Consider the following 57,671-nt stretch of genomic DNA (forward strand, 5'->3'; position numbering starts at 1 on the left):
CTGCCGTCGGCGGCGGTCAGCAGGGTGAACCGGGCCAGCGGGCCGGTGCCCAGGTCGTGCGGGCGGGCGATCTCCTCGGTGACGCGGGCGTCGGTCCACTCGCCGACCATGACCGCCGGGCGCGTGTCCGCAGGGGCCAGGTGGGGGATGCCGTCGTCGTCGGTGACGACGCGGGCGGCCAGGACCGGGTGCTGTTCGGCCACCGCGGCGCACGCCGCGACGAGGGCCCGACGGTCGAGTTCGGCGGCGAACCGTACGCCCAACGCCATGTGGTAGGCCGTGCCGGCGACGCCGGCCTGCTCGGTGAACCAGACGGCGTGCTGCGCGGAGGTCGCCTCGGCGGTACCCACATGTGCTCCTATGGTCGTGCTGGTGGTCAGTTGTCGAAGAGGTGGGTGAGCTGCCGCTTGAGCACCTTGCCGCCCTCGTTGCGGGGCAGCCGGTCCAGCAGCAGGAGTCGGGCGGGCAGCTGGTAGTCGGCCAGCCGGTCGGCGAGGAAACCGCGCAGCACCGGCAGGGACAGCCCGTCCGGGCCGGCCGGGGGGCGGGGCACGACGGCGGCGGCCACGACCGAACCGAGCACCGGGTGCGGGACGCCGACGACGGCCGCCTCGGCGACCAGGGGATGCTCGTGCAGGGCGGCCTCGACCTCGATGGTGGAGACCTTGAACGCGCCGGTCTTGACGACGTCCTGGTGCCGGTCGGTGAGGTACAGGTAGCCGTCGGCGTCCATCCGGCCGACGTCGCCCATCCTGACCCACCCGTCGCGGAAGGTGGCCCGGTTGGCCGCCTCGTCGCGGTAGTACGCGCGGGGGTGGGGGGCGCGCAGCCACACGTCGCCGGTGGCCCCGGCCGGCAGCGGGTTCCCGTCGGCGTCGGCGACCATCAACTGCCCACCCACCGGCCGCCCGACCGCGTCCCGACGGGACGGGTCGTAGATCATCGTGGTCTGGGCCGGGGCCGCCTCCGTCGACGTGTAGTAGTTGACGATCGTGGCCTGCGGGAACGCCTCGGCCAGCCGGGCCGCGACCGCCGGGGCGAGCGGGGCGGCGGTGGAGCCGATGAGCTGCACGGCGCCGGTGTCCCGCCCGCGCAGCGCCCCGGAGTCGAGCAGCTCGACGGCGATCGACGGGACGACGAAGACGGTCCCGGTGCCGGCGGTCTCGATCAGCCGGGCGAACCGGGCCGGGGTGAACCGGGGCAGGGTGAACGCGGCGGCCTTCGCGGTGAGCGCGTTGGCCAGCATGGTCTGCCCGGCGTTGGTGCCGATGGCGAACGCGTGCAGGAACCGCCGCGAGTGGGCCAGCGCCAGCCGGCGCGGGTGGGTCGGCGCGCCCACGGTGAGGTTGGCGTGGCTGGCGGCCACTCCCTTCGGGCGGCCCGTGGTGCCCGAGGTGTAGAGGATCTGGGCGAGGTCGCCCGGGCGGGGGCCGGCGGGGTCGAGGCCGGTTCCGGGACCGGCGAGCAGGTCACCCACCGTCCAGGTCGACACGCCGGGCGGTACCGGCGGGGCGGGGGTGTCGTCGCCGTGCAGGACGGCGGTGGCCGCGCAGTGGGTCAGCGCGTACCCGAGTTGCCCGGCGGCGAGCCGGTCGGACAGCGGCACGGCGACGCCGCCGGCCCGCAGCACCCCGCAGTACGCCACGGCGAACCGGGTCCAGTCGCGGGCGCCGAACAGCAGGCCGACCCGGTCGCCGCGGGACAGGCCCCGGTGCCGCAGCGCGGCGGCCACGGTGGTCGCGCCGGCGGACCACTGGGCGAAGGTCAGCGTCGCCACGCCGTGCACCTCGACCGCGACCTGGTCGGGGTGCAGGCTGGTGCGCCAGTCGAGCAGCTCGGGCACGGTACGGAGGGTGGCCCGGCCGGTGGTCGTCGCGGTCATCTCAGGCGGCCTTCCGTCCGGTCGTGGCGGCGGGTTCCCGGCGCTCCCGGACACCGGCGACCCGGGCGCGGCGCTCCTCGATGCCGACCAGGTCGTCCGGCGGCGCGTCGGGCACCTCGTCGTCGAACCGGGCGAGGGTCGGCGTGAGCAGCGACACCAGCGCCGTCGCCGCGATGCACACCCCGAACAGCACGTACAGCAGGCCGTGGCCGCGGCCCGGACCGACGCCGATCACCGCGCCGACCGTGGCGGCGAGCGCGCCGTCGGGCAGCAGCATCGGCTCGGCGACCCGGGCGGCGAACGGGGCGACGACGCCCCAGCCCAGCGGCAGGGTGGACTGCGCGACCATCTGGTTGAGCGCGAAGACCCGGCCGTGGACGCGCGCCGGCACCTTGGTCTGGATGATCGTGTGGTAGACGCCGTTGACGATGCCGAGGGCCAGGTAGATGCCGAACGCGCCCGCGCCGATGAGCAGCAGGTTCGGTCGCAGCCCGGTCAGCACGGCGGCCACCGCGATGCCGCAGGTGCCCAGCAGCACCGCCCGCATCCGGCGTCGGCGGGGGCCGCCCCAGATCAGCATCACCAGGCCGCCGACGGCCGCGCCGACCCCACCGGCGAGCGCGACCCGGGCCACCTCGTCCAGGCCGGCGAAGCCGAGCACGAGCGGGGAGAGCAGGAAAAGCACCGGGAACAGGAAGAAGTTCAGCGCCGCGAAGAACGCCAGCATGGCGCGGAACTCCCGGCGGCGCAGCGAGTACCGGAAGCCGGCGACGATCTCGGCGCCGATGCCCTCGCGCCGTTGCAGCGCCAGGGTACGCGGGAACCGCACGACCGCCAGGACACCGATCGCGAACAGGTACGACGCCACGTCGATGAGCAGGATGCCCCGCAGCCCGACGGCCTGCAGCAGGGCCACGGCGAGCAGCGGCACGGTGAACTGGGTAAGGCCGACGGCGGTCTGGGTGAGGCCGTTGGCGTGGCCGAGGTAGCGCTTGGGCACCAGCTGCGGCAGCGCCGAGACGAACGCGAGGCGCTGGAACGCCAGCGCCACCGACAGCCATGCCGTCAGCGGATAGAAGTGCCACACCTCGGCCCGGTCGACCAGCACGAGCCCGGCCAGCACCGCGTTCGCGCCCCCGGCGGCGACGTTGGCCAGCAGCAGGACGCGTCGCCGGCTGGTCCGGTCGACCAGTGCCCCGGCCAGCGGGGCGACGAGCAGGCCGGGCAGCAGGCCCAGCACGGCGAAGAGGGCGAACCGGGCGAGCGACCCGGTCTCGGTGTAGATCCACAGCGGGACCGCGAAGGTGGTCAGCGCGGTGCCCAGGCCGGAGACGATCTGGCCGGCGGCGACCAGGCCGAAGCGGCGCATGCTGGGCGGCGGCGCGGCGTCCGCCGGGGTGTCGGCGCCCGGTGGTGGGGGGCCGGCGGGCCGGTGGGAGACGGCGGCGAGCTGCCAGGCGGGCCGAGCGGCGTCCGGTTCGGCCGGCGCGGGTGGCGGCCCGTCGAGGCGCCGGTGCACGTCGGTGACGATCTCCGCCAGCTCGGTTGCCCGGTACTTGAGGAAGTAGTGCCCGCCCTCGTCGACCACCACCAGCGCGGTGCGGTCGGTGAGGAGGTGCCACTCCCGGTACCGCTCCTCGTGGTAGTCGGTGCTGCGGTCGCGTTCGCCGACCACCGAGATGACGGGCGCGCGCAGCGGGGTGACCCGCTGGCGCATCACGTCGGTGAAGTAGTCCTCGGAGACCTCGGCGTCGTGGCGCATCGCCCGGATCAGGAACCGGACCTCGTCGGGCGCGAGCGACCCGACGGCGGTGCCCTGCGCCTGCAGCCAGGTGCGGTAGATCCGGTCGCTGCGCAGGCGTTCGGCCAGCCGCAGCCGCAGCAGCGGACCGAGCGGCCCGCCGGCCGGCCGGGCGAACGGGAAGACCGCGCCGAGGTACACCGCCAGCAGGTCCCGGCCGGCGGCCTCCAGCCGGCGGGCGACCTCCACGGCCAGCGCGCCGCCGGGGCCGCAGTGTCCGTAGAGGATCAGTGGGCCCTCCACCCGGGCCAGGATCTCCGCGACGACGTCGGCGGCGACGTCGGCGACGGGCGCGGGCTCGTCGGCGAGGCCGATGTCGTGCCCGGGCACGGCCACCGACAGCAGCCGGTACCCGGCCGGCAGCGCGTCGGCCAGCGGTTGGTACACCACGGCGCTGCCGCCGCCGTACGGGACGCAGACCAGGGTGGCGACCCGGTCGGCGGACGGCACCGGCGGGGTCAGTTCGTGCAGCAGCCCGGCGGGGCCGGCGCCGGCCCCGGCGACGAGGGCGGCCAGCTCGCGTACAGTGCGGTGGCGGAAGAGGTCCATCACGCTGACCGCCGGCGCTTCGCCCACGACGACGGGCAGCTCCCGGCGCAGCCGGGCCACCACCTGGGTGGCCAGCAGCGAGTGCCCGCCCAGGTCGAAGAAGTCGTCGGTGGCGCCGACCTCGGCCACCCCCAGCACGGCCCGCCAGATGCCGGCCACCAGCGTCTCCACCGGCCCGACCGGCGTCACCCGCTCGCCGTCCGGCGGCGCGTCGGTCGGCTCGGGCAGGGCCCGCCGGTCGACCTTGCCGTGCTCCTGCAGCGGCAGCCGGTCCAGGACCGTCCAGCGGGTCGGCACCATGTGCTCGGGCAGCCGGTCGGCGAGACGGCGGCGCAGACGCGCGGGGTCCGGCCCGTCCGTGCCGGGCGTCGGCTCCAGATAGGCCACCAGCCGGTCGTCGCGCAGCAGCACCGCTGCCTGCCGTACGCCGGGGCAGTTCCGCAGGGTGGCTTCGATCTCCCCCAGCTCGACCCGGTAGCCGCGGATCTTCACCTGGTGGTCGCGGCGGCCGAGAAAGACCAGTTGCCCGTCGGCGTTCCAGCGGCCCAGGTCGCCGGTGCGGTAGAGGCGGGCGCCCGGGGGTCCGTACGGGTCGGGCACGAACCGCTCGGCGGTGAGGCCGGGTCGGTTCAGGTAGCCGCGCGCGAGCCGGTCGCCGCCGAGGTACAGCTCGCCGGCCACCCCGACCGGCACCGGGCGCATCCGCTCGTCGAGCACGTACACGCGGGCGTGCGGCAGGGGCCGACCGATCGGCACGGGGCCGGTGCGCGGGCTGTCGGCTTCCACCTCGTAGGTGGCCACGCCGACGGTGGCCTCGGTGGGGCCGTAGTGGTTGAAGACCCGGGCCGGGCCGGCGTCGGCGAGCGGGCCGACGCGCTCCAGGTCGGACGCCTCGCCGCCGAGGATCAGCGCGCGGGCGGGCAGCAGCTCGGCCGGCTCGGCGTCGGCGGTGAGCGCCGCCAGGTGCGACGGGGTGATCTTGAGGTAGTCGATGTGCCCGTCGCGCAGCCGCTCGGCCAGTTCGGCGCCGGTGCCGCGGCGGGGCAGCAGGTGCACCGCGCCGCCGGTGGCCAGCGCCAGGTAGAAGAGGGTGACGCTGAAGTCGAACGACATCGACTGGAGCAGCCCGTACCGGGCGGCCGGGACGACCGCGAACCGGTCGGCCACCCCGTCGAGGTAGCGCAGCGCCTGCCGGTGCCCCACGGCGACGCCCTTCGGCGTGCCTGTGGAGCCGGAGGTGTAGATGACGTACGCGAGGTTTCCGCCGGTCGCCCCGGTCTCCGGTGCGCTGTCGGGCGCGGCGGCGGCCTCGACGGCGATCTCGTCGAGGCAGGCGGCCGGGGCGTCGGCGGGCAGCAGGTCCCGCAGGTCCGCGCTGGTGAGCACCACCGTCGGGCGGGCGTCGGCGAGCATCAGGGCCAGCCGGGCGGCGGGCTGTTCCGGGTCCAGCGGCAGGTACGCGCCGCCGGCGCGGAGCACCCCGAGCAGCGTCGCGGCCAGGTCGACGGACTGCTCCAGCAGGACCCCGACCAGCCGCTCCGGGCCGACACCGCGGGCGCGCAGCACGTGCGCCAGCCGGTTCGCCCGTCGGTCCAGCTCCCGGTAGGTGAGCGTGTCCGGCCCGCAGACCACGGCCGGCGCGTCGGGCGTGGCGGTGACGAAGGGGGTGACGAGGTCGGCCAGGGTGTCCGCCGGGCCGGTGACGCCGTCGCCGGCGGCCGGGTGGTCGGCGCGGTGGTCATGGCGTGCCCGGTCCGCGCCGGCGTCGCCACGCTCGGGTCGGGCGAGGGCGAGCACCCGGTCCCGCTCGGCGGGACCGATCAGGTCCAGGTCGACGACGGGCAGGTCCGGGCGGGCGACCGCGGCGCGCAACAGCGTCTCGAAGCTGCCGGCCAGCCGGCGTACGGTGGCGGTGTCGAACAGGTCGGTGTTGTGGACGACCATGCAGCGCAGGCCGTCGGCGGTCTCGCCCACGTAGAGCGAGAGGTCGAAGCGGGCGGTGGCGGCGTCGGTGCCGACGCCCTCGGCGTGCAGGCCGGCGGGCCAGCGGTCGCCGCCGTGGGCGTAGTTCTGGAGGGTGAACAACACCTGGAACACCGGGGCGCGGCTGACGTCGCGGGCGACGTTGAGCTCCTTGACCAGCCGTTCGAACGGGATCTCCTGGTGGGCCAGGGCCCGGACCACGGTGGTGCGGGTGCGCCGCAGCAGGGCCGCGAAGCTGGGCTCGGCGGCCGGGGCGTCGGCGGTCGCGGCGACCGGGGAGAGGTCGGCGCGCAGGGCGAGGGTGTTGACGAAGAGACCGACGAGGTTCTCCAGCTCCGGCACCACCCGGCCGGCGACCGGGGTGCCGACGGCGAAGTCCCGCTGGCCGCTGTACCGGAACAGCGCGGCCTGCAGACCGGTGAGCAGGGTCATGTAGAGGGTGGCCCGGTGGGCGCGGCTGAGCCGGCGCAGGCCGTCGGTGAGGTCGGCGTCGAGGGCGAAGCGGTACGTGGCGCCGGCGTACGACTGCACGGCCGGCCGGGGCCGGTCGGTGGGCAGCTCCAGCGCAGGCACCCCGGCCAGCGCGCGGGTCCAGTACGCGAAGCCGTCGCCGGTGGCCGGCCCGTCGAGCCGGTCCCGCTGCCAGGCGGCGTAGTCGACGTAGTCGACGGCCGGGGCCGGGGGTGGGACGCCACCGTCGCGCAGCGCGGCGTAGGTGGCGGCGAGCTCGCCGAGGAGCAGGTCCAGTGACCAGCCGTCGCTGACGATGTGGTGCATCGCGAGGTGCACGAGGTGCTCCTCGTCGCCGAGCCGGACGACGAGGGCCCGCAGCAGCGGGGCGTGGCCGAGATCGAAGGGGGTGGCGACGGAGGCGGCCACCAGCGCGCGGGCGGCGGCCTCCGACGGTGCGGCGGTGACGGTCACCGGCACCCGCACCTGCGGGAGCACGTGCACGACGGGCTCGCCGTCGGCGTTCTCGACGAACCGCATGCGCAGGCTGTCGTGCCGGCCGGCGGTGGCGTCGAGGGCGGCGCGCAGGAGGTCGACGTCCAGCGGCCCGCGCAGCCGGGTGGTCGAGTGGACGACGTACGCGGCGGTGCCGGGGGTGAGCTGTTCGGTGAACCAGATCCGCTCCTGGCCGAACGACAGGCGGGGGTCGGCGGGGGGACGGGTGGCGGCCGGCGCGAGGGCAGGGCTCCGCGACGGTACGTCAACGTTGGTCACGGGTACCCTCTGCTGCGGTGACGGACGGGAGCCAGTAGTTTGCACGCCGCAACCAACCGGGTGGATCGGCTGATCGGTCCACGGTGGACACCATGATCGAGCGATCCGGAGGCTGATCGGTCCACGATGGACAAGATGATCGAGCGATCCGGAACCGGACGGGACCGTCGTACGGTCGGGAATGCGATTCACCGACATGGTCGTGCCCGCCGAGTGGGCGTCGGATGCCCTCGTGCACGTCGAGTTCGCCGGCGCCGGGGCCGGAACGGCGCCGCTGACCTGGGCCCAGCAGGTGCTGTGGCGGGCGCTCACCCGGTTCGGATCCAACCACCGCTTCCTCAACCTGCGGCGCACAGTGGCGGTGTCCGCGCGGGCCGGCGCGGACGTGGCCGCCGCGGCCCGCGCGGTCGGTGAGCTGGTCGGCCGGCACTCCGCGCTGCGCACCCGGCTGCGGGTGAGCGACGGCGAGCCGCGCCAGGAGACGGCGGCGGCCGGGGTGCTGCCGCTGCTGGTGTGCGCCGGCGCCGACGACGGGTCCGGGGCCGCCCGGGAGGCCGCCGGCCGCCTCGGCGACGTCGCGTTCGACCACGCCGAGGAGTGGCCGCTGCGGGTCGCGCTGGTCACGGTCGACGACCGGGTACGGCAGATCGTGGTGGTGTTCAGCCACACCACCGTGGACGCGCACGCCGCCGAGGTGGTGCTGCGCGACCTGCGGCTGATCCTGCTCCGGGGCCCCCTGCCCACGCCGCCCGGCCCCCAGTCGGCGGAGGTGGCCCGCCACCAGCACGGGGCCGACCGGCGCCGCTCGGAGCGGGCCGTGGCGTACTGGCTGTGGCAGTTCCAGCGCCTGCCCCGCCGGCCGCTGACCCCGACCGGGCCGGGGCTCGATCCTCCGCTGCGCCGGGGCGTGCTGGTCTCCTCCGCCATCGACACCGCCGCCCGGCTGATCGCCGCCCGACAGCGGGTCAGCGTGTCGGCGGTGCTGCTGGCCGGGTACGCGGCGATGGCCGCCCGCGATTCGGGACGCGAGCTGTGCGGCCTGTTCCCGATGGCCCACAACCGGTTCCGCGTCGAGTACGCCGACGCGGTGGCCAACCTCGGCCAGATCGGCTTCTGCGTGGTGGACCTGACCGGGCGTCCCGACTTCGGCGAGCTGGTGTCCCGGGTCTGGGCCGCGTCCCTGGACGGCCTGCGGCACGCCTACTACGCACCGCCCGCCCTGCGCCACGCCTTCGAGGCCCAGGGCGTCGACCTCGACTCGGCGTTCCAGCCGTACCACTACTTCAACGACGTCCGGCTGGCCACCAGCGGTGCCGAGCCGGCGCCCCGGGTGACCCCCGGCGAGCTACGGGCGGCCATGGAGCGCAGCACCTTCTCCTGGACCGCCGGCCTCCAGCAGGCGGCCTGGCACCTGCTGGCCCACGTGGTCGACGAGCCGGCCGGGGTCGGCGTCACGCTCACCGCCGACACCCGCCACCTTCCGACGGACGCCGTCGAGCCGTTCCTGCGCGGGCTGGAGGAACTGCTGGTCGAGGCGGCCTTCGCGGCGGTGCCGTGGCCGTGGTCGGCCGCCCGCGCCGGGCTCCCGGCCGCCGCCGGGCCGGTCGCCCCCGGCGGCGGCGTTGACGACGACGTCGTGGCCGGGCACCGCGTGCCGGACCGCGGCGGCGACGTCACGGGCACCGAGCAGGTGGCGTACGCGTCATTCCAGGGCGGACGCGCCGCGAGTGCGCCGCTGACCTGGGGGCAACGCGCGATGTGGCGCACCGTCGAGGAGTTCGACTCCCCCGCCGTCTACCGGGTGCTGGCCCTCCCCCGCACCCTGACGGTCCCCGCACGGGCCGACGTCACCGTGCCCCGGGCGCTGGACGCCGTCGGCGCGCTGGTCGCCCGGCACGAGTCCCTGCGTACCCGGTTCCGCCTCCGGGACCGCGAGCTGCACCAGGAGGCGGCGGCGACGGGCCGGCTGCCGGTCCTCGTCCACGCCGTGGCCCGACCGGCCGACGACCCGAACGGCCGGCGTGCCGCGGCCGCCCTGACCGCCCGGCTGCGCGAGCCGCGCTTCGACCACGTCGCCGAGTGGCCGCTGCGCGTCGCGCTGGTCACGGTCGACGACCGGGTACGACAGATCGTCGCGGTGTTCAGCCACTCCGTCGTGGACCTGCACGCCGCCGACACCGTGCTGCGTGACCTGCGGACGCTCCTGCTGCGCGGCGCGCCGGACACGCCGCCCGGTCTTCAGTCGCTGGACCTCGCCGAGCGGGAGCGCCGCGTCGGGACAGGGCGCTCGCTGCGGGCCGTGGCGTACTGGGTCCGGCAGTTGGACGGCCTCACCGGGAGCCTGTCCGACCCCGACCCGACCGCGGCGGAGTCCCGTCACCTGCGCGGTTCGCTGGTGTCCCCGGCGCTGCACCACGCGACCGGGCTGGTGGCGGCCCGCCACCGGGTCAGCACCTCCGACGCCCTGCTGGCGGCGACCGCCGCCGTGCTGGACGCGGGCAGCGGGCGGGGCGCCTGCGGAATCGTCGTCATGGCCAACAACCGCTTCCAGCCCGACCACGACCGCGCCGTCGGCACCCTGAACCAGATCGGGTTCTGCCGGGTGGATCTGGCCGACCGGCCCGGCTTCGCCGAGCTGCTGTCCCGTACGCGACGCTCGGCCCTGGACGCCTACCGGCACGCCTACTACGACCCGGCGGCGTGGGAGCAGGCGGTCACCGAGCTGGGCCACGACCACCGGACCTTCCTGGCCCCGTTCTGCTACCTCAACGACGCCCGCCTGTCGCGCCCCGCCCGACCCTCGACGGCCGGCCCGGACGAGGCCGACGTGCGGGCCATGCTGGCCCGAAGCACCGTCCGGTGGCTGCCGGACCTGGCGCAGTTCCCCTGGCGCTGCCGCCTCCAGGTGCGCGACGCGCCCGGCGCGGTCGAGCTGATCGTCACCGCCGACACCCGGTACCTCCCGCCCCTGCGGGCCGAGGGGTTGCTGCGCGGCGTCGAGGCGCTGCTGGTCGAGGCGGCCTTCGACGACACGACGCGCAGCGCGGCTGCTCGTTGAACGACGGCACGACCACAGCCCGACCGGTGGGCTGAGGCCACTCAGCCCACCGGTCACGCCGACGGCCACGGACGAGCCACCCGGCCTCGGTCACCGACGCCCGACGCTCGACAGTTCGGCGGCGACGTCGGCGGTCGCGACGCGCCGGCGGACCCGGGCCGGCGGGGCGGGCAGGGCACGCCGGTCGACCTTGCCGTTCGCGGTCGCGGGCAGCTCCGGCAGGACCACGTACCGCAGGGGCACCATGTAGTCGGGCAACTGCTGCGCCATGAAGGCGCGCAGCGCGCGTTCGGCCACCCGCTGCGGGTCGGCGTCGCGTTCGGTCACCACGTACGCCACGAGGGTCGCCGCGGCGCCCAGGTCGTCGCGCAACAGCACGACGCTGTTGGCGACGAGCGCGTGCCGGTTGAGCACCGACTCGATCTCGCCGAGTTCCACCCGCTGCCCGCGGACCTTCACCTGGGTGTCGATGCGCCCGCCGTAGTGGAGATGCCCGCCCGGCGACCACCAGGCCAGGTCGCCGGTGCGGTACACCCGTTGCGGCCGGCCGGCGACATCCGTCTCGACGAACCGCTCCGCGGTCAGGTCGGGCCGCCCGGCGTACCCCCGGGCCAGGCAGTCCCCGCCGAGGACCAGTTCCCCGGGCAGGCCCAGCGGGGCGAGCGCGCCGCGCTCGTCGAGGACGTACGCGGCGACGTTCGTGATCGGCCGGCCGATGGGGACGGTGTCGTCCGGTTCGGGCCGGCGGCACGGCCAGGCGGTGACGTCGATGGCGGCCTCGGTGGGCCCGTACAGGTTGTGCACCTCGACCTGCGGCAGGACGGCGGTGAGCTTGTTGACCAGCTTCGGCGGCAACGCCTCCCCGCTGCAGACGACCCGGCGCAGCCCGGTGCAGCGGCCCAGGCCGGCCTCCTCGACGAAGAGGGCGAGCATGGAGGGCACGAAGTGCACCGTGGTCACCGACTCGCGGGCGATGACGTCGACCATCTCCTGCGGGTCGCGGTGCGCCTGCGCCTCGGCCGTGACCAGTGTCGCGCCGGTCATGAACGCCCACAACAGCTCCCACACCGACACGTCGAAGGTGTGCGGCGTCTTCTGCAGCACCACGTCGCCGGGGCCGATGCGGTACTCGTCCTGCATCCACACCAGCCGGTTGGCCAGCGACAGGTGCGTCATCTGCACGCCCTTGGGCGCCCCGGTCGAGCCGGAGGTGAAGATGACGTACGACAGCCCTTGCACCACCTCCGCCGGGGCCCGGTAGCCGCGCCAGTCGACCGGCGCGGCGGGCAGGTCACCGCCCGTCAGCGGCCGTACGGGCACGGACGGCTGGCCGCCGGAGCCCAGCGCGGCCCGCCCCGCGTCGTCGGCCAGCACCAGCGCGGCGTCGGCCGCGCTGAGCATGAGGTCCAGCCGGGCGCGGGGGTGGGACGGATCCAGCGGCAGGTACGCCCCGCCGGCCAGCAGGACGCCGAGCACCGCGACCACCATCTCGGGGCTCCGCTCGGTGCACAGCCCGACGACCGACCCGGGTCCCACGCCCTCGGCGCGCAGCCGCCCGGCCAGCGTCGCCGCCTCGTCCAGGAACTCGCGGTAGGTGCGGTCCCGTCCGCCGCCGCGCAGCGCGACGGCGTCCGGGGTGAGCGCCGCCTGGCAGCAGATCGTCTCGTGCACCGGCGTACGTGGCGCGGGGACCGGCGCGGGGTTGAAGCCGAGCAGCGTCGCGCGCTCCGCCGGGCCGACCAGCGGGGCGTCCCGGACCGGCCGGTCCGGATGGGCGGCGAGCCAGGCGTGCAGGGTGTCCAGGCGCTCCTGCAGGTACGCGGGATCGCCATGGTGCCGGGTGAACCTGACCGGCACCCCGGCCAGAACCGCCGACGCCCCGGGCCCACCCGTCATGGGCTCGGCCAGCACGACGTCCGCGGACGGCGGCTCCGGCTGCCGGCCGGGCGTCTGCGCGCGTACCTGGGTCAGGGTGCTGTCCGGGGAGACGCGCACCAGGACGTCGCCGCGCGGGCCGTGCACGGCGACCGACGTCGCGGCCGAGAGGCGGTGGCAGAGCACGGCGGCCACCGCCGCGACCAGGTCCAGATCGTCGTGGCCGCTCATGCCGTCACCAGCCCGGCCAGCGTGCGCGGCGTGGGGTCGGCGGAGAACGCCTCGACCGGGACACGCACCCCGAACCTGCGCTGCACCTGGGTGATCATGCGGATGAACAGCAGCGATTCACCACCCAGCACGAAGAAGTTCGCGTCCGGGTCGATGTCGGGGGTGCCGAGCATCCGGCCCCACAGCTCCATGATCTCGTCCACCACCTCGGTCTCTCCGGCGCCGACGGCGGGCTGCTCCGGTTCCGCGATGTCGGTGGCCGGCGCCGCCGGTACGGGGTCGAGCCAGTGCCGGGTGCGGGCGAACGGGTACGTGGGCAGCGCGACCCGCCGTGCGCTGCTCTCACCCCGCACCGCGGTCCAGTCCACGGCCGCTCCGGCGGCCCACAGCCCGCCGAGTCCGGCGAGCACGTCACCGGCGTCGACCTGCGCCCTCGGCCGGGGTTGCAGCGCGAACGTGGGCACCCGCCCCCGGTCCTGCGTCCACCGCCCCGGCCGCGCAGAGCCCGAGCCCGCCGTCGTCTGCCGGGCCATGCCGGTCAGGGCGGTGCCCGGCCCGACCTCGACCAGGACCGGGTCGGGCAGGTCCAGCGCGGTCAGCAGCGCGTCGTGGTAGCGCACCGGGCTGCGCAACTGCGCGGCCCAGTAGCCCTCGGCACGGGGCAGCCCCCTGCCGAGCAGTACGCCGTCGATGCTGCTGACGACCGGTACGGTGCGGGGTCGCTGGGCGATGCGGTCCGCCTCGGCGCCGAGCAGTCGTGCCGCGTCGGCCATCATCCGCGAGTGGAAGGCGCGCTGCGCGGGCATCGCCCGGCAGTGCACCTCGGCCGTGGCCAGGCGCTCCCGCAACTCGGCGAGCTGCGCCACCGGCCCGGCCAGCACGGTGAACTCGGGGGTGTTGTACGCGGCCACGTCGAGACCGTCCAGGCCCGCCAGGTGCTCCTCGACGGTGGACGGCGGCGCGAGCACGGCCAGCATGCCGCCCTCGGGCGCGTCCTGCATCAGCCTGCCGCGGGTCGCGACCAGGCGCAGCATGTCGTCGGCGGCCATCTCGCCGGCCAGCGCCGCGGCGGCGAACTCGCCGATCGAGTGGCCGATCAACGCCGCCGGGCGGACGCCCCACGACACCAGCAGTCTGCCGAGGGCGAGTTCGTGCAGCGCCAGCGCGGGCTGGGTGACGTCGGTGCGGTGCACGATCCCGTGCGGGTCGTCGTCGACCAGCACGTCGCGCAGGTCCAGCCCCAGGACCGGGGCCAGCAGCGCCGCCCCGTGGTCGAGGTCGGCGCGGAAGGACGGGTAGCGGTCGTAGAGGCCCCGCGACATGGCGGGGAACTCGGCGCCCTGACCCGGGAACAGGAACACCACGCTGGGCCGGCGCGCCGCCTCGCGGACCGACGCCTTGGGCAGCCGGGTCAGCGCCGCGGGGACGTCCCGCGCGGCGACCGCGAGCCGGTGCGGGAAGTGCCTGCGGTACGTCTGCGACGTCAGCGCGACATCGCCGACGGCCAGGTCGGGGCGTTGCCGCAGGTGCTCGCCGAGCTGCTCGGCGGCCTCGCGGACCGCCTCCGGGCTGCGCCCGGACAGCACGATCAGCTCGGTGCGACCGTCGAGCACGGCGGGACCGGGCGCGACCGATCCGTCGGCCTCCTCCAGCACCACGTGGGCGTTGGTGCCGCCGAGGCCGAAGGAGCTGACCGCCGCCCGGCGCGGGCCGCCGGCGGAGTCCCACTGCCGGGCCACGCTGTCCACCGTGAACGGGGTCGACCCGTCGAGCAGTTCGGGACGGGCCTGCTTGAGGCCGGCCAGCGGCGGGATCTGCCGGAAGTGCAGCGCCAGCGCGGCCTTGATGAGCCCGGTGACGCCGGCGGCCGCGTCGAGGTGGCCGACGTTGGCCTTGACCGAGCCGATCGAGCACGGCTGCTCGCCGCGCCGGAACACCTCGGTCAGCGCCGCCAGCTCGATCGCGTCGCCGACCTCGGTGGCCGTGCCGTGCGCCTCGAGGTAGCCGACGGTCACGGGATCGACGCCGGCGGCGGCGTACGCGCGCGTCAGCACGTCGATCTGTCCGGCGATGCCGGGCGCGGTGTAGCCGACCTTCATGCCGCCGTCGTTGTTCACCGCCGAGCCCTTGATCAGGGCGTACACGGTGTCTCCGTCGCGGCGGGCGTCCTCGGCGCGTTTGAGCGCCACCATGGCGACGCCGTTGCCGGGGACGGTCCCGGCGGCCGTGGCGTCGAAGGGCCGGCACGTGCCGTCGGGCGACATGATGCCCTTCGTCTCGTAGAGGTAGCCGGCCTGCTGCGGCACGGCCACGCAGGCGCCGCCGGCGAGCGCGACGTCCGAGTCGCCGGTGCGCAGGCTCTGGCACGCCAGGTGCACCGCCACCAGCGACGTCGAGCAGGCGGTCTGCACGGTGATCGCGGGGCCGCCCAGGTCCAGCCGGTACGCGATCTTCGCGGCCAGGTGGTCCTTCTCGTTGCCCAGCACCACCGACAGCAGCCCCTGGGTCTCGACCAGGCCGGGCTGCGCGAACACGTGGTGCAGCGCGTAGTAGTTGAACCCGGCCCCGGCGAACACGCCGACCCGGCCGAAGGGCTCGCGGGTGGCCAGGCCGGCGGACTCCAGCGTGGCCCACGCCGTCTGCATCAGCAGCCGGTGCTGCGGATCCATGGTCTCGGCCTCCCTCGGCGTGATGCCGAAGAAGGCGGCGTCGAACAGGTCCGGGTCGGCCAGCACGCCACGCGCCGGCACGTACGCCGGGTCGTCGAGCCGGTCGGCGGGCACGCCCGCGGCCAGCAGTTCGCCGCGGGTCAGCTCGCTGATCGTGATCTTCCCGGCGGCCACGTTGGACCAGTACTCCCAGACGTCGGCGGCACCGGGGAACCGGCCCGCCATGCCTACGATCGCGATGTCGCCGTTCATCAGGATGCGCCTGCTCCTTCGGTCTGTGCGTGCAGATGCCGGGCCAGCGTCTGGACGGTCGGGAAGCGGTAGAGGTCGGTCAGCGCGACGGCCCGGCCGGCCAGCCGCTCCTGGAGCAGCCGGCGCACGATGGCGAGCCGCAGCGACTCCCCGCCGACGTCGAAGAACGCCTCGTCGACGTCGAAGTCGTCGGTGCCCAGCGCCTCCACCCAGGCCCCCGTCACCAGCTCCTCGAACTCGGCGAGCGACGCGGAACGCTGGGCCGGAACCCGCGCCGGCTGTCCGGCCGTCGCGGCGGCGGTCGCCTCGTCGCTCGCCGTCGCAGCGGCGGGCAACGCGGCAACGGCGGGTGTCGCGGCAACGGCGGGCTGCGGCACCGCGGCCAGCGCGCCCAGGGCACGGAGGTCGACCTTGCCGTTGCGGTCGAGCGGGAACTCGGCCACGGTCACCCACTGCTGCGGCCGGGCGTAGGGGGCCAGCTCGGCCTCCACCGCGCGGCGCACGTCGGCCACGACAAGGCCCTCGGGCGCGGGCTTCAACGCGGCGCACAGGCGTACGCCCGACCCCGTCACCGGGTCGCCGGTGGTGAACACCACCGCGTCCTGCACCCCGGGCCGCGCGCGCAGCCGGCGCTCGACGTCGACCAGCTCCACCCGGTGCCCGGCGATCTTCACCTGGCGGTCGTTGCGGCCCAGGAAGCGCAGCTGCCCGTCCGCGCCCCAGCGCACCAGGTCCCCGGTGCGGTACAGGCGCACCCCCAGGCCCGCGTGCCGGACGAACGACGCGTCGGTGCGCACGGGGTCGTTGAGGTAGCCGTCGGCGAGCCCGCCGCCCGCCGCCCACAGTTCGCCGATCGCGCCCGGCGGCACGAGGCGCCCCGACGGGTCGACGACGTACAGGTCGGTGCCTTGCACCGCCGCACCGATCGGCAGCGGGTCGGGCGTCGCGTCGGCGTGCTCGACCGAGTACGTCGTGGTGAACGTGGTGTTCTCGGTGGGGCCGTAGCCGTTGGTGAGCCGCAGCTCCGGGCAGGCCCGCAGCACCCGGCGCACGTGCGCCGGGGAGACCACGCCGCCGCCGGTGAACAGCTGCCGCAGCCCGGCGAACGCGTCCGGGCGGTGGTCGGCGACCAGGTGGAACACGCCCGAGGTGAGCCAGGCGTGGGTGATCCCGGCGGTGTGCAGGAACCCGGCCAGGCCGCTCGGCGTCGGTTCGCCGGGCGGGAACACGACCACGGTGTCGCCGTTGGCGAGCGGCACCAGCAGCTCCAGCGTGGACGCGTCGAACGCCAGCGGGGACAGCCGCATCATCCGCATGCCCGCCCGCCGGTCGGCGAACAACCGCGGGTCGTCGGCCAGCCGCAGCACGGCCCGGTGCGGCACGACCACACCCTTGGGCACCCCCGTGGAGCCCGAGGTGAAGGAGACGTACGCGGCCCGCGCCGGGTCGGCCGGCGCCGCCTCGGCCGGGCCGCCGTCGGACCGCGCGAGGTCGGCCGTCGCCGAGCCGGCCCAGCCAGGCGCACCCCCGCGCGCCTCGACCGGGCCCTCTCCCGGCTGCGCCGACCCGCCCAGGCGGGCAAGTGGGCAGTCGGCCGCGCCCGACCACTCCGGGCCGGGCCCGGCCGCGCCGAGGCGGGCCCGCGGCGCGACGGCCGCGGCCAGGTGCGCCCGCCACTCGCCGGTGGCGTGCTGGTCGACCGCGACGTAGTGCGCGCCCAGCCGCAGCACACCCAGCACCGCGACCGCCTCGGCCGCCGAGCGCGGCACCTCCAGGATCACCGCGTCGCCGGCGCGTACGCCGTGCGCGTGCAGCAGCCGCGCCTGCTCGACCGCGTGGTCGTGCAGCTCGCGGTAGGTCAGCGTGAGCCCGGCGTGCGGGTCGACCAGCGCGATCCGTTCGCCCGTGGCCTCCGCGTGCGCCGCGAACCGGCTCCACACGTCGTCGGCGGTGTCGTGCGGCCCGCCCGCGCCCAGCGTCCGCAGCCGGGCGTGCTGCCCCGTCGACAGGGTCGTGACGTCGCGCAGGGCAGCGTCCGGGTCGGCGGCCAGCTCCCGCAGCGCCGCCTGGAACGACTCGGCCAGCTCCCCGGCGTCGGCGGCGGTGAGCGCCGACGTGGCGTACTCCAGGGCGAAGCGGGGTCGTTCGGACCACGACTGGAGGTAGAGCAGCGCGTCGAACACCGCGCCGTGGCAGTGGCCCTCGTGCACCCGCCAGGTGCGCCCGCCCTCGACCAGCTCGTCGGGCACCAGCTCGTGGTGGGCGGCGAAGCCGAGCTGCGCGAGCGGGTTGCGGCCCGGGTCGGTGGTGACGCCGAGCCCGGAGACGACCCGCTCGAACGGCACGTCGGCGTCGGCAGCCGCCTCGGCCATCGCATCGGCCACGCCGCGTACGTGGTCGCGCACGCTGACGTCGTCGGGCGCGGCGCAGCGCACCGGGACGGCCCGGGTGCACAGGCCCACGATGGCGTCCATGCCCGCCTCGAACCGGCCCGCCGCCGGCACCCCGAGCACCAGGTCGGTCAGGCCGGCGCGGCGGGACGCGGCCAGCGCCCACGCCGCCATGGCCACCGACGTCACCGTCACCCGGCAGTGCCGGGCCAGTTCGGTCGCGGCCTGCGCCGCCTCGGCGTCGAGGTGGAAGTGCAGGCGCGCGCCGCGCCCGTCGGCCTCGACGACCGGCGGCAGGTCGGTGGGCAGCGCCACCGTCCACGGCGCGCCGTCCAGCCGGGCCGCGATCCGGGCCAGCGCCTCGTCCACCGCCCCGGCCTTCTCCCGCGCGGCGAGCCGCGAACCGATCCAGTCGGGCGACGGCGCGGGTTCCGCCGGACCGGCGCCGGCGTAGAGCTCGGCGAACTCGCGCCAGAGCACCCCGATGCTCCAGCCGTCGCTGACCGTGTGGTGCACCAGCATGGTGAGCAGGTCCCGCTGCCCGGCACGGGTCAGCACGAAGACGACCGGCGGCTGCTCGAAGGGGCGCAGCAGCTGCGCGGCCGACCGGCCGTAGAGGTCGTGCACGGCGCGTACCGGGTCGTCGCCGGGCAGTGTCTGGTGCAGCAGCCGGGGCTCGTACGGCGCGGGCAGCACGATCCGGGCCTGGCGTGGGTCGCGGACGAACCGGGTGCGCAGCGCCTCGTGGCGGGTCGTCAGCTCGCGCAGCGCCGCGCGGGTCCGGGCCGCGTCGAGCGGCCCGTCCGCCTCGAGGGTGAACATCAGGTGGTACGGCGCGTCCTGGTCGAGCAGGTGCGCGGCCAGCATGGACCGCTGGCCGGGCAGCAGCTCCAGCTCGGTGGGCCGCTGGGCGGCCGGCGGTGGCGCGGTGTCCACGTGGTCCACCGCGCCGGCCAGTGCCTGCGCCAGCGGCAGCGCCGACAGCAGCCGGGCGCTCTCCACGTGCGCGCGCAGTTCCCGCTGGCCGAGCGAGACCAGCGCGATGGCCTGCAGCGAGGTGCCGCCCAGGCCGACGAACGACTCGGTGGCCGCCGCGTCCCGGAGGTGTTCGGGGGTGAGGCCGAGCACCTGCGCGGCGAGCGGCGCCCAGGCGGTGAGGTCGGGGGCGGCCATCAGACGCTCTCCGCCACGGGCCGGTCCAGCGGCACCTGGCCGGCGATGTCGCGCAGGTCGGCGAAGCGGGGGTTCTCCAGCACGTGGCCGAACATCACCGCGAGGTTGAGTTCCTGGCGGATGAGGGTGCTCAGCCGCAGCGCGCTGAGCGAGTGGCCGCCGAGGTCGAAGAAGTCGTCCTCGTCGTCGACGGTGTCGACGCCGAGCACCTCCATCCACAGCTGTTCGAGCTCGGCCACCCAGGTCCGGTCGGTTACGTCGCGCATCAGTGGTGCCTCTCTGAGTCGAGTCGGGTCGCGGGGGCGTCCAGGTAGTGCCGGGTGGCCGCGAAGGGGTAGGTGGGGGCGGGCACGCGGCGCCGGCCGGCGTCGTGCGCGGGGTCCCAGGCGTCGACGACGCCGAGTTGCCACAGCGCGCCGACGGTCGCCAGCAGCCGGGCGTGCCGGTCGGCGGGCAGCGCGGGCTGGTCCGGGCCCAGGTGCGGGGTGACGCTCGTGCCGACCTCGATCCAGAGCACCTGGTCGAGGTCGACGGGCAGCGTCGCCGGCGCGGGCGGTACGGCCGCCTGCGCCCGCCAGTACGCGAGGTCGTCGTACCCGGTCAGCGGCTCGCCGCCGGACGTGTGGACGGGCAGGTCGGGCGGGCCGAACCGGCTGCCGTCGACGTCGGCGCCGCGGATCAGCGCCAGCGCGTCCGCGACGGACATGATCCCGGCCACGACCGCGCAGGCCACCGCGCCGAGACCGACGCCGGCCAGGGCGCGCGGTGCCACGCCCCGGCTGCGCAGCGACCGCGCCAGGCCGACGCAGGCCAGCAGCCGGGTGCAGCGCTCCCGGACGGCCTCGTCGAGGTCGCGCCCGCGCAGCAGCGCCACACCCTCGTCGACGACCTGGCGGTACACCGGGTCGGCGTCGTAGTTGGGCCGGTTGCCGGTCAGCTCGCCGGCCCCGGTGAGGTGCAGCGCCACACCACGTGCCCGCGCCTTGGCCACGACCTGCCGGACCGTCGGCGGCGAGGCGTGCGGTCCGGTCAGGAACGCGGCCCGCCACGGCAGCTCCGCCCGGCCGGTCCGCAGCGTGTACGCGAGGTCGGCCAGTTCCCCGGGCGCGGTCCCGGCCACACACGCGACGGCGCGGTCCAGGCTGTCCTGCGCCGCGGCGGCGGTCTTGGCGGAGACCAGGACCAGCTCGGTGACGTGGCGGCGCGGCCGGGGCCGGGCGGCCGGGGCCTCCTCCAGCACGACGTGGGCGTTGGTGCCGCCGATGCCGAAGGCGCTGACCCCGGCCCGGCGTACGCCGTCGATCGGCGCCCACGGCCGGGCCGCCGTCGGCAGCTCGAACACCGAGCCGTCCAGCCGGACCGCCGGGTTGGGCGTGGCGAGGTGGGCGATCGGCGGGATCACGCGGTGCTTCAGCGCCAGCACCGTCTTGATCAGGCCGATCACCCCGGCGGCGGTGTCCAGGTGCCCGACGACCGACTTGGCCGCGCCGAGCGCGCAGGGCGCCCGGTCGGGCCGGTCGCTGTCGAAGACCTGCCGCAGCGCCGCCACCTCGATCGGGTCGCCGAGCGCGGTGCCGGTGCCGTGGGTCTCGACCAGGCCGATGGTGTCCGGGTCGACGCCGGCCACGCTCAGCGCCGCCGAGATCACGCCGGCCTGGCCGGTGGGGCCGGGCGCGGTGAAGCCCGCCTTGCGGGCGCCGTCGTTGTTGACCGCGCAGCCGCGGATCACCGCGTGCACGGTGTCGCCGTCGCGCAGCGCGTCGGCGAGTCGCTTGAGCACCACCACGCCCGCGCCGTCGCCGGGCACCGTCCCGTCGGCCGCGGCGTCGAAGGCCCGGCACCGGCCGTCGGCGGAGAAGATCCCGCCGGGCTCGTGCAGGTGCCCGCGTCGCGTCGGCGGGGCCACCGTGGCGCCCCCGGCCAGCGCCAGGTCGGCGTCGTACGTCAGCAGGGCCTGCGCCGCCTGGTGCACCGCGACCAGCGACGTCGAGCAGGCGGTCTGCAGCGTCAGCGCCGGGCCCTGCAGGTTCAGTTTGTACGCGATCCGGGTGCTGGCGAAGTCCTTGTCGCTGCCGATGATCAGCCCCAGGCCGCCGGCCGCCTCGACGGCGCGCTCGTCGGGCCAGACGTTGTCGAGCAGGTAGACGTTCAGGCCGGTGCCGACGTACACCCCGATGCGGTTGCCGTCGGCGGCGACCGGCGGGTGGCCGGCGTGCTCCAGCGCGGCCCAGGCGCACTCCAGCAGGATCCGCTGCTGCGGGTCCATCAGCGTGCTGTCGGACGGTGAGTAGCTGAACAGCCGGTGGTCGAAGCGGTCCGCGTCGCGCAGCACCGCCCGGGCGGGCACGAAGTCGGGCCGCTCCACCAGGTCCTTCGGCACGCCCCAGCCGACGAGCTGCTCGGGGGTGAAAAAGGTGACCGCGTCGATGCCGTTGACGACGTGGTGCCAGAACAGGTCCAGGTCGCGTTCGGCGCCCGGGACGCGGACGGCCATGCCGACCACGGCCACCGCCGCGCTGTCGTCGAACTCAGCCACGGCTGCCTCCCCCGGCCCGGCGGGCGGCGAGCAGGGCGCGGCCCTGGTGGCGCTGCGCCGCGTGCGCGTCGGCGACCACGGGGGCCGCCTGCTGCAGGTGCGCGGCGCAGCCGGCGACCGTGCCGGCGCGGAACAGGTCCGTCACGGAGACCTCCAGGCCCTCCTCGGACAGCCGCTGCTGCAACGCGATCAGCGCGAAGCTGTGCCCGCCCAGGTCGAAGAAGTTGTCGTGCAGCCCGATGTCGCCCCGGTCGAGCACCTCGCCCCAGGCGGCCCGGATCCGTTCCTCCAACCCGGTGCCGGCGGTGTGCTCGCGTCGCGTCGCGGGTGCGGCGGCCGTGCGCGCGGCGCGGCTGTCGGCCAGCAGTCGGGCGGTGTCCACCTTGCCGTGCGCGGTGAGCGGGATCGCCGCGACGGCCAGGATCCGCGACGGCACCATGTACGCCGGCAGGATCGCCCGCACGTGGGCGCGCAGCTCGCGTTCGGCGTCCGGGCCGACCTCGCCGACGACGAAGGCGACCAGGTGGTCGTTCTCGGCCGCGACGGCGCACGAGCGCACCGCCGGGTGGGTCAGGAAGGCGGCCTCGACCTCGGCCAGCTCGACGCGGTAGCCGCGCAGCTGCACCTGGGTGTCGTTGCGGCCGAGGTACACCATGTTCCCGTCGACGCCCCACTTGACGACGTCGCCGGTCTTGTACATGACGCCCCCGCCGTACGGGTCGGGCAGGAAGCGCGCCTCGGTCAGCTCCGGGTTGTCCACGTAGCCGTGCGCGACGAGCACGCCGCCGCAGTACAGCTCGCCGGGCACGTTGAGGCCGGTCGGGCGCAGGTCCTCGTCCAGGACGTAGCAGCGCCCCGACGGCAGCGGCACACCGATGTCGCCCTCCGTGACCCGGGCCAGCTCGCCGGTGGGCACCTCGACGATCGTGACGTGGATGGTGCCCTCGGTGATGCCGTACATGTTGACGAACACCGCGCGCATGCCCGGCGCGCCGGCGACCAGCGACGTGACCCGCGACCAGCTCAGCGCCTCGCCGCCGAGGACGACGTAGCGGATGCTGGAGACCTCGTCCGCGCCCAGCAGCCGCAGGTACGGGGGCAGCAGCCGGTAGAGGGCCCCCGGGGTCTGGAACACCACGGTGACGGCCTCACGGCGCACCAGCGCGGCGAGGCGCTCCCGGTCCACCAGGTCGGCCTGGTCGGCGATGACGAGCCGGCCGCCGGTGCTCAGCGCCCCCCACATCTCCCACACCGAGGCGTCGAACGAGAACGAGCTGGCGGCCAGCCACACGTCGTCGGCGGTGATGTCGAGACCGGCGGGGGTGGGGCTGTTCAGCGCGTCCAGGCCGCCGTGCCCGACGATGACGCCCTTGGGCACGCCGGTGGAGCCCGAGGTGTAGATGACGTACGCCTGGTCGCCCGGCCCGGGGAACGTCTCGGCGACCACGGACGCCCCGTCGAGGGTGTGCGCGTCGGCCATCCGGATGTCGCGGCCCCGCGCCAACGCGGCTGCCGCGTCCGCGGTGCCGGCCTCCACCAACATGATCGGCATGGCGGCGCTGGCCGTGATCAGCTCGAGGCGCTGCTGCGGATACTCCGGGTCCAGTGGCACGTAGACGCCGCCGAGCTTCCAGACGCCGAGGATCGCCGCGATGACCGCGGGCGAACGGCGCAGCAGCAGCCCGACCCGGTCGCCGCGCCGCACGCCCCGGTCGGCCAGGCCCGCCGCGATCCGCCCGGCCCAGCGGTCCAGTTCGGCGTAGGTGACCTCCACGTCCCGGTGGCGCACCGCCACGGCGTCCGGGGAGTTCGCCACGTGCCCGGCGAACCGGCGCAGCACCGACGGGTGGTCGACGGGCTCCTCCGGGATCGGCGGGTTCACCCCCGCGGTCAGCAGCAGCCGCTCCGCCTCGTCCACCATGGACGGCTCGGCGTCCGGCCCGTCGACGACCGACCGCAGGAAGGCCAGGTAGTGCGTGAGCAGCGTCGCGACGGTCTCCGGGGTGAACAGCTCAGTGCTGTACTCGGCGCGCAGGAACGGCGCGGCGGTGGACACGTCGAGGGTCAGCCCCAGGTCGAACTTGGTGACGTCGACCTCCACATCGACCTCGGTCAGCTTCACCCCGTCGAACTCGGGGAACGCGAACGGGAAGTTCTGCACCGTCAGCGAGGTCTGGAACAGCGGCGCGTGGCTGAGCTGCCGCTCCCCCACGGTGGCCCGCACGATCTGCTCGAACGGCACGTCCTGGTTGGCGAACGCGGCCATGCTGGCCCGGCGGGCCCGCTCGACCAGCTCGGCGAAGCCCGGCCGGCCGGACACGTCGAGCCGGATCGGCAGCGTGTTGACCAGGCAGCCGACGATCCGCTCCTCGGCCTCGTCCATCCGGTTGGCCACCGGCACCCCGACCACCACCTCGTCCTGGCGCGCGTACCGCGACAGCACCGAGGCGTACGCGGCCAGGGTCACCGCGAACAGCGTCGTGCCCCGCGACCTGGCCCACGCGGTGAGCCGCTCGACCAGCTCGGGCTCGACGGGGCGGCGCAGCACCGCTCCTCGGGCGCTGAGCACGCTCGGCCGGGGGAAGTCGGTGGGCAGCGCGAGCTGCGGGACGTCCCGCAGCTCGGTGCGCCAGAAGTCCAGCCCGGAGCTGTCGCGCTCCCAGGACTCGCGTTGCCGCCGCGCGTACGCCAGGTAGGACTCCGCGGGTTCGGCGTACGTGGCGGCATCCGGGCCGGACACCGCGGCGTTGTACTCGGCGGCGAGGTCGCGCAGCAGCAGGCCCACCGACCAGCCGTCACAGGCGATGTGGTGCACCAGCACGGCGAGGGTGTGCTCGTCGGGGCCCCACGAGCGCACGAAGGCGCGCAGCACCGGCCCGTCGCCGAGCCGGAACGGGCGCCGGGCCTGTTCGGCCACGAGGGCGTGCAGGAAGCTCTCCTGGGTGTCCCGGTCGGCCCACCCACCCGCCTGGACGTCGACGTCCGCGTGCGGGGTGGCCGACACCCGCTGGGTGAGCACACCGTCGACCAGGGCGAACGTGGTGCGCAACGCGTCGTGCCGGGCGACGACGCGGATCAGTGCCCCGCGCAGCGCCTCGGGCCACAGCGCGCCCTGCAGGTGGACCGCGAAGGCCACCACGTACGCCGGATTGCCGGGCTGAAGCTGGTTGAGGAAATAGAGCCGTTCCTGAGCGAAGGAAGCAAGACCGGTACGAACCATGCGTCGATCGTGGTCTGCCGGACGTCCCGCCCGGCAGAGCGACCTTCCCCGCCCCGCCAGGGAAAACCTCCCGGTCGGGTGCCGGACACCGCACGCCTTCGCCGGACACGACTCGGCCCCCGGTCCGGCGGGTCAACCGTCGGACCGGGGGCCGGTCAGGCTGGGCACGCCCGGCAGGTCCCGACAGGACCGGCCGGCGGATGGCGATGAGGGACGGTTCGACTGCTCGGGCCGGGCGGGCCCGACCTGGAGCGGCGCGTGGGGTGGCCGGCAGGTGCCGGCCACCCCCGCGGCAGTCTGTGGACGGTCAGAGGCCGCCGGTGAAGACCAGCCGGTTGGGCGTACCGGCCAGGTCGCCCTGGACCACGCCGGTGGTGGCGTTGCCGACCAGCCAGCTGTGCAGGGTGGCCTGGGAGGCGTCACCGTTCACGCTCTTGTAGAGCGCGGCGATGCCCGCGACGTGCGGGGTGGCCATCGAGGTGCCGTTGAAGACGGCGGTGGTGTTGTTCGGTTGGGTCGACAGGATCGCCGAGCCGGGAGCGTAGAGGTCGACGCAGGCGCCGGTCGAGGAGTAGCTGGCCCGGGCGTCGGTGTTGGTCGACGCGGCGACGGCCACCGCGGCGGTCACCGCCCGGGGCAGCCGATCGCAGGAGTCCGCGCCGGTGTTGCCCGCCGAGGTGGCCAGGAAGACACCGGAGTTCATCATCCCGGTGATCGCGGCGGCCATCGTGTCGGAGTACGTCCAGTTCCACGAGGTGTTGGCCACTGCCGGCTTCGCCGCGTTGGCGGTCACCCAGTCGATCGCGGCGATGGTCGCCGAGGTCTTGCCCGACCCCTGGCAGTTGAGGATCTTCACGGCGTGCAGCCGGACGCCCTTGGCCACCCCGTACGTCTTCGAGCCGATCGTGCCGGCGACGTGGGTGCCGTGCCCGTCGCAGTCGGTGTTGCGCCGGTCGATGGCGTTGTAGTCGAAACTCGCCCGGCCCTCGAAGTCCGGGTGGGTCACGTCGATGCCCGAGTCGATGACGTAGGCGTGCACACCGGAGCCGGTGGCGGTGGCGGTGTAGCTGTTGGACAGCGGCAGCGTGCGCTGGTCGATCCGGTCCAGGCCCCAGGACGGCGGGTTGGCCTGGGTGCCCTCGGCGACGCCGTCGAGCCAGGCGTCCTGCTCGACGGCGAGCACCGCCGGATCGCGGCGCAGCGCCTGCACCTGCCCGGCGGTCAGCTCGGCGGCGAAGCCGTTGACCGCCCGTTCGTAGACGAACCGCGGGTTGACCGACAGGGCACGGGCGATACCGCGCGGTTCGGCGCCCGGGCGCAGCCGGACGATGTACTCGCCGGGCACCGGCCGCACGCCGGGCGCGGCGGACGCCGCGTTCACCGGTGCGGACGACGTGGACGCCGGTGCCGCCGCAGCCGGTACGGCGACCAGGGTGCAGCCCGCCGCCACCAGCGAAGCCATCAGGACTCTTGATCTCACATTGCCTCCCAGACTGACCCGGTGTCATCACGGGATGACGCCGCGGTGAAGAGGCACGCTAGTCGGAGCACTGTCGAGCGTCAATGCCTTCCTCGCCCGACGGACCCGAGGGCAGGGTGGCGGACGACCAGTCGTGACATCGACTGTCGCGCCGGGCCCGGCGACGTACGCCACCGAGCCCGACGGAGCGACGACTAGTATTCGCCACGCCCGAAGGCGGCCAGCTCCGCGGAGTGGCCGGGGTTGCTGACGTACGTCGCCCCGATCGGGGCGGTCACCCGGCACCACATGTCCAGCCGTTCCACGTCGATGCCGGCCGCCGCGGCCAGCTCGTCGCGCCGGCGCACCATCTCCGCACGGTCCAGGCCCTCCAGCACGTAGTCGACCGCGTCGAAGCACGGGTCGCCGGCGCAGGCCATCGGGTCGATGGCGACCAGCCCCTTCGCGCCGCCGCTGAGCACGTTGCCCAGGTGCAGGTCGCCGTGCAGCAGCACGGTGTCGGTGGGCACCGCGAACAGGTCGTCGCGCAGCCGCTTCGACCCGGCGAGGTCGGCGCCCCGCCGCACCGCCGAGTTGAACAGCACGTCGATCCAGTCCTCCAGCCGCCGCGGCGCGGCGGCCGGATCGCCGGCGCCGTGCAGGTCGTTGAGGAACGCCGCGTACTCCCGCGGCGACGGCGGCTGCGGCATCTTCTCCACCAGCGTGCCCGGGTGGATCGACTCCAACAGGACGGCGCCCTTGACGGCCGCCAGCACCGCCGGCACCCGCCCGCCGGGCGCGAACTGGCGCAGCATGTCGACCTCCTCCCGTACGGCGTAGCTGTCGGGCGACAGTTTCAGCACCGCGTCGCCCTGCGGGCCGCGGCACCGGAACACCACCGAGGAGTTGCCGGACTTGAGCCGGTCGCCGAGGTCGAGCTGCCACTGCGCGACGAGCTCGTCCAGTCGCTGGGGCAGCGTGCCGACCCAGCGGTGCGCCGCCTTGCCGAACCGCGGCTCCAGCCGGTCCGCGATCGCTTCCAGATCCAGGGTCATCCCGCTCACCTCTCCATCGATCGCGCGCCGGCGCAGGCGGCCGAGCCGCCCACCCCCGGCAGGGACATGGCACCACGCCTACGGGCCAGCGGCACGCCGCCACCGGACACCGTGTCGAGACTCGACCCGTACGGCCCGGGGCGCTCCAGCCTGGCCTTGCGGGCGACCTCGATCGCCTCGTGCCGGTCCGACACGTTCAGCTTGCTGAAGATGGTCGAGATGTGGTTGCTGACCGTCTTCGGCGAGAGGTTCAGCCGCGTGGCGATCGCCACGTTTCGCATGCCCGACGCGATCAGTTCCAGCACCTGCCGCTCACGCGTCGTCAGCTCCGGGAAGAGCTGCTGGTTGCGCGGCTCGCGACCCAACCGCCCGATGAGTTGGTCGGCCACCCGGGGGCCGAGGATCACCTCGCCCGTCGCGATGCCCCGGATCGTCCGCACGATGCCGTCGCCCGGGCAGCTCTTGAGCACGTAGCCCCGCGCGCCCGCCCGCATGGCCGCGAAGACCGCCGCCTCGTCCTCCACCGCGGTGAAGACCAGCACGGCGGTCGAGGGCGACATCCGGGCGATCTCCTGCAGCGTCACCCCCACCTGGAAGCCCGGCAGCTCGATGTCGAGCACGAGCACGTCCGGGCGCAGCGACGCCGCGCATGCCATCGCCTCCCGCGTGGTCCCCGCCTCGGCGACCACGCTGACCTCAGCCGAGGAGGACAGCAGGGCGTGCAGGCCCCTGCGTACCACCGGCTGAGCGTCGGCCAGCACCACCGTCACGGTGCGAGGTTTTGCCTCGTCCGCGACACTTCCCGGACCCCGCCTCATCGTATGAGCCAGTTCCGAGGTCGAGCCAACGCTGACCATTACGACACCTCACCCCGTCCTAACGGCCCGCGACGCCTCCCTTCCGGAGGCGTCGCGGAAGCGCCGACCTCCGCGTCGGCGTGAACATCTACTGACGGCGAACAGAACAACACATGAAGTCAGTCGGACGGAAGCCATGTCAATCTTCTGACGTATTTTCCGAAATCAATTTAATACGACCATCCGCTACCCTTCTCGGCCGACGGAGCAGGCCGCGACAGACCGGGGAATGCCGGGACGATGTACCCGCAGGTCCCGCCTCCGCGCCGCACGCCGGGACGCACCGTCCACCCGGATCAGGCCGGGCGTCTAGCGCACCGCGCCCCGGCCGTCCACCGGGAAAGTTCCCTGCCCACCCGGGAAGTCGTCCCGACCCCCGTCCGCCGAACGCCCTGTCCCGCCCGGCCCCGCCGCCGCGAGGATTGACGCCGGCCGCTCCACCACACAAGGATGTGCGAATATGCCCTTGTCACGAATGATTGATTTTTCATCCCGTTTGGTGCCGACCGATCCGCTGCGCAGGAAACTGATCGCGATCCGGCTGGCCGAATCGATCGGCAAGGGAGTCTTCCTCAGCGGCAGCGTCGTCTACTTCACACTCCGCGTAGGCCTCGACCCCAAGCAGGTCGGCCTGGGCCTGTCCGCCGCCGGCCTGTCCGCCTTCATCTCGTCGGTCGTGTTCGGCGTGATCGCCGACCGGGTGGGGGCGCGCAGGCTGCTCGTCATGCTGTTCGCCGCGCTGACGGTGGGCTTCGGCCTCTACGCCCTGGTGGACAACGCGATCCACTTCTTCGCCCTGGTGGTCGCCGTCGGCTTCATCGAGTACGGCACCGGCCCGACCAACGGGGCCCTCGTCGGCAACCTCGTGCCCGCCGAGGAACGGGTCAAGCTCAAGGCGATGATGCGCTCGGTGTTCAACATCGGCTTCAGCATCGGCATCGGGGTGGCCGCCGTCGCCGCGCTCGACCAGCGGCTGCTCGTCCTGATCCCGCTCACCACCGCCGCACTCATGGCCAGCGCCGCGCTGCTGGTCACCCGCCTGCCCGACGTGCCGTCGCGTCCCGTCCCGGTGGGCTTCAAGCGCTTCGCCGCCGTACGCGACCCGCGCTTCCTCTCCGTCATCGGCGTCTCGACGGTGCTCGCCTCCCACGTCACCGTCATCCTGGTCACGATGCCGCTGTGGGCGCTCAACCGCACCTCGCTGCCGCACTTCCTGATCCCGTTGCTGCTCATCTTCAACACGGTGTTCGTCATCCTGTTCCAGGTGCGGGCCAGCCGGGGCGCGGACACCGTGGAAGGGGCCGGCAGGCTCGCGCGGCGCTCCGGCTACTGGCTGGCCGGCGGCTGTGCGGTGATCGCGGTGACGGCCCTGGACGACAACGTGGTGCTGGTGTCCGTCGCGATCGTCGCCGCGGTGCTGATCCTGTCGGTGGCCGAGGTGATGCAGGCCGCCTCGGGTTGGGGTCTCGCGTTCGGCCTCGCCCCCGAGCACGCGCAGGGCGAGTACCTGGGCGCGTTCGACCTGCACGTGATCACGCAGAACATCATCGGCCCGGCCGTGCTGTCCGGCCTGGTCATCGCCTTCGGCTTCTGGGGCTGGCTCGGCATCGCGGTCGCCGCGCTGGTGGCGTCGGCGCTGATCATCCCGGTCGCGCACCGCAGCCAGGCCACCCTCGTCCCGGAAACGGCCTCGGCGACAAGCCCGTGAGCGCCACCGTCGGCCGGGTCATCCGGGCCGGCGGCGCGGGGCGTGCCACGGGCAGCCATCGCGCGGGGCGGCGGCTCCGCACCAGGACAACGGGAGCGTGAACAGCGGCCCGACCACCGAAGGGCCCAGCACCACGCGGGCGCGGGCCGGCCCCGGTGTGGGGACGGCCCGCGGCCGCGGGATGGGTCAGGAAGGGTCGGTGTCCGCGTGCTCCGGCCGCGCGGCGGCGGCCACCAGGGCGCGGATCTCCGGGGCCATCGTCGCGCTGAGGGGTTCGCGACGCAGCTCGCGCAGCAGCCCGGCGACCATGCCGACCATCACGAACAGGAACGGCAACGCGGCGAGGATGGTCAGCGACTGCAGGGCGGACAGGCCACCGGCGAGCAGCAGCACGGCGGCCACCAGGCCGGTCAGGATGCCCCACATGGAGACCAGCCATGCCCTCGGTTCGAGGTTGCCGCGCGAGGAGAGTGTGCCCATCACCACCGAGGCGGCGTCGGCCCCGCTGACGAAGAAGAGGGCCACCAGCACCATCACCAGGATCGCGGTGACGGTGAAGAGCGGGAACTCCCGCAGGACCGCGAAGAGCGCGGCCTCCGGGCTCTCCGCCACGGCGGCCGAGAGGTCGGTGCCGCCGAGCTGCAGGTCGATGGCGGTACCGCCGAACACCGAGAACCAGGCGAAGCTGACCAGGCTCGGGATGGCCACCACACCGAGGACGAACTGGCGGATGGTACGGCCCCTGGAGATGCGGGCGATGAACGCGCCGACGAACGGGGTCCAGGAGATCCACCACGCCCAGTAGAAGATGGTCCAGCCCGCCATCCACTTCTCGCCCCCGAAAGCGCCGGTGCGGAAGCTCATCGGGATGAGGTCGTAGAGGTATCCGCCGGTCGAGGCGGTGAGGCTGTTGAGGATGAAGACCGTCGGACCCACCACGAGCAGGAAGAACATCAGCGCCACCGCGAGCACCATGTTGGTGTTCGAGAGGAACTGGATGCCGCGCTTGACGCCGGTGACGGCGGACACCACGAACGCCACGGTGAGCACCGCGATGATCCCGATCGCCAGCGGGGTGGACTTCGGCACGTCCCAGAGGTTCGTCAGGCCGCTGTTGATCTGCAGGGCGCCCAGCCCGAGGGAGACCGCCGATCCGAACAGCGTCGCGAAGATCGCGAAGATGTCGATGGCCTTGCCGGGGCCCCGGTTGGCCCGGTCGCCGATGAGCGGGAAGAAGGCGCTGCTGATCAGGCCGCGCCGGCCCTTGCGGAAGGTGAAGTAGGCCAGCGTCAGGCCCACCACCGCGTAGATGGCCCACGGGTGCAGCGCCCAGTGGAAGAACGAGTACTCCATGGCCACCCGGGCGGCCTGCTGGGAGTTCGGTTCGGTGAGACCGCGCGGCGGCGTCCCCAGGTGGGACAGCGGCTCGGCGGCACCCCAGAACATCAGGCCGATGCCCATGCCGGCGCTGAACATCATCGCCACCCAGGAGACGGTGGAGAACTCCGGTTTCTCGTCGTCCCGGCCGAGCTTGATCCGCCCGTACCGGCTCAACGCCAGCCAGACCGACAGCACGACGAAGGCGGCGCTGGCCAGCACGAAGACCCAGCCGAACGCCCTGACCACCCAGTCGAGCGCCGCGCCGGTGACCGACGCCAGGTTGTCGGTGGCCACGATGCCCCACACGACGAAGAGCACGGACACCGCGGCGGCGATCCCCAGCACCGTCCGGTCGACGTCTCCCGGGCGGCGGCCCGGCTGGGCCGGCGCTTCTCCTAACGGGGTGTTGCTGTCAGTTGACGTACCTGTGGCGGGCACGGCCATGGTCTGTGGACCTCCGTGGGCTCGCGGGAACGCAGGCCGCGGTTCCGGCGCTGTATTCCCGCCGGCGGGCCCGCAATTCCGATTTGTCCCGACCTGGTCAGCGGTCTGGGAACTCGGGATGGTGTCTCCGGTTCATAGGCGATCTTGCGTGAGTGACGAAACGTACGTGCGGTTCGTCGGGGCTCGACCGCCACTGACGCCGGCGACGGGCCGCAATCACTCTGGGTGTCAATCTTGGAGGAGACCCTGCGATCTCATGACAGTCCCGTGACAAGACCGGTGATCGAGCGTCACGGACCGTGGACGAGCGCGGGGCAACCCCTCCGGGACCGGCTCGCGTCAGGGCACCATCCAGGCCAGCACAGGCGTGGCCTGCAACCCGACCAGCAGGCACATCAGGGCGAGCAGCGCCACGCTCCAGCCGAACATGCGCCGGAACAGGTCGCCCTCCCGGCCGCTGAGTCCGACAGCGGCGGCGGCGATCGTCAAGTTCTGCAAGCTGATCATCTTGCCGAGCGTGCCGCCGGAGGCGTTGGCCGCGGCGAGCAGGACCGGGTCGAGGCCGGCCCGCTGCGCCGCCGCCACCTGGAGCGCGCCGAACAGCGAGTTGGACGAGGTGTCCGAGCCGGTCAGGGCGACCCCCAGCCAGCCGAGAACGGGTGCCAGGACGGCGAAGAAGCCACCTGCACCGGCCATCCAGACACCCAGGGTGGCGATCTGCCCGGCGGCGTTCATCGTGAACGACAGGGCGAGCAGCCCGACCACCGTCAGGACGGCCCAGCGCAGCTCGAACAGGGTGCGCCCGTACTGTCTCACGGCCTCGCGCGGTGACACCCGCAGCAGCGCCATCGTGACCAGGCCGGCCACGACCAGCAACGAGCCGGGGGCGGCGAACCAGGCGAAGCGGAAGGTCGTCAGCGGTGACGGCGCGCCGGACGCCGTGACGACGTGCAGGCCGGGCCAGGCGAACGTCACCGTGCCGGCGTCGAGCAGGTGCTTGACGGCCGGCACCTGGGAGACGGCGAAGACCGCCACGATCGTCAGGTAGGGCGCGTACGCCCGCCACTGCGAGCCCGGCGCCGGCGGCGCCTCGCGCTCCTCCGGCAGGCCCCCGCCGACCGTGACGGGAACTCGCTGCCGCACCGCCGGCCGGCGGGTGACGAGCAGCAGGGCACCCATCCCCGCGAACGCGGCCGTGATGTCGGCGAGCGCGGCCGTCAGGAAGTTCGCGGTGACGAACTGGGCCACCGCGAAGGCGGCGCCGCACGCCAGCGCCGGGCGCCACAGCTCCCGTACGCCCCGGCGGCCGTCGACGACGACGAGCAGGACCAGGGGCACGACGACCGCGATCACCGGGACCTGCCGGCCGGCCATCATGCCCAGTTCCGGCGCGGGCAGCCCGGTCACGCCGGCCAGCGTGGTGACCGGCAGGCCGAGCGGCCCGAAGGCTGCCGGTACCGTGTTCGCCGCCAGCGCCACGGCGGCCGCCCGGACCGGGGTGAAACCGAGGGCCAGCAACATGACCGTGGTGACGGCCACCGGCGTGCCCTGGCCGGCCAACGCCTCGAGCAGCGACCCGAAGCAGAACGCGATCACCATGGCCTGGATGCGGCGGTCGCCGCTGATCCGGGCGAAGCCCTGCCGCAGCGTGTCGAAGTGCCCCGTGTGCACGGTCAGGCGATAGATCCAGATCGCCGTGCCGAACGTCCAGACGAGCGGGAAGAGAGCGAAGGTGGCACCCTGGCCGGCGGCCAGCAGCGTCTGCGACAACGGCATCCGCCACAGCCACCAGGCCAGGACGACCGCCACGGTCAGCGCGCCGAACGCCGCCACCCAGGCCCGCGCCCGCACGACGCCCAGCAGGACGAACAGGGTCAACAGGGGCAGCGCGGCACAGGCGGCGCTCAGCGCGAGCGACCCGGCGACAGGTTGCAGGGGCTGCTGGTACATCGAGACCGCCTCGGCTGCGGACGCCCCCGGTCCCGGCGGCGTGGCGTACGGCTCATCTCACCGGACGCAGCCAACGGGACGCGCCTTCCACCTTGCGCAAGCCGTCGTGCCGGCCGCGCACGCGCTCCGTGACGGACCGTGTCACCAGGGCGGTGAGGAGAGGCCGCGGAGGAAAAGCCGACGGACAGGTGGACGCCGATCAGGGCGGCGGTGCACTCACGCGAAGCGGGACGGGTCCCCTGCCCCCTCGCGCAGGATCTCCGGCTCGGGTTGCGACAGGTCGACCACGGTCGTCGGCTCCTTTCCGCAGTCGCCGGCGTCGATCACCGCGTCGAGGACGTGGTCCAGCCGTTCCTTGATCTCCCACCCCTGGGTCATCGGCTCGTCCTCGTCGGGCAGGATCAGGGTGCTCGACACCAACGGCTCGCCGAGTTCGGCCAGCAGCGCCTGGGCGACCGTGTGCCGGGGGACGCGTACGCCCACCGTGCGCTTCTTGGGATGCAGCAGTCGACGCGGCACCTCACGGGTGGCGGGCAGGATGAACGTGTAGCTGCCCGGGGTGCTCGCCTTCACCAGCCGGAAGACCGAGTTGCTGACCTGCACGAACTGGCCGAGCTGGGCGAAGTCGCGGCACACCAGCGTGAAGTGGTGCCGCTCGTCCAGCCGACGGACCTCCCGGATCCGGTCCAGCCCGGCCCGGTTGCCCAACTGGCAACCGAACGCGAAGCACGAGTCCGTCGGGTAGGCGACCAGCCCGCCGTCCCGGATCAGGTCGGCGACCTGACGGAGGACCCGGGGCTGGGGATTGTCCGGGTGCACGTCGTAGTACCTCGCCATACGCCGAGACTAGTACTCCCGCCGTAGCTGGTAAATTCGGCGTCTTCGCAGGTCAGCCCCGGGTTACGCGGCGGGCGCCCAGGGCCTCCCGCTCAGCGGCCAGCAGAGACAGCGTGTCTACCAGCGAAGACGCGATTGCTGAGCTTCCCCGGAGTGCCGCCGCGTTCCGATGGTGGCCCAGCGCCGGTCGCGGCCGGATCAGAGTCAGTGCGACCAGAAACAGCACGACAACGCTCGACACCACCGCGGACGCCTATAGCTGGTCGGGCGGAGGGGGCTCCACGGGCTCGCCAAACGGCTCGATGGATCCATCCCAACCGTTCCAACCCTGTTGAGTGATCTGCCCATCAGCATAGGTGTAGGACCAGCGGGAACCGTCTTCGCCCCCGATATGGACGATTCCCGAGCGAACGAACGGCGCAATCGCGACGTAGAAGGCCGTGGCCTGATCCGACCACTTGGGGTCTCCCGCATCGTCGTAACCGAACTCGATCCAGTCTCCGTCGCGGATGATCAAGGCTGCCGCCTCCTCCGCGATGTCGGCCAGTGTGTCGACTACAGCAGACTCATCCGGGGCGAACCACACACATCGTTCAGCCCTGGCGGCCTTGACGGCGGCGACGGCAGCGGCGTCGTCCGACTGCGGAAGGTTCAGGCGGCCTGAAGGCTCTACCAGGTATCCCACGGCGCGCATCCTACGGGCACTCACCCACGCCAAAGGCACTGCCTCCAGAGTCCTGCGGGGCTCCACGCCCGAATCCAGCCCGGTCCACGTCGGACGGATCGTCCATGTCGCCCCAATCAACGCATTCGCGTTGCTGAGATCAACTCATTACGCGCGTGCCGCGCCTGGTTCTCCTCGAATCACGTTCGCAGGGCGTCGGAACCACCACCGCGCATCGCCCCGGCGCGGGCCTGCCAGTTCGCCGCAACATCGGTCGCGGCGACCGGCAGACCAGCTTATCTGTTCGAGCAGGCTCGTCCTGGCTGGGCTCACATCGCAGTCTTCAAGGACGTAGAAGCTGAATCCGAAGTGGAGGAATCGGGTGCCGTACAGATCCTCTCCATCCGCGTTGACTTCGATCATGTCCCAATGCTCGTTCGCTGCCAGCAGGTTCATACCGTACGCGCCTGAGTCACCTTCCACGCGAAAGATCAGGATTTTGGTGTCAGGGTGGTAGGGGTAGTCCAGAACCTCGCACAGCTTCGATAGAGTTTTGTCTCGCTTCTTGTCAATGTTTTTGATGATCTGCTGTTTGATGTGATCAGGTATCGCCATCGACTCGCTCGCTTTCTTTCAGGTGGATCAGTGCACGGCAGAGCGTGCGATGCGGAATCCGATGTCGTCGACCTGGAAGGTCGGGTGGCTGCGCCGCCGCACGGACCCGGGTGCCCAGCTCACGCTCGGCCACGCCTCGGGATCGTCCCGTGCGTTGAACCAGCCGCGCCGGAACCAGTGCAGGCCGGACGGGTCAGGCAGCCGACGGATGTGTTTGCTGAGCGGCCCCGCGTACGGGCTGCGGTAGGCGAAGACGGTCACCGCGCCATGGTGCCGACCGGCACCGACAAGAACCGTCGGGCTGGTCAACTCCGCAGGTAGCGCAGTACCGCCAGGACCCGGCGGTGGTCGGCCTCGGACGGCGGCAGGGCGAACTTCGTGAAGATGTTGGCGACGTGCTTCTCCACCGCCCGTTCGGTGACCGAGAGCGCGGCGGCGATCGCCGTGTTCGTACGTCCCTGCGCCATCAGCCCCAGCACCTCCCGCTCCCTCGGAGTGAGCGCGTCGAGCTGGTCCCGGCGCCGGCTCGCCCCGACCAGCTGCGTCACCACCTCCGGGTCGAGCGCGGTGCCGCCCGCGGCCACCCGGGTCAGCGCGTCGACGAAATCGTCGAGTTGCACCACCCGCTCCTTGAGCAGGTACCCGACCCCGTCGGAGCCGCCCGCGAGCAGCTCGGCGGCGAAACTCGTCTCGACGTACTGCGAGAAGATCAGTACGCCGACGCCGGGCGCCTCCCGGCGGAGTCGGATCGCCGCACGCAGCCCCTCGTCGGTGTGGGTGGGCGGCAGCCGGATGTCGACGATCGCGACGTCGGGACGTTCGGTCGCCACGGCGGCGAGCAGAGCCGGCGCGTCGACGACGGTGGCGACCACCTCGTGCCCCCGTATGGTCAGCAGTTGCGCCAACCCTTCGCGCAGGATCGCGGAGTCCTCGGCGATGACGACACGCATGGCTACCGGGTGCTCCGTTCCAACGCAGCGACGGGTATGTCGACGGTGGCCACGGTGGGACCACCGGGCGGACTGTCCACCGACAGTGTCCCGTCGACGACCTGGATGCGTTCGGCCAGCCCCGCCAGGCCGCCGCCGGGGCGCCGGGACGCGCCGCCCCGGCCGTCGTCGCGTACCCGCAGTCGCAGCGCCCCGCCGCTGTCGGTGATCCGCACGGCCGCGTGCCGTGCACCGCTGTGCCGGTTGACGTTGGTGAGCAGCTCGCAGGCGCAGAAGTAGGCGATGCGCTCGACGGCGGGAGACGGTCGCGACGACAGGTCGACGTCTACCGACACCGACACGGTGCTGCCGGACGCCACCGTCGCCAGCGCCGCCGCCAGGCCGTTGTCGAGTACCGGCGGGCGGATGCCCCGTACCAGGTCACGCAGCTCGGCCAGCGCGGTCGTCAGGTTCCCCTGCGCGGTGTCGACGGCCGCACGGATCTGCTCGACGGACGCGCCCGCGCCGAGCAGTTCCCGGACCAACGTCAACTGCATGCCGACCCCCACCAGCCGTGCCTGCGCACCGTCGTGCAGGTCCCGTTCGATGCGCCGCAGCGTCGCGTCGGCGTCGCTGACCGCCCGGTCGCGGGTCTCCCGCAGGTGACGCATCCGCTGCGCGGTTCGGCTCGGGCCGAGCAGTCCACGGATCAGCGCCCGATCCACCAGTAGCACGGACCGGACCACCCACGGGGGCGGCGAGCAGCAGCACCGCACCGAGCACCCAGCCGGCCACGGTGAGCCCCCACGGCGCGAACCCGTGCCGTTGCAGCGGATAGGTGAGGAACACGACCGCGTACACGTAGGCCCCGCCGCCGACGGCGAGGGACAGCAGCCCGAGCGGCAGTTTGATCAGCAGATAGCCCAGCGCCCGCCAGTTGGCCGGGTCGCTGAACACGGCGCGGCGGCGGGCGAACAGGCCACGGCCCCGATCGGGCCGCGGCGGGGTGGGAACGTGCTCGTCGAGCAACCACCCGGCGGTGGCGCGGCGGGCCGCGCCAAGTCCGGCGCCGGCCGACAGCACCGACGCCAGCAGCCACGGACCGAGTGGGGTCACCAGCAGTACGGCGCCGACCAGCCCGCCGGCAAGCAGCAGGATCGCCCCGGCCACGTCCAGCGGTGCCGTGATCAGCAGGTACGCCAGGGCAGCCCAGGACCGGCGGGAGAGCAGGGCCCTGCCGGTTACCTGGAACACCCGCAGCACCACGCCGCCATTGTGCTGGGTGGTGGCCGTCCCGGTCACCCGCCGAGTACCCGCCGCGTGATCCGGTTCATCGCGGCGAGCAGACCGCGCAGCAGCCCGGCGCAGCACACCTGGATCACCAGCGCGAGCGCGGAGTGCACCAACCAGGCACCGACCAGCGTCGGCCCGCCCCACGCGCCGTTCAGGAGCGGATCGGCGGTGAACGGATGCCCGATCGCCCCGATGGCGTCCGGCCGGAGCGGGTACAGGTGCCCGGACCAGATCAGGACCATCTGGAGGAGGACCAGGGCGAACGCCGCGCTGGCCGGTATCAGCACCAGAACGCTGTGCACGAGTACGCGTACCGGGCCGACCGGCTGGGCCTTCGGCTGCCGTTCGACGCCGGTGGCGCCGCTGTACCGGTCGGCCAGCCGCAGCTGCACCCGCCCGAGCGCGGTGGCGCTGATCAACGCCAACGGTGCTGCGGCGAGCGCGAGCGGCAGCCCGGTCAATCCACGAACCGTCGGGGCGACGACCCACCGCCGCAGCGGTCCGCTGCCGCCGCGGATCGTCCTGTCACGGGTAGTAGGCGTGGTCAGGTCGAACGTGCTCACCTCGGCCATCTCGGCTCCCTCGGTCGTGGACAGTGGCAGTTCGATGCTCGTCGCGTCGAGCCGGGGCCGCGATCGTGGCACCACGCGGCCGATGGTGGGGGTAGCAACACCACCAACGCGCTGCGGGCCGGAGGGCACGCCTCACCCGCGCCTTTCTGACCGGTCGGCTCGGAGGGCTCGGGCCGGTGGGCCATCCCGGATGGTTGGACACCTGTTGTCGTGCGGACGGTCGAAAGATCCGGACCCCGTGTCCCGGCCGCCCGGGACAGCGGACCCTGTCGCTGGTACCCCCCGGGCCGACAGGCTTGCGGGCGAGGTGGCCGGCAGACCCGCCGGAACCGTTGCGCGGCGACGGCTACACCCGGCACAACCCGCTCGCACCACACGGGGTGGACGGGCCGGCCGCCACGACATCCGGACTCACGTTCCCGGGCCGACCTCGGCCGTCGGAGCGGCGTCCGCACGGGGAGGGGAAAGGCATGCGACCACGTCGGCACCTGGCCCGGCGCTGCCGGTGTTACCGCGCCGCGATGCCCGGCGACAAGCCGGCGTCGGGTCTCCGTCAGAGGAACGACCTGAGTGGACACCCGGCCCGCCCGGACGGCGCGCCCCGCCCGTCGTGGATCCGGTGGTTGCCGAACGCCGGGACGGGTCTTCCGCACCGTTGCCCGGTAGGCGCGGCGGATCCCGGCGACTTCAATCGTCGTAGACACCGCGCGACTCCCACCGTCCCGTCGCTCGGCCACTGGCGAAGGGATGCGCGATGACGGCTCCGTCCAGTCTGCCTCTGGTGCTCAGCGGTCCCGTCGTGCGTCGGGTCGACCCGACCGGCGTCACGGTGTTCGTCGCGCTGCGCGCGGAGTGCACGGTGACCCTGAACGTGTTCGCGGTCGGCGCGGCTCCCGGGTTCGCCCGCGGCGCCACCGTCGGCACCGCCAGCCGTACGACGGTGCGGCTCGGGGAGCGGCTGCACGTCGTCGCGGTCACCGCGAGCGGGATCACCCTGCAACCCGGCACCCTCTACGGCTACGACCTGGGGTTCTCCGGCGGCTCGACCGCCGGGAGCCTGTTCGACGCCGGCGTGGTCGCCGCCGACGCGGCGGCGGCGCGGGCGGCCCTGACGTACGTCGGGCACCCGCAGGCGCCGGCCGCCGCGCCCGCGTTCCCGACCTTCGCCACCCCGCCCGGTGACCCGAACAGGCTGCGGATCTTCCACGGGTCGTGCCGCAAGCCGCACGGCGAGGGCTACGACGCGTTCCCCGCCCTGGACCCGATCATCGCGGCCTCGGCGGGCGACCCGGCCCGGCGCCCGCACCAGCTGGTGCTCGGCGGGGACCAGATCTACGCCGACGACGTGGCCGACCCGCTGCTCGCGCTGATCCACGGCCACGACGCGCTGGCGGCGAACGGCAGCGACCCGGCGGTGCCCGCGTACCAGGGGGTGGCCGCCCGGCTGGGCCTGGCCGCCGAGGTGCTGCCGGTCGGGACGACCGATCAGCCGACGGACGCGCGGTACGCGCCGGGCAAGCGCGCCGACGCGATGGCGAAGGACGCGAAGTTCACCTCCGGCGCGGCCGACAGCCACCTGATGTCGCTGCGCGAGTACCTGTGCATGTACCTGCTGGTCTGGTCGGACGTGCTGTGGCCGGAGAGCTGGCCGAGGTTCGAGCACGTGCTGCCGGCGGACACCCGGATCCTGAAGGACCCGCAGGACCGCCGCCCCGGCGAGACAGTGTACGACCTCATGCTGGCCGGCCGGGCGTACACGCCCAGCGCCCAGCAGAAGGAGATCATCGAGCGGTTCGAGCGGTGGCAGCGGCAGGCGCTCGCGCTGCGGATGTTCCGGCAGGGGCTGGGCGCCGTACGCCGGCAGCTGGCGAACGTGGCGACGTACATGGTGGCCGACGACCACGAGGTCACCGACGACTGGAACATGACCAGCTCGTGGGTCACCGACGCGGTGGTGAACTCCCCGCTGGGACGGCGGGTGGTACGCAACGCGATGGCCGCGTACGCGGTGTTCCAGGCGTGGGGGAACACCCCGGAGCGGTACGCCGAGGCCGGGGCCGCCGGGGAGCCGGGCCGGGCGGCGCTGGCCGCGCTGCGCGGCTGGGTCGCCGCCCCCAACGACGGCGACGACCTGGCGTTGCGGACCCGTCTCGGGTTGCCCACGGCGGTCACCAGCGAGGGCCGGCTGGCCCGGCCGGCGGGCGCGCTGACCTACCACTGGACCGTCACCTGGCCGCGCTACCAGCTGGTCGCGTTGGACACCCGCACCTGGCGGCAGTACCCGGCCGGCGCGGGCAAGCCGGGTGGCCTGCTCTACGACGACCAGCCGCTCAACGAGATGATCAGCGGCGGCGGGGTGCTCGGCGACGACGCGGTCACCGTCGTCGCCCAGCCGGTCGCCCTGTTCGGCGTGCCCGTCCTGGAGCAACTCGCGCAGCCCCTCGCGAGGGTGTTCGCCGGCCGGTACGAGGCCGACGCGGAGGACGCGTGGGTGACCAGCGACGCCGCCGTACACAAGATCCTGGCCCGGCTGTTCGCGGCGGCGCCTCCCGGGGCCGACGGTGTCCGGCGGCGGCGGCTGGTCATGCTCGGCGGCGACATCCACTTCGGCTCCGCCGAGCGGATCCGCTACTCCGCCACCCTGCCGTACGCGTGCGGGCCCGACCCCGCGAAGCCGTTCGAGGGGGTCAACCGCACCGAGGGGGTGCTCGCCGGGTTCGTGTCCAGCGGGTTCCGCAACGAGGACGGCAAGACCCGGATCCTGCACGCGCTCGGGTACGTGCCGCTGCTGGACGGCACCGGCCGCATCGACCTGGTCGGCTGGGCCAACGAGCTGCCCGACAAGGAGGGCCAGCGCATGCAGGCCGGCGTACAGGTGACGCTGGCCGCCGACGACGTGACCGGCTGGTGGGTGTCCGGGCGGCCCTCGGTCAGCGACCTCGACGCGCTCAAGGTGCTGACCCGGCATCCGGAGTGGAACGTGCACGTGCAGTTCGTCCGCCACGACGAGGCCGACCCGGAGGTCCGCCGCGACGGCACGCCGGAGTCGGTGGTGGACCCGGCGGGCCTGCCGCGCGACCAGGCGCTCGCGCAGTACCTGGCGGCGGCCCGCAACCTGGACCACTACAAGGGGTCGTGGGGCAACGGCAAGGAGATCGTCGGCCGCAACAACCTCGGCGAGGTCACCTTCGACTGGCCGGACGGGGAGTGCAAGTCGGCGACGCAGCGGCTGTGGTGGCATCTGCCCGGCGAGAACCGGGCGGCCGCGCTGACCACGTTCACCGTGGACCTGTCCTTCGGCTGCTCGCTGGCCGTCACCCCGCCGTACGGGGGGTGGAACCTGCGCGCCGACGACCGGGACGCCACGGCGACGGCCAAGGCCCGCTACGACGGGCTGGAGCGGCCGGCGGATCTGGTCAAGGACCGCTGGGTGACCCGGTTGCAGCAGGACCTGGCCACGCTGGGCTTCCTGGCACCGGCCGAGGTCGACGGGGTGTTCGGCCTGCTCACCTACTGGGCGGTGCTGGAGTTCCAGACGTACGCCCGCCGGGAGCGGGCCGCGGTCGAGCCGGCCGGCGCCACCGCGCCCCGCTACTCCGACCGGCTGCAGCCGGTGGACGTGCCGGAGGCCGAACGGTACCTCGGGCCGGTCAGCGGCATGGCCGACCTGGCGACCCAGGTGGCGATCAAGCACTGGCTGGACAAGCGGTGGCGCTGCCCCGTCGTGGTCGAGGCGTGGCAGGTGGCGGGGGACGTCCCGCAGCGGCTGGACCAGCCGAACGTGTGGAACTTCGACGAGGTGACCGCCGCCGACCGGCGGGTGTACTCGCGGGTGGTCACCGGGCGGCCGGCGGGGGCGGGCCGCGCCCCGGACGGGTACCCGGAGCTGATCCGGTTGGGCGCGTACCGGGCGCACCCCACGGGGGCCGAGTGGAGCGGCCCGGTGCTCGATGCCGAGTCGGAGCTGCTGCCCGAGGCGGTGCTGCCGCGCCCGCAGGACCACGGCAGCGGCCCGTCGCTGGCCGCGCTGGTGGCGGCGATCGGCGCCGGCGGGGACGCGGGCGCGCGGGCCGCCCGGCAGCTGTCCACCTTCAAGGTGCTGCGGGCCGTCGCCGAGAACCGGGTGCCGGACGCCGCCGGCGGCTACCTCGACGCGGTCGCCGCGGACGACCCGGCGGTGATCCGGTTCGGGCCGTTCGGATGGCGGGCACACGGCCCGCTGGTCACGCCGACGTCGGTGCCGACCTTCCTCGACCTGAACTCCGAGCCGGGCGAGATGTGGGCCTACCTGGCGTTCCTGCGCGCCACCGACCGGGACGCCTACGACGCGCTGGGCGGGCTGGCGGGTGTCACCGCCGTGCCCGGGTGGGGGCGCGACGGCGGCGGGCTGCTCTTCACCGACCTGCGGGTGCTGCGGGCCCGCCCGGCGCGGACCGACGCGACCGGCGCCGCCCGCGAGGGCATCAGCACGACGCTGGAGCTGCTGGGGCTGCGGTCGTGGCACTGGATGCACCGCTACGCGCTCGCCCTGCGCGGCCACGACGGCGTCCGCCGGGGGATCTGGACGTTCGCCCGGCAGCGGCTGCACGACCTGCTGGCCACCGACTGGGACTCCCCCGACCCGGACGTCTCCCCCACGGTGCCGAACGTGCCCGGGGCGGACGGCAACCCGCGGCGGGCCCGCGTCGGCGACGTGTTCACCTCCGAGCGGGCGGTGGCGCTGCTGGCCTGCTGGCAGCAGCACCGTGCGCACCAGCTCGTCGCCGTCGGGCCGCCGTCGGCGAACGCGGAGAAGCCGGAGTTCCGCACCCGGGCGCGCGCCGCCACCCCGCTGCACCTGGTGCTCACGAAGGCCAGGGCGCTGGGCGCGGACTTCAGCGGGGCGCCCACCGGCTGGACCGACGCGCACGAGACCGCGCTGATCACCGCCATCGGCCAGGTCGTCGCGGGCGACGCCGAGGTCGCCACCGCGCTGACCCGGCTCGCCGCCTGGCCGTCCTGGCCGACGGGGCGGCACTACACGCTGCCGCTGGACGCGCTGCCCGCCGCCGAGCGGGGCCTGTCGGCCGCCCGCGGGTCGCTGCGGCTGGACCTCGGCGACCTGTCGCGGGTGACCGCGTGAGCAGCACACGACCGGCGACGGACAGCGGCCGGCAGCACAAGGGACGGGGTGGACGATGAGCGACGCCAAGAACGCGCTGGCACTGCTGTGGAACGAGATCCGGCTGCTGGCCGAGCCGGTGCTGGCCGCGTACGACCCGTGGCAGCGGGCCCGGCTGATGCGCGCGTTGGGCTGGGACCTGGAGGCGGTCAGCGGGTTCGACGCCGCCCGCTTCGAGGACTGGGTGAAGACGATCGGCCCGGCCCTCGACGCGCTCGGCACGGCGGCCGAGGCGGAGCTGGACAGCCTGGAGGCGGTGAAGAAGCTCGGTGCCGCCGCCGGGGACGCGTTCGGCAAGATCGGCGCGCTGCCGCCGACGTTGCAGGGGCAGCTGCCCGACGTGGCCGGCCTGCCCGAGGAACTCGCCGACGACCTGCTCGACCTGCTGATCCTGACGTACCTGCTGCGCCGGGCGCCGTGGGCGGTGCCCGTGCTGGACCTGCTGGGCCTGGTCACCCCCGCTACGGACGGCCTGCCCAGCGCGCCGATGCCGCCCGGCGACGCCCCGATCCGGCTGCCCCGCCGGCGCGACGAGCTGCACCTCGAACGTGTCGTCGACCTCGTCGCCGACCCCGGCGGCTACTTCCGCGGCCTGTACGCCCCGGCCGGCTGGGACACCCCGGAGGGCGTGGCGGAGCTGTCCGCCCGGCTGCTGCCCCGGCTGGCGCGGGCGCTGCGGGCCCTGGGCCTCGACGCCGACCAGGGCGTACGCCCCGGCGTCGGCCCCGACCAGGGCGAGGTGGGGCGGCGGCTGGCGGACAGCCTGCTGCGGCTGCGGTTCACCGGGCTGCGCACCCCCGGCGGGGAACCCCCACCGACCGGCGCCGGGCTCGCGGCGTGGCAGCCCACCTTCGGCGTCGGCGTCACCCTCGGCCTGGCGAGCTGGGACGGCCGGTTCACCGTGATCCTCGCCCCGACCGGCGAGGCGCACCTGGAGGGGTCGATCGGCGCGTGGAACGTCGCCACCGACCTCAGCGGTGCCGGCCCCGCGATCGCCGTCAACAGCGACGGGGTCACGTACAGCGGCGACGCGGCCGTCGTCAAGTGGGCCGCCGAGATCGCCCGGATCGCGCCGGCCGGCGAGCCCGGCTGGATCATCGGCGCACCGGAGGGCACCCACCTCGCCGTCGGGCAGCTCGTCGTCACCGGCCGGGCCAGCCTCGGCGCCGGCCGCGACGACGTCGAGATGGGCGTGCAGGCCGGCCGCGCCGAGCTGGTCATCCGCGCCGGCGACGGCGACGGGCTGCTCGCCAAGCTGCTGCCCGCCGACGGGCTGCGCCTCGGCCTCGACCTCGGCGCCGCCTGGTCGATGCGCACCGGCCTGCACCTGGCCGGGGCCGCCGCCCTGGCCGCCGAGTACCCGGTGCACCTGTCCTGGCACGGCATCGGCATCGAGGGGCTGCGCATCGCGTTGCAGGCCTCCACGCAGACCCGCGCGGTCAGCCTGCTGATCACGACCACCGTGCAGGCCGCGCTGGGGCCGCTGCACGTCACGGTGGAGAACATCGGCGTCCGCGCCGACCTCACCTTCCCGCCCGCGCTCCCGGCCGGCGGAGGGGACGACGCCCGCGGCGGCAACCTCGGCGTGGCCGACCTGGCGCCCGGGTTCAAGACGCCCGACGGCGTCGCGCTGCGGATGGACAACGGCTTCGTCTCCGGCGGCGGCTACCTGTTCGTCGACGAGCCCCGCGGCATGTACGCCGGCGCCCTGCAGCTCGGCATGACCTCCACCACGCCGCTCGCCCCGATGAAGGGGTTCCGGCTCCAGGCCACCGCGATCGTCAACACCCGCAACCCCGACGGCAGCCGGCTGACCGAGGCCGACGGCGGGCACAGCTTCTCCCTGCTCCTCGCCGGCACGTACGAGTGGTTCCCCGGGCTGATGCTGTTCTGGGGCATCTCCATCACCGGCCTCGGCCTGGTCGTCGGGCACAACCGGCGCAGCAACCCCGAGGAGTTCCGCAACGCCGCCCGCTCCGGCACCCTCGACGCGCTGCTGTTCCCGCAGGACCCCGTCGCCAACGCCCCGGCCGTCATCGCCACCCTCAGCCGGCTGTTCCCGGTCGACACCACCGGCACCGTCCTCGGGGCGATGGTGCGGCTGAACTTCCTCGGTGGGCAGGTCGTCGCCGACCTGGGGGTGCTCGTCGAGTTCCCCGACCCGGTACGCATCCTGCTGCTCGGCAAGCTGGTGATCGACTTCAAGGACGCCGGCAGGTTCCGGCTGGACTCCTTCGGCATGGTCGACTTCGCCCGCCGCGAGATCAGCCTCGACGCCGCGCTGATCGACTCGAAACTCTTCGGCCGGCCGGTCTCCGGGGAGATGGCGCTGCGGGCCCGCTGGGGCGCCGGGCGCACCTTCGCCATGTCGATCGGCGGCTTCCACCCCCGCTACACACCCCCGCCCGGCTTCCCGCCGGTCAAACGCTTCAGCATCGCCCTGCAGAAATCCGGCAAGGGCATCGACCTGCTGGCCTACCTGGCGGTCACCAGCAACACCGCCCAGTTCGGCGCCGAACTGAAGCTGCACTTCGAGGGCGGTGGCTTCGTCATCGACGGTCGCGCCTGGCTCGACGTGATGTTCCAGTTCAAGCCGTTCTGGTTCACCGCCGAGATCGGCGCCACCGTGTCGCTGAAGTACGGCGACAAGGAACTGCTGGCGATCAACCTGCTCATCGGCGTCTCCGGCCCCGGCCCGTGGAAGGCCTGGGGCGAGGCCCGGATCAAGTTCCTGTTCTGGGAGGTGTCGGCGAAGTTCTCGTGGACCGACGGGGACACCGCCGCGGCCGACGAACCCACCCACGTCGACGCCGCCGAGACGCTGCGCGCGGCGCTGTCCGCACCCGAGGCGTGGGAGATCCGTCCCGCCATCGGCGCCGGCGAGCCGGTGACGCTGCGCGACCTGACCGGCTGGACCGGGCCGATGCTGCTGCAACCCGGCGCGCACCTGTCGGTGCGGGAGAACGTGCTGCCGCTCGACACCGACCTGCAACGCGTCGGCACCTCCCGGATCAGCGGACCGAACCGGTTCACGCTGACCGGGGTGAGTGTCGGCACCGGCGACGACGCGCTGTCCGGCACCCTCGGCGACACCGTCGAGGACGACTTCGCGCCGGGGCAGTTCCGCGACCTGTCCCCCGTCGAGCAGCTCACCACCCCCGGGTTCGTGCGGCTGGCCGCCGGGCGGACCGTCGCGCTGCCGGAGGGCACCACCCTGCCGCCGGCCGACCTGACCACGTTCGCCGAGCTGGCCGACGACTCCGCGTACGACCGGATCATCATCGACGACCCGGACGCCGCCGGCCGGCCCCTGCCCGCCCAGCCGGCGACGGCGCGGCTCGCCGCCCGCGGCGGTGACCCGCTGGCCCGGTTCGCGGCCACCGCGCCGGCCGCCTACACGGGCAGCCGCCACGGCGGCGCCGCCCGCTTCACCGGCCCCACCCTGGACCTGGCCGCCACCGCACCGGCCGCCAGCGCGCCACGCGCCGCCGCCGCGACCGTGCCGGCGCAGCGGCGCGCGACCGCCGCCCCGGCGGCGCCACGCCGCCCCCGCGTCCGGGTTCCCCACCCGAGGATCACGCCCGTCGAGCTGGAGGTCTGCTGACATGGGTGGCCTGCGTTTCCTGCCCTGGGTCCGCGACGGCGTCGCCCGCGTGGTCTCCCACACCGACACCCTCACCGGCGCGCTGCCCCGCCCCCGCGCCGAGGTGACCCTCACCGTCGCCGCGCTCGGCACCGACACCGCCACCGGCGACACCGAGCAGATCACCGGCACCTCGACGGCGCTGCTGCACGGGCCGGGCGACGTCGTCGGCGTCGACCCGCAGGAGATCATCCGCAGCTACCCGGCGCCCGGCGCGGAGAACGTCGAGGTGTCCCTGCTGGCCGCGGTCGAGTTCGACAACCCCGACCTGCCGTGGCGGTACACCCCGGCGCGGCCGGACGACAACGGCGCGCTGCGCCCGTGGCTGGTCCTCGTCGTGGTGCCGGTCGGCGAGGACGGCGCGCAGCTGCGCACGCAGCCGGGCCAGGCCCTGGCCCGGCTCGCCACCACGGTGCGGCACCTGCCGGTGCTGGCCGAGTCGTGGGCGTGGGCACACGCCCAGGTGCTGGTCACCGACGACGAGGACCTGTCCGAGGTGATCGCCTCCGCCCCGGAGCGCACCCTGTCGCGGCTGGTGTGCCCGCGCCGGCTCGCCGCCGGCACCGACTACCTGGCCGCCGTGGTGCCCGCCTTCGCCGCCGGGGTCCGCGCCGGGCTCGGCGAGACCGTCGACGACACCGGCCCGCTCGCCCCCGCCTGGGGTCCCGACTCGGCCCACCCCGGCCCCGACGATCCGGTGCTGCTGCCCGTCTACCACCACTGGACGTTCCGCACCGGGCCCGACGGGGACTTCGAGTCCCTGGCCCGCCGGCTGCGGGCCCGGGTCCTGCCCGACGACGTCGGCCGGCAGCCGGTCGACATCGCCGCGCCCGGCGGCGGCCTGCCCGCCGGCGACGACGAGGGCGTCGAGGGCCGGTCCGTGCTCGGCTTCGAAGGCGCCCTCGCCGCGCCCGGCATGACCCCGACCGTCTGGGCCGACGACGTCCGCCAGGCCTGGCAGGGCGCGCTCACCGACCTGCTGCGCCACGCCGACGACCGGCTGACCCCGCCGCTGTACGGCAACATCCACACCCAGCAGGGGCAGGTCCCCACCGGCGGCGCGGAACCGCGCTGGCTGGCCGGGCTCAACCTGGACCCCCGATACCGGGCCGCCGCCGCCCTCGGCACCCAGGTGGTGCAACGCCACCAGGAGGACCTGGCCGCCGCCGCGTGGGAACGGGCCGCCGAGCTGCGCGAGGCCAACGAGCAGCTCCGCCGCGGCCAGGCCGCCCGGGACACCGCCACCGCCCTGTTCGCCCGCCGGGTCGACCCGGACTCCCCCGGCACGCCGGTCGGCGACGACCAGCTCGTGGCCATGACCCAGCCGGTACACGACCTCGTCGACCCGGGCGCCGGCGCCCGCCTCGCCGCCGCCGGCGACCCGCTCGACCGGCAGCTCGACGGCAACCCGGGCGCGCGGGCCGCCACCAGCGCGCCGCTGCGCCGGCTGCTGCGCCCCCGCGGGCCCCTCGCCCGCCGGGTCGACGCCGACGGCGGCCCGGCGGCGCTGGCCCGGCTGGCCGGCGGCGCCAGCGCGGTGCCCGCCGCGAAGGTGCCCGCCGGCGGCAAGGTGCTGGACACGCTGGTCACCGACGGCCGTGGGCTCGGCTCGCTGACCCGCGCCGTCATCGAGCAGGCCGCCCAGAACCCGTGGTGGCACACCACCAGCACGGCCGGCCTCACGGCGGGCATCCGGGCGCTGGCCGCCGACGACCCGGTCACCACCGTGGCCACCAACGCCGGCGACCTGCTCGGCGCCGACCGGTTCTTCCTCGGCGCCGCCGACGGTCGGCTGTTCGAACGCCGCCGCGTCGGCGAGCAGTGGGTGTGGCGCGACCACGGCCTCCCGCCGGGCACCGCCGTGGCCACCTCCGGCGCCACCGTGGCACCTGACCGGGTGTTCGTCCGCACCCGCGACAGCCGCCTGTTCGAGCGGCGGTGGGACGGCGACCGGTGGGTGTGGCGCGACTGCGGCGCGCCGCCGCTCGGGGTACGCAGCCGCCCGACGGCCGGCGGCAACCTGGTCCACGTGCTCGGCGGGGACGGGAACCTGTACCGCTACGACCCGGCGGCCGGGTCGTGGGCGTCGCTGGGCAAGCCGGCGATGTGGTCCACCGAACGGCTCTGGGGCACCCCCCGCCCGATCGGGACGACGGTCCTGGTCGCCACCAGCCACAACCGGCTGTTCGTCCACAGCGGGCAGTGGAGCCAGGTCGGCAACGACGCCATCCCGCCGGTGTGGGGTTCACCGGCCAGCCAGCACCCGTCCGCGTACGGGTCCCGCTTCTCCTACCTCACCACGGACGGCTGGCTGGTCTCCCAGCTCTCCGACGGCTCCCTCTACCGGCACGACGCGGCCCCCGATGGGCGGCGGCTGGTCTCGCTCGGGCAGCAGGCGGCCCAGATCGGCGAGGACGACGGCATGTCGATCATCGCCCTCGGCGCGCCCGACGCCAACCCGGCCGACGTGCGCCTCATGCGCCGCTACCGCTACTACCACGACGGGCACGAACGGGAGTACTGGGGCTGGGAAGTGATCGGGTCCGCGCCGGCCGGGGGCCTCGGCCGGCACCGCCCCGGGCCCGTGCTCGGCGAGTTCCGCAGCGGCGAGATCTTCGCCGTGACCGGCGACGGCCGGCTCACCTCGTGGCGCTGGGGCTACGCACCGACCGGCTGGATCGACCACGGCATCCCCGCCGACCCGCGCGGCGCCGGCCCGGACACCGCGCCCGCCCCGGCGCACCTGCGGTTCGCCCCCCGGGTGGGGCTGCTCGCGTCGCTGCTGTTCACCCACACCGTCCCGGTGGGCGCGGGCAGCCGAGCCCGGATGCAGATCGGGCACAACGTGGGCGACGACGGCGCGGTGCGGGAGAACGTCCTCACCGCCGCCGTGGACGGACCGGCCATCCCCGTGGCCGCCCGCGCCACCGCCACCACGATCGGCCCCCTCGCGCCGAACGGCCGCCCGGCCCTGGTCACCGCCGCCCTGCTGCCCGGCGCGGACGGCACCTGCCGGATCAGCTACTGGATCGGCCGGGACGCCACCGCCACCGGCACGGCCGCCGCCGGGTGGAGCGGCCCGTACGAGCTGCCCGACCCGGTCAGCGCCCACGCCGCCGGCCTCGACGTCGCCCTCGCCGACCTCGACGGCGACGAGCAGCCCGAACTCGTCGTCGCGTACGGGGTGAGCCGCCCCGGCGGCACCGAGAACCGGGTGCACTACCGCGTCGGGTGGGGCCTGGACGCGGCCGGCACGGTGACCCGCGGGTGGGGTGACTCGCAGCCCACCCCGCAGCAACTCGACACCATCACCGCCGTCGGCGTCGACGTGGTCGACATGACCGGCGACCAGGTCCCCGACCTGCTGGTCTTCGCCGCCGGCGCGGTCGGCGCCACCCCGGTGGCCCGCTACCTCACCGGGCTCGGGCTCAACCGGCGCGGCCGGATCGTCAACGGCTGGACGACCGCCCGCGCGGTGCCCGACGAGGCGGCCGTCGCCGGCGCCGCCGGGGCGGGCATCGCCGTGGCCGACGTGACCGGCACCCGCCGCCCCGACCTCGTCGTCGCCCGCCGCAGCGGCACCACCGTCACCTACCGCACCGCCTTCGACCTCGACCCCGCCGGCGTACCCGTCAGCTGGAGCCCCGCGGTCACCGTCACCGGGGCCGCCGACGCCGGCACCGCCCGCGGCTGCGCGGTCGCGATCGCCGACCTGCGGGCCGACCTCGTCGCCGACCGGGCCCAAATGGGCGACGACTTCATGGCCGCGGCCGCGGCCCACCAGGGCCGGCTCGCCCCGGCGCAGTCGCTGGCCCGCAACCACCGGCCCGTGCCGGTCGACCTCACCACCGCCGCAGCGGCCGTACGCGAGACGGTCCGCCCCGAGACCGCCGTGGCCGGGGAGGTGCTCGCCGGACTCAGCCTCGGCGACGGCGAACTGGTCGACGCCCTGCCCGACAGCGGCGACCCGCTGCGCCGGCTGCTCGCCGGGGTCAGCTTCACCGTCCCCGCCTACGAACTGCTGCGCGGCCTGTCCCAGGAGCACGTCGTGCCGAACCTGCCCGCGGTGGCGCCGGAGACGATGACCGCGCTGGCCGCCAACCCCCGGTTCATCGAGGCGTTCCTGGTCGGGCTCAACCACGAGATGAGCCGGGAGATGCTGTGGCGGGAGTTCCCCGCCGACCCGCGGCAGACCTGGTTCCGGCAGTTCTGGGACGTCCGCGGCGCCGTCTCGGCCGGCGCGCCACTGACCGACATCCCGCCGCTGACCGACGACGCCTGGCTCAACGGGCCGCTGGGCAGCCACCTCACCGCCGTCGGCGCCCCCGGCGAGCAGTCCCTCGTGCTGGTCATCCGCGGTGAGCTGCTGCGCCGCTACCCGTCCACCATCGTCACCATGCGTCAGGCCACGTGGACCGGGCCCGAGCAGCGGGAACCGGCCGGGCCGGACATCCTGTCCATCTTCCACGCGTGGCTGTCGCCCGACCTGCTGCTGTTCGGGTTCCCGTTCACCGCCGACGTCGCCCGCGGCGCCACCCGGCAGGCCGCCGGCCCCGCCGGCTACTTCTTCCTGCTGCGCGAGCAGCCGGCCGCGCCCCGCTTCGGCGTCGACCTCACCGGCGACCCGCTGCCGCCGGACGCGGTCGTCTTCGCCGCCCGGCAGGGCCGCAACGCCGCCGACACCGCCCTCGCGGTGCTGCAACGCCCCGTCCTGCTCGCCCGCCACGCCAGCGACCTGCTACCGACGCCGGAGACCCAGTGATGACCACCTCGTCGTACGCCGCGAACCGGCCGCCGCTGTCCACCGTGCTCACGCAGACCCCGTGGACGTCGTCCGCGCTCGTCCCCGCGGTCATGCTGCCGGTGCGCCTGGAGACCCGGTTCGCCGGCGCGACCCTGAAGATCCGCGTCTACCCCGACCAGATCCACGTCGACGACCACGAGCCGGACCTCACCGCCGAGGAGATCGCCGCCGGCCGGGCGTACTGGGGCGAGGGCCGGCCCGGCGGCGTCACCGGCGCACCCGACGAGGCGGCCTGGAACGACCTGGTCCGCCGCTTCGGCGCGCCCCGCGCCGCCTGGATCGCCCGGGTGATGGAACCCGTCGCCGGCGACTTCCCCGAGCCGCAGCCCCGCCCCGGCCCCTGGTGCGAACCGGCCCGGGCCCGGCTGCTGCCCACCCGCTGGTACGCCGTCGGCCGCACCGCCAGCGGCCGGCTGTTCACCGGCACCTCCGGCACCGTCACCCCGGACCTGCCCGTCGGACCCACCCCCGTGCCGGCCGGCGGCACCGGCACCATCGACCAGGTGCCGGCCGAGGCGCCGCCCGTGGACGCCGGGATGCGCTGGACCGTCGACTTCGCCACCGCCGAGGCCGCCGGCATGGCGCTGACCGTCACCGTCCCCACCGGCACCGACGGGAAACCGGAGACGGTGGAACGGCTGCTGGTGTTCGGGCTCGACACCACCGCCGCGCCCGACGCCTCCGCGAAGGCCCTCGGGCGCCTGCTGGAGGCGCACGCCGCGACCGACGGGCTGGCGTTCCTCGCCCCCGACACCCCCACCAACAACACCGCCACCGCCGCGCCGGCGGCGGCCCCCACCACCGCCGCGCCGCGCGCCGCCGACACCGCCACCGGGGCCGGGGCGCCCGACGCCGCCGCCGCGCTGGTCGCCGCGGCCCTGGGCGTGTCGCTGACCGCCGAACCCGACGACGCGCTGACCGCCGCCCGGGGCGCGCCGACCCGCGAGGGCGCGCCGACCGCGCTCGCCCGCGGCACCGGCGCCGCCGTCGCCGACCGACCCACCGGCCGGCTGGTGCGGCGACTGCTCTGGCCGGCCAGCTTCGGCGCCCTGCTGCGGGACCCGCTGCCCGTCGCCACCGCCGCCGAGCAGGCCGCGCTGCGCGAGCACTTCGTCGCCCACGTGCACGCCGACGGGCCGCTGCCGACGCTGCGCATCGGCCGCCAGCCGTACGGACTGCTGCCGGTGGCCAGCCTGCGGGACTGGCGCCCGGCCGGCGGCGGCGAGGCCCGGGCCGTCGGGCTGCTCACCAAGCTGTGGCAGCAGGTGTGGCTGCCCTCCCCCGTTTCCCGGATCGTTCCCGGCCTCGCCGACCCCGAGCGCACACTGCTGGACATCCTGGCCACCGACGCGCGGGTGCTGGAGGTACGCGCCCGCAGCATGCTCGGCAACGAGTACGTCAGCTGGCTGTGGCGCTTCGCCCGCCTCGGCCTCGGCCCGGACTGGCGCGAGCAGGTGGTCGAACCGGCCCGGGACCTGCTCGCCGCCCTCGGGCTGGGCAGCCCCACCGACCCGCGGCTGTCCCTGGCCGTGTTCGCCAAGGAGGCGTACGCCCTCGGCACGCCCCTGCTCGACGGGCCCGGACAGCCGCGCGCCGACCGGATCCGCGCGTACCTCGACGCGCTCGCCGCCGTCGGCCTGGAAGGCGACGAGGTGCCGGCGAGCCCCGGCGACGGGCCGGTGCCGCTGTTCCACCGGCTGCTGCGCGCCGCCCTGATCGCCGAGCACTCCGCCGCCGCGCACGCGTTCGCCGCCGAGGCGGCCCTGCCCGCCGCGGCGGAGGTCCCGGAGCCGGAACTGGTCGACATCCGCCCGCACGACCGCACCCCGGTGCTGCGCCGCCGCCTCGCCGTGCCCGTGCCCGGCGCCCCCGGCGAGACCGTCGGCAGCTACCTCGCCAGTTCCCAGCTCGACCCCCGCCACATCCGGGCCACCACCGACCTGCGCGCCTTCCGTGCCGCCCTGACCGACCTGGGCGACGCGCTCGACGACGGGCTGTCCCCCGCCGACCTGCACCGGCACGTCGCCGGCACCCTCGGCCTGGCCACGCACCGGTTGGACGCCTGGATCACCTCGCTGGCCACCCGCCGGCTGGCCCAACTCACCGCCGGGCCGCCGACCGGGGTGCACGTCGGCGGGTACGGCTGGCTGGTCGACCTGCGGCCGGCCGGGCCGCCGCGGCTGGTGCCCCGCCCCGCCGACGTGCCCGACACCGTGGCACCGCCCACGCTGCCCGTCGCCCCCGACGGCGCGGGTCACGTGCACGCCCCCTCGCCAGCGCAGGCCGTCACCACCGCCGTGCTACGCAGCGCGTGGCGCTCGCACCACGGCGGCGACCACCCGATGGCCGTCGACCTCTCCTCCCGCCGGGTCCGCCTCGCCGAGCAACTGCTCGACGGCGTCCGCGCCGGCCAGAGCCTCGGCGCCCTGCTCGGCTACCGCTTCGAGCGCGGCCTGCACGACCACCCCGACGGCCCGCTGGACCAGTTCCTGCCGTTGTTCCGCCGGCTCGCGCCAGCGCGCGCCCACCGTGTCGACGCCCACGACGACACCACCACGGTCACCGCGACCGTCGAGTCGGCGGCGACCGTCGACGGGCTGGAACTGCACCGGCTGCACCAGGCCAAGGCCATCGAGTCACCACTCGACGCGCTGCCCGGCGCGGCCCGCACCGCCGTGCGGCAGGTCCTCGCCGACCTGGCCGACGCCACCGACGCCGTGGCCGACACGCTGCTCGCCGAGAGCGTCCACCAGCTCGCCCTGGGCGACATGAACCGGGCCGCGGCCGCCGTCGACGCCGCCTCCGGCGCCGCCGCCAGCCCACCCCAGCTACACGTCACCCGCACGCCGGCCACCGGCGCGACCCTCACCCACCGGGTGCTGCTGCTGATCAACGTCGACGACCGGATAGACCCGCTGCGGCAGGACTGGCCGGCCGCCCGCGCCCAGCACCCGCGCATCATCGGCAGCCCCGCCGACGCGCTCACCGCCGTGCTGCTGCCGCCCTCGCCGCGGGTGTTCTGGCGCTACCGCTGGCACGCCCCCCACGGCGTCACCGCCACGCCGTGGCGCGACGCGAGTCTGGACCGGCTGCAGACCCCGGCGATCGACCTGCTCGCCGCCCCGCCACACCCCGGCCGCCCCGACGACGCCGAACTGGACCGCCGCATCGCCCTCGTCACCTGGGCGAAGCTGCTGCCCGCCGAGGTGCGACCGGACTGGACGCTGGAGCTGGACTACGACCGCGACCCGGCCTGGGCAGCGGACAAGGTCGGCCTGGCCGAGTTCCTGCACGCCGTGAACGTGCTGCGGGACCTGTTCGGCCGCTCCCGGCCGGTCCTCGCCGCCGACCTGGGCCTGGACCCGGACGCGCCCCCGCAGGTCGATCCGGTGATGAAGGCGCAGACCGACGAGCTGTGGCAGTCGGCGCGGACCGCCGCCGCCGCGCTGCGGGCCACCCCGGCCGCCGACGCGCCCGGCTGGGACGAGACGGCGGTCCGCCTGCTGCTGGACACCGCCGCCGGATTCGGCGTCACCGGCGCGGTGCCCCCGCCGCCGGCCGCCGGCACCGCCGCCGCGGTCGCCGACGCCGCCCTGGTCGCCGGCCACGAGCTGGACCGCCGGCTGGCCGCCCACTGCCGGGTCGTCGCCGACCTGCACGACCGGGCCCCCTGTCCACCGTCGGCCTGCACCTGCGACCCGGCGACCGACTTCGACCGGCCGACCGCACCCCCCGCGCGGCGGCGGGACGCCCAGATCGCCCGCGTCCGGGCGCTGCTCGGCCCCGACATGCCGGTCCTGACCGCCGCCGGCGCGCCCCAGCCGGAGCGGTTGGCCGCCGCGCTGGCCGCCAGCGACGCGTTGCAGGGCGGCTCCCCCCACCCGGTGCGCCGGTGGCTGTCCCGCTACGGCCGGGTCCGCCCCGCCGTCGGCCGGCTCCAGGAGGTGCTGACCGCCGCGCAGGCACTGGACGCCGGCGGCGTGGTGAAGCTGCCCGCCACCGTCCGGGTGGCACAGCTGCCGTACGCCCCCGGCGACCGCTGGGTGGGCGAGGCCCCGCCGCGCGCGAACACCGAACCGGTGTCCCTGGTCGTCGTCTCCCCCGGCGGCATCGACCCGACCAGGCCGGTGCACGGCCTGCTGGTCGACGAGTGGACGGAGGTGGTGCCCGCCGGGCGGGTGCAGACCGGGCTCACCTTCGAGTACGACGCCCCCGGCGCCGCCGCGCCGCAGGCGGTGCTGCTCGGCCTCGCGCCCGACGGCGCCGCGACGTGGCAGCCGGCCACCCTCGCCAACGTCCTGGAGGAGGCCCTCGACCTGGCCGTCGCCCGCGCCGTCGACGTCGACTCCCTCGGCGCGGCCGGCCAGTTCCTGCCCGCCCTCTACTTCCCCACCAACATCGCCGAGACCACGACCACCACCGACTTCGTCCCCGACGCGACGCTCGCGCCGCAGGGCGGGCAGGAGGGCCAGTGACCACCGCCGAACCAGCCCTGGCCGACACGCACACCCCGTCGGTCACCACCTGGACCCGCCTCGAACCGCGTACCCGCCGCGCCGACCTGGCCCCCGCCGTGGAGGCCCGCACCGCCGACCCGTTGTGGCTGCTCGCCCGGCAGTGGCAGCTCGGCGAGTTCACCGGCGAGGACACCGGCTCGCCGGTCAGCGCCCGGGTGCACGCCGAGGCCGCCCGGTTCACCCGCTACCGGCCCGGCACGGCCTCCGGCAGCACGGTCGGCCTGCCCACCGCCACACCGTTGGAGGCGGTGGTGGAACGGGAGTCCGCCGCCACCGCCGGCGACCTGCGCTTCGCCGTCGAGAGCGGCCAGCAGCTGCTGCGGTCGCTCGCCGCCGCCGGCGCCGGCGAGCTGGCACCCCGGCTGTGCAGCAGGTATCCCGTCCCCGCCGTGCCGCCCGACGCCGCGTCGGCCGCGGACGCCGAGACCCTCGGCTACCTGCGCATCGCCGCCGGCCGCGTACCGCACGGCGACCTGGCGCTGCGCGCCTGCGCCGAAGGCCGGTTCGTCGCCGAGAACGAGGTGCCGTCCGCCCTGGTCGGCGCGGTCACCGCCGCGATCGCCGAGTGGATGACCTGGCTGGGCGTGCCGCCCCGCCCCGCCGGCCCACCGGACGGCTACCTGCTGCAACTGCCCGCCGTGCTGGCGCCGGGCGCGTCCCGGCCCGCCGCGCCGCCGTGGCCGCCCGAGGACTTCACGCCCCTGTTCAGCGCCCCCGGCCAGGAGGGGCCCGCGTGGCGGCGCGAGCGGCTGGAGTACGACTTCGCCGTCGGCGCGCACGGCTGCGCCGGCGAACTTGTCCTCACCGCCCACGAGTACGACGGCGACCGGCTGGACTGGTACCACTTCGACCACGAACCCGGGGCGACCGTCGACGCCGTCCCGGCGGTCGAGGACGTCGTCAAGGTGCTGCTGCCCACCCCGGTCGCGTACGCCGGCAT

At 74.7% G+C, this 57,671-nt stretch carries 28 protein-coding genes and 1 pseudogene (2 of these 29 running past the window's edge); 7 read left to right on the forward strand and 22 right to left on the reverse strand.

Annotation, left to right across the window (positions count from 1 at the left end; translation table 11 throughout):
• The 3 genes in view from ACZ6O2_RS14440 to ACZ6O2_RS14450 are tightly spaced (at most 26 nt apart) and all read right to left on the reverse strand, a layout consistent with a single transcriptional unit that may run on beyond the window.
• Positions 1–350: the beginning of a non-ribosomal peptide synthetase gene (locus ACZ6O2_RS14440; protein WP_466023140.1), read on the reverse strand. It extends 2,737 nt beyond the left edge of the window; the window shows 350 of its 3,087 coding nt (coding positions 1–350); it begins with the start codon at positions 348–350; its stop codon lies beyond the left edge, outside the window.
• Between the two features lie 26 nt (positions 351–376).
• A complete protein-coding gene (locus ACZ6O2_RS14445) occupies positions 377–1,882 on the reverse strand; it encodes a class I adenylate-forming enzyme family protein (RefSeq protein ID WP_466023141.1) in 1,506 nt (501 codons plus the stop codon).
• A gap of 1 nt (position 1,883) precedes the next feature.
• Positions 1,884–7,439, reverse strand: a complete 5,556-nt coding sequence (locus ACZ6O2_RS14450; protein ID WP_466023142.1) for an amino acid adenylation domain-containing protein — start codon at positions 7,437–7,439, stop codon at positions 1,884–1,886.
• Positions 7,440–7,620: 181 nt separating this feature from the next.
• On the opposite strand from ACZ6O2_RS14450, the gene ACZ6O2_RS14455 reads away from it, so the two are divergent.
• Positions 7,621–10,497, forward strand: coding sequence for a condensation domain-containing protein (locus tag ACZ6O2_RS14455; protein ID WP_466023143.1), 2,877 nt, complete (start codon positions 7,621–7,623; stop codon positions 10,495–10,497).
• A gap of 90 nt (positions 10,498–10,587) precedes the next feature.
• Here ACZ6O2_RS14455 and ACZ6O2_RS14460 read toward each other — a convergent pair whose 3' ends face one another.
• The 9 genes from ACZ6O2_RS14460 to ACZ6O2_RS14500 all read right to left on the reverse strand — a co-directional run bounded on the left by ACZ6O2_RS14460 (position 10,588) and on the right by ACZ6O2_RS14500 (position 28,127).
• Positions 10,588–12,603 (reverse strand): amino acid adenylation domain-containing protein, encoded by a 2,016-nt coding sequence (locus ACZ6O2_RS14460; protein WP_466023144.1) that lies wholly within the window; start codon positions 12,601–12,603, stop codon positions 10,588–10,590.
• Complete coding sequence (locus tag ACZ6O2_RS14465) at positions 12,600–15,524, reverse strand: beta-ketoacyl synthase N-terminal-like domain-containing protein (protein WP_466023145.1); 2,925 nt, start codon at positions 15,522–15,524, stop codon at positions 12,600–12,602. The genes ACZ6O2_RS14460 and ACZ6O2_RS14465 overlap by 4 nt, the downstream gene beginning before the upstream one ends.
• Positions 15,524–19,087 (reverse strand): non-ribosomal peptide synthetase, encoded by a 3,564-nt coding sequence (locus ACZ6O2_RS14470; RefSeq protein ID WP_466023146.1) that lies wholly within the window; start codon positions 19,085–19,087, stop codon positions 15,524–15,526. Before ACZ6O2_RS14470 ends, ACZ6O2_RS14465 begins: the two co-directional genes overlap by 1 nt.
• Entirely contained in the window at positions 19,087–19,353 is a 267-nt protein-coding gene (locus tag ACZ6O2_RS14475) for a phosphopantetheine-binding protein (protein ID WP_350704528.1), read from the reverse strand. The genes ACZ6O2_RS14470 and ACZ6O2_RS14475 overlap by 1 nt, the downstream gene beginning before the upstream one ends.
• The gene (locus tag ACZ6O2_RS14480) at positions 19,353–21,623 is read right to left on the reverse strand and encodes a beta-ketoacyl synthase N-terminal-like domain-containing protein (RefSeq protein ID WP_466023147.1); all 2,271 of its coding nucleotides are present in this window, start codon (positions 21,621–21,623) and stop codon (positions 19,353–19,355) included. Before ACZ6O2_RS14480 ends, ACZ6O2_RS14475 begins: the two co-directional genes overlap by 1 nt.
• On the reverse strand, positions 21,616–24,843 hold the full coding sequence (locus ACZ6O2_RS14485) for a non-ribosomal peptide synthetase (protein WP_466023148.1): 3,228 nt from the start codon (positions 24,841–24,843) through the stop codon (positions 21,616–21,618). The genes ACZ6O2_RS14480 and ACZ6O2_RS14485 overlap by 8 nt, the downstream gene beginning before the upstream one ends.
• 307 nt (positions 24,844–25,150) lie before the next feature.
• Complete coding sequence (locus tag ACZ6O2_RS14490) at positions 25,151–26,305, reverse strand: S8 family peptidase (RefSeq protein ID WP_350704534.1); 1,155 nt, start codon at positions 26,303–26,305, stop codon at positions 25,151–25,153.
• 212 nt (positions 26,306–26,517) lie between these two features.
• Positions 26,518–27,357 carry an aminoglycoside phosphotransferase family protein gene (locus ACZ6O2_RS14495; RefSeq protein ID WP_466023149.1) on the reverse strand — a complete coding sequence of 280 codons (840 nt, stop codon included), beginning with the start codon at positions 27,355–27,357 and terminating at the stop codon, positions 26,518–26,520.
• Positions 27,358–27,362: 5 nt separating this feature from the next.
• Positions 27,363–28,127: a response regulator transcription factor gene (locus ACZ6O2_RS14500; protein ID WP_350704538.1), complete on the reverse strand. Its 765-nt coding sequence runs from the start codon at positions 28,125–28,127 to the stop codon at positions 27,363–27,365.
• A 586-nt stretch (positions 28,128–28,713) separates the two neighbouring features.
• Here ACZ6O2_RS14500 and ACZ6O2_RS14505 point away from each other — a divergent pair.
• Positions 28,714–29,922 (forward strand): MFS transporter, encoded by a 1,209-nt coding sequence (locus ACZ6O2_RS14505; protein WP_466023150.1) that lies wholly within the window; start codon positions 28,714–28,716, stop codon positions 29,920–29,922.
• A gap of 186 nt (positions 29,923–30,108) precedes the next feature.
• Here ACZ6O2_RS14505 and ACZ6O2_RS14510 read toward each other — a convergent pair whose 3' ends face one another.
• The 10 genes and pseudogenes from ACZ6O2_RS14510 to ACZ6O2_RS14555 all read right to left on the reverse strand — a co-directional run bounded on the left by ACZ6O2_RS14510 (position 30,109) and on the right by ACZ6O2_RS14555 (position 38,681).
• Positions 30,109–31,746 (reverse strand): BCCT family transporter, encoded by a 1,638-nt coding sequence (locus ACZ6O2_RS14510; RefSeq protein WP_466023151.1) that lies wholly within the window; start codon positions 31,744–31,746, stop codon positions 30,109–30,111.
• Positions 31,747–32,085: 339 nt separating this feature from the next.
• Positions 32,086–33,696 (reverse strand): L-lactate permease, encoded by a 1,611-nt coding sequence (locus ACZ6O2_RS14515; protein WP_466023152.1) that lies wholly within the window; start codon positions 33,694–33,696, stop codon positions 32,086–32,088.
• A 216-nt stretch (positions 33,697–33,912) separates the two neighbouring features.
• Positions 33,913–34,533, reverse strand: a complete 621-nt coding sequence (locus tag ACZ6O2_RS14520) for an L-threonylcarbamoyladenylate synthase (RefSeq protein ID WP_350704544.1) — start codon at positions 34,531–34,533, stop codon at positions 33,913–33,915.
• A 253-nt stretch (positions 34,534–34,786) separates the two neighbouring features.
• Positions 34,787–35,218 (reverse strand): hypothetical protein, encoded by a 432-nt coding sequence (locus tag ACZ6O2_RS14525; RefSeq protein WP_466023153.1) that lies wholly within the window; start codon positions 35,216–35,218, stop codon positions 34,787–34,789.
• Positions 35,219–35,365: 147 nt separating this feature from the next.
• Positions 35,366–35,812 carry a hypothetical protein gene (locus ACZ6O2_RS14530; RefSeq protein WP_466023154.1) on the reverse strand — a complete coding sequence of 149 codons (447 nt, stop codon included), beginning with the start codon at positions 35,810–35,812 and terminating at the stop codon, positions 35,366–35,368.
• Positions 35,813–35,839: 27 nt separating this feature from the next.
• Positions 35,840–36,073: a hypothetical protein gene (locus ACZ6O2_RS14535; protein WP_466023178.1), complete on the reverse strand. Its 234-nt coding sequence runs from the start codon at positions 36,071–36,073 to the stop codon at positions 35,840–35,842.
• A 44-nt stretch (positions 36,074–36,117) separates the two neighbouring features.
• Positions 36,118–36,762 (reverse strand): response regulator transcription factor, encoded by a 645-nt coding sequence (locus tag ACZ6O2_RS14540; protein ID WP_466023155.1) that lies wholly within the window; start codon positions 36,760–36,762, stop codon positions 36,118–36,120.
• 2 nt (positions 36,763–36,764) lie between these two features.
• A complete protein-coding gene (locus ACZ6O2_RS14545) occupies positions 36,765–37,475 on the reverse strand; it encodes a sensor histidine kinase (RefSeq protein ID WP_466023156.1) in 711 nt (236 codons plus the stop codon).
• Positions 37,476–37,500: 25 nt separating this feature from the next.
• A pseudogene (locus ACZ6O2_RS14550) lies at positions 37,501–38,112 on the reverse strand (sensor domain-containing protein); the annotation flags it as partial.
• A complete protein-coding gene (locus tag ACZ6O2_RS14555) occupies positions 38,040–38,681 on the reverse strand; it encodes a hypothetical protein (RefSeq protein ID WP_466023157.1) in 642 nt (213 codons plus the stop codon). The pseudogene ACZ6O2_RS14550 and the gene ACZ6O2_RS14555, both read right to left, overlap by 73 nt.
• Positions 38,682–39,360: 679 nt before the next feature.
• On the opposite strand from ACZ6O2_RS14555, the gene ACZ6O2_RS14560 reads away from it, so the two are divergent.
• The 5 genes in view from ACZ6O2_RS14560 to ACZ6O2_RS14580 are tightly spaced (at most 55 nt apart) and all read left to right on the forward strand, a layout consistent with a single transcriptional unit that may run on beyond the window.
• A complete protein-coding gene (locus ACZ6O2_RS14560; RefSeq protein WP_466023158.1) occupies positions 39,361–43,728 on the forward strand; it encodes a peptidoglycan-binding protein in 4,368 nt (1,455 codons plus the stop codon).
• A gap of 55 nt (positions 43,729–43,783) precedes the next feature.
• Complete coding sequence (locus ACZ6O2_RS14565) at positions 43,784–47,371, forward strand: DUF6603 domain-containing protein (protein WP_466023159.1); 3,588 nt, start codon at positions 43,784–43,786, stop codon at positions 47,369–47,371.
• A gap of 1 nt (position 47,372) precedes the next feature.
• Positions 47,373–52,172, forward strand: coding sequence for a hypothetical protein (locus tag ACZ6O2_RS14570; protein ID WP_466023160.1), 4,800 nt, complete (start codon positions 47,373–47,375; stop codon positions 52,170–52,172).
• Complete coding sequence (locus tag ACZ6O2_RS14575) at positions 52,172–56,689, forward strand: hypothetical protein (RefSeq protein ID WP_466023161.1); 4,518 nt, start codon at positions 52,172–52,174, stop codon at positions 56,687–56,689. The genes ACZ6O2_RS14570 and ACZ6O2_RS14575 overlap by 1 nt, the downstream gene beginning before the upstream one ends.
• Positions 56,686–57,671, forward strand: the 5' portion of a protein-coding gene (locus ACZ6O2_RS14580; protein ID WP_466023162.1) for a hypothetical protein. Its footprint extends 859 nt past the window's final position; 986 of the gene's 1,845 nt are visible here — the first part of the coding sequence; it begins with the start codon at positions 56,686–56,688; its stop codon lies beyond the right edge, outside the window. Before ACZ6O2_RS14575 ends, ACZ6O2_RS14580 begins: the two co-directional genes overlap by 4 nt.

It is taken from the genome of Micromonospora sp. NPDC048040, assembly GCF_055587185.1.

What these genes read in the sequence shown, in the direction of transcription:
- ACZ6O2_RS14445 (WP_466023141.1), bottom strand. Translation starts at nt 1,882, where the DNA reads ATGACCGCGACGACCACCGGCCGGGCCACCCTCCGTACCGTGCCCGAG.
- ACZ6O2_RS14455 (WP_466023143.1), top strand. Translation starts at nt 7,621, where the DNA reads ATGCGATTCACCGACATGGTCGTGCCCGCCGAGTGGGCGTCGGATGCC.
- ACZ6O2_RS14460 (WP_466023144.1), bottom strand. Translation starts at nt 12,603, where the DNA reads ATGAGCGGCCACGACGATCTGGACCTGGTCGCGGCGGTGGCCGCCGTG.
- ACZ6O2_RS14465 (WP_466023145.1), bottom strand. Translation starts at nt 15,524, where the DNA reads ATGAACGGCGACATCGCGATCGTAGGCATGGCGGGCCGGTTCCCCGGT.
- ACZ6O2_RS14470 (WP_466023146.1), bottom strand. Translation starts at nt 19,087, where the DNA reads ATGGCCGCCCCCGACCTCACCGCCTGGGCGCCGCTCGCCGCGCAGGTG.
- ACZ6O2_RS14475 (WP_350704528.1), bottom strand. Translation starts at nt 19,353, where the DNA reads ATGCGCGACGTAACCGACCGGACCTGGGTGGCCGAGCTCGAACAGCTG.
- ACZ6O2_RS14485 (WP_466023148.1), bottom strand. Translation starts at nt 24,843, where the DNA reads ATGGTTCGTACCGGTCTTGCTTCCTTCGCTCAGGAACGGCTCTATTTC.
- ACZ6O2_RS14490 (WP_350704534.1), bottom strand. Translation starts at nt 26,305, where the DNA reads ATGGCTTCGCTGGTGGCGGCGGGCTGCACCCTGGTCGCCGTACCGGCT.
- ACZ6O2_RS14495 (WP_466023149.1), bottom strand. Translation starts at nt 27,357, where the DNA reads ATGACCCTGGATCTGGAAGCGATCGCGGACCGGCTGGAGCCGCGGTTC.
- ACZ6O2_RS14510 (WP_466023151.1), bottom strand. Translation starts at nt 31,746, where the DNA reads ATGGCCGTGCCCGCCACAGGTACGTCAACTGACAGCAACACCCCGTTA.
- ACZ6O2_RS14515 (WP_466023152.1), bottom strand. Translation starts at nt 33,696, where the DNA reads ATGTACCAGCAGCCCCTGCAACCTGTCGCCGGGTCGCTCGCGCTGAGC.
- ACZ6O2_RS14520 (WP_350704544.1), bottom strand. Translation starts at nt 34,533, where the DNA reads ATGGCGAGGTACTACGACGTGCACCCGGACAATCCCCAGCCCCGGGTC.
- ACZ6O2_RS14530 (WP_466023154.1), bottom strand. Translation starts at nt 35,812, where the DNA reads ATGGCGATACCTGATCACATCAAACAGCAGATCATCAAAAACATTGAC.
- ACZ6O2_RS14540 (WP_466023155.1), bottom strand. Translation starts at nt 36,762, where the DNA reads ATGCGTGTCGTCATCGCCGAGGACTCCGCGATCCTGCGCGAAGGGTTG.
- ACZ6O2_RS14560 (WP_466023158.1), top strand. Translation starts at nt 39,361, where the DNA reads ATGACGGCTCCGTCCAGTCTGCCTCTGGTGCTCAGCGGTCCCGTCGTG.
- ACZ6O2_RS14565 (WP_466023159.1), top strand. Translation starts at nt 43,784, where the DNA reads ATGAGCGACGCCAAGAACGCGCTGGCACTGCTGTGGAACGAGATCCGG.
- ACZ6O2_RS14570 (WP_466023160.1), top strand. Translation starts at nt 47,373, where the DNA reads ATGGGTGGCCTGCGTTTCCTGCCCTGGGTCCGCGACGGCGTCGCCCGC.
- ACZ6O2_RS14575 (WP_466023161.1), top strand. Translation starts at nt 52,172, where the DNA reads ATGACCACCTCGTCGTACGCCGCGAACCGGCCGCCGCTGTCCACCGTG.